The sequence below is a fragment of the Pseudomonas sp. NFX1 genome, from assembly GCF_051123555.1.
Classification (GTDB): domain Bacteria; phylum Pseudomonadota; class Gammaproteobacteria; order Pseudomonadales; family Pseudomonadaceae; genus Aquipseudomonas; species Aquipseudomonas capeferrum.
On record NZ_CP169366.1, the window covers coordinates 5005023 to 5062693 of the forward strand.

The 57671-nt window shown below is 62.5% G+C and carries 43 protein-coding genes (2 of these 43 cut by a window edge); 24 read left to right on the forward strand and 19 right to left on the reverse strand.

All coding sequences use genetic code 11. The features are described 5' to 3' along the window. From DJ563_RS22590 to DJ563_RS22610, 5 genes are all read left to right on the forward strand, one after another. Window positions 1–54, forward strand: the 3' end of a protein-coding gene (locus DJ563_RS22590) for an SPOR domain-containing protein (protein WP_274097725.1). 1572 nt of this gene lie to the left of the window's left edge; 54 of the gene's 1626 nt are visible here — the last part of the coding sequence; its start codon lies off the left edge, out of view; its stop codon occupies window positions 52–54. Between the two features lie 372 nt (window positions 55–426). Continuing rightward, window positions 427–4872: a glutamate synthase large subunit gene (gltB, locus tag DJ563_RS22595; protein ID WP_095063901.1), complete on the forward strand. Its 4446-nt coding sequence runs from the start codon at window positions 427–429 to the stop codon at window positions 4870–4872. Window positions 4873–4995: 123 nt separating this feature from the next. Next, on the forward strand, window positions 4996–6414 hold the full coding sequence (locus DJ563_RS22600) for an FAD-dependent oxidoreductase (protein ID WP_264311201.1): 1419 nt from the start codon (window positions 4996–4998) through the stop codon (window positions 6412–6414). Between the two features lie 151 nt (window positions 6415–6565). After that, complete coding sequence (hemE, locus tag DJ563_RS22605) at window positions 6566–7630, forward strand: uroporphyrinogen decarboxylase (protein ID WP_274097726.1); 1065 nt, start codon at window positions 6566–6568, stop codon at window positions 7628–7630. Window positions 7631–7749: 119 nt separating this feature from the next. Further along, entirely contained in the window at window positions 7750–8097 is a 348-nt protein-coding gene (locus DJ563_RS22610) for a YgiW/YdeI family stress tolerance OB fold protein (RefSeq protein WP_274097727.1), read from the forward strand. A 34-nt stretch (window positions 8098–8131) separates the two neighbouring features. On the opposite strand, the gene DJ563_RS22615 is transcribed toward DJ563_RS22610, so the two are convergent. Next, a complete protein-coding gene (locus DJ563_RS22615) occupies window positions 8132–9319 on the reverse strand; it encodes an MFS transporter (RefSeq protein ID WP_202883864.1) in 1188 nt (395 codons plus the stop codon). A 165-nt stretch (window positions 9320–9484) separates the two neighbouring features. On the opposite strand from DJ563_RS22615, the gene DJ563_RS22620 reads away from it, so the two are divergent. Further along, entirely contained in the window at window positions 9485–10375 is an 891-nt protein-coding gene (locus DJ563_RS22620; protein ID WP_274097728.1) for a LysR family transcriptional regulator, read from the forward strand. Between the two features lie 96 nt (window positions 10376–10471). Then, a complete protein-coding gene (locus tag DJ563_RS22625; RefSeq protein WP_274097729.1) occupies window positions 10472–11245 on the forward strand; it encodes a ParA family protein in 774 nt (257 codons plus the stop codon). 326 nt (window positions 11246–11571) lie between these two features. Here DJ563_RS22625 and trxC read toward each other — a convergent pair whose 3' ends face one another. The 7 genes from trxC to betI form a co-directional block, all read right to left on the reverse strand. Next, on the reverse strand, window positions 11572–12006 hold the full coding sequence (gene trxC / locus DJ563_RS22630) for a thioredoxin TrxC (RefSeq protein WP_434518367.1): 435 nt from the start codon (window positions 12004–12006) through the stop codon (window positions 11572–11574). 45 nt (window positions 12007–12051) lie between these two features. Beyond that, complete coding sequence (gene selO, locus DJ563_RS22635; RefSeq protein ID WP_434518368.1) at window positions 12052–13512, reverse strand: protein adenylyltransferase SelO; 1461 nt, start codon at window positions 13510–13512, stop codon at window positions 12052–12054. A 45-nt stretch (window positions 13513–13557) separates the two neighbouring features. Next, entirely contained in the window at window positions 13558–16875 is a 3318-nt protein-coding gene (mscK, locus tag DJ563_RS22640; RefSeq protein ID WP_274097732.1) for a mechanosensitive channel MscK, read from the reverse strand. Between the two features lie 37 nt (window positions 16876–16912). Next, on the reverse strand, window positions 16913–18655 hold the full coding sequence (locus tag DJ563_RS22645) for a potassium/proton antiporter (protein ID WP_434518369.1): 1743 nt from the start codon (window positions 18653–18655) through the stop codon (window positions 16913–16915). A 189-nt stretch (window positions 18656–18844) separates the two neighbouring features. Further along, window positions 18845–20536, reverse strand: coding sequence for a choline dehydrogenase (gene betA, locus DJ563_RS22650; protein WP_274097734.1), 1692 nt, complete (start codon window positions 20534–20536; stop codon window positions 18845–18847). A 157-nt stretch (window positions 20537–20693) separates the two neighbouring features. Continuing rightward, window positions 20694–22166, reverse strand: a complete 1473-nt coding sequence (betB, locus tag DJ563_RS22655) for a betaine-aldehyde dehydrogenase (protein WP_274097735.1) — start codon at window positions 22164–22166, stop codon at window positions 20694–20696. Window positions 22167–22204: 38 nt separating this feature from the next. Next, window positions 22205–22861: a transcriptional regulator BetI gene (gene betI / locus DJ563_RS22660; protein ID WP_033701981.1), complete on the reverse strand. Its 657-nt coding sequence runs from the start codon at window positions 22859–22861 to the stop codon at window positions 22205–22207. Window positions 22862–23281: 420 nt separating this feature from the next. Between betI and DJ563_RS22665 the strand changes: the two genes are divergently transcribed. Both DJ563_RS22665 and DJ563_RS22670 read left to right on the forward strand, forming a co-directional pair. Continuing rightward, window positions 23282–25285, forward strand: a complete 2004-nt coding sequence (locus DJ563_RS22665; protein ID WP_033701979.1) for a BCCT family transporter — start codon at window positions 23282–23284, stop codon at window positions 25283–25285. Between the two features lie 122 nt (window positions 25286–25407). Then, window positions 25408–30081 (forward strand): dermonecrotic toxin domain-containing protein, encoded by a 4674-nt coding sequence (locus DJ563_RS22670; protein WP_434518370.1) that lies wholly within the window; start codon window positions 25408–25410, stop codon window positions 30079–30081. Window positions 30082–30086: 5 nt separating this feature from the next. Here DJ563_RS22670 and DJ563_RS22675 read toward each other — a convergent pair whose 3' ends face one another. The 4 genes from DJ563_RS22675 to gpmI all read right to left on the reverse strand — a co-directional run bounded on the left by DJ563_RS22675 (window position 30087) and on the right by gpmI (window position 35252). After that, on the reverse strand, window positions 30087–30854 hold the full coding sequence (locus tag DJ563_RS22675; protein WP_434518371.1) for a divergent polysaccharide deacetylase family protein: 768 nt from the start codon (window positions 30852–30854) through the stop codon (window positions 30087–30089). Between the two features lie 8 nt (window positions 30855–30862). After that, window positions 30863–32179 (reverse strand): S41 family peptidase, encoded by a 1317-nt coding sequence (locus DJ563_RS22680; protein WP_033701976.1) that lies wholly within the window; start codon window positions 32177–32179, stop codon window positions 30863–30865. Window positions 32180–32271: 92 nt separating this feature from the next. Next, window positions 32272–33576, reverse strand: a complete 1305-nt coding sequence (locus tag DJ563_RS22685) for a murein hydrolase activator EnvC family protein (protein WP_434518372.1) — start codon at window positions 33574–33576, stop codon at window positions 32272–32274. A gap of 140 nt (window positions 33577–33716) precedes the next feature. Continuing rightward, window positions 33717–35252: a 2,3-bisphosphoglycerate-independent phosphoglycerate mutase gene (gpmI, locus tag DJ563_RS22690; protein ID WP_274097738.1), complete on the reverse strand. Its 1536-nt coding sequence runs from the start codon at window positions 35250–35252 to the stop codon at window positions 33717–33719. Between the two features lie 206 nt (window positions 35253–35458). Here gpmI and DJ563_RS22695 point away from each other — a divergent pair, with 206 nt between their 5' ends. The 3 genes from DJ563_RS22695 to secB are packed head-to-tail and all read left to right on the forward strand — an operon-like array spanning window position 35459 to window position 36653. Continuing rightward, entirely contained in the window at window positions 35459–35872 is a 414-nt protein-coding gene (locus tag DJ563_RS22695; protein WP_274097739.1) for a rhodanese-like domain-containing protein, read from the forward strand. Between the two features lies 1 nt (window position 35873). Continuing rightward, on the forward strand, window positions 35874–36128 hold the full coding sequence (gene grxC, locus DJ563_RS22700; RefSeq protein WP_434518373.1) for a glutaredoxin 3: 255 nt from the start codon (window positions 35874–35876) through the stop codon (window positions 36126–36128). A gap of 39 nt (window positions 36129–36167) precedes the next feature. Next, window positions 36168–36653 carry a protein-export chaperone SecB gene (secB, locus tag DJ563_RS22705; protein WP_167064543.1) on the forward strand — a complete coding sequence of 162 codons (486 nt, stop codon included), beginning with the start codon at window positions 36168–36170 and terminating at the stop codon, window positions 36651–36653. 156 nt (window positions 36654–36809) lie between these two features. On the opposite strand, the gene trmL is transcribed toward secB, so the two are convergent. Next, window positions 36810–37271 carry a tRNA (uridine(34)/cytosine(34)/5-carboxymethylaminomethyluridine(34)-2'-O)-methyltransferase TrmL gene (gene trmL / locus DJ563_RS22710; protein ID WP_274097740.1) on the reverse strand — a complete coding sequence of 154 codons (462 nt, stop codon included), beginning with the start codon at window positions 37269–37271 and terminating at the stop codon, window positions 36810–36812. Between trmL and DJ563_RS22715 the strand changes: the two genes are divergently transcribed. After that, window positions 37270–37707, forward strand: coding sequence for a hypothetical protein (locus tag DJ563_RS22715; protein WP_434518374.1), 438 nt, complete (start codon window positions 37270–37272; stop codon window positions 37705–37707). The two genes, trmL and DJ563_RS22715, sit on opposite strands and share 2 nt — an antisense overlap. A gap of 298 nt (window positions 37708–38005) precedes the next feature. Here DJ563_RS22715 and ntrC read toward each other — a convergent pair whose 3' ends face one another. The 4 genes from ntrC to glnA form a co-directional block, all read right to left on the reverse strand. Then, window positions 38006–39442, reverse strand: coding sequence for a nitrogen regulation protein NR(I) (gene ntrC / locus DJ563_RS22720; protein WP_033701965.1), 1437 nt, complete (start codon window positions 39440–39442; stop codon window positions 38006–38008). Further along, complete coding sequence (gene glnL, locus DJ563_RS22725; RefSeq protein WP_033701964.1) at window positions 39439–40524, reverse strand: nitrogen regulation protein NR(II); 1086 nt, start codon at window positions 40522–40524, stop codon at window positions 39439–39441. The genes ntrC and glnL overlap by 4 nt, the downstream gene beginning before the upstream one ends. 267 nt (window positions 40525–40791) lie before the next feature. Then, window positions 40792–41334: a chorismate mutase gene (locus tag DJ563_RS22730; RefSeq protein ID WP_434518375.1), complete on the reverse strand. Its 543-nt coding sequence runs from the start codon at window positions 41332–41334 to the stop codon at window positions 40792–40794. A 148-nt stretch (window positions 41335–41482) separates the two neighbouring features. Further along, window positions 41483–42889 (reverse strand): type I glutamate--ammonia ligase, encoded by a 1407-nt coding sequence (gene glnA / locus DJ563_RS22735; RefSeq protein WP_033701962.1) that lies wholly within the window; start codon window positions 42887–42889, stop codon window positions 41483–41485. 472 nt (window positions 42890–43361) lie between these two features. Between glnA and thiI the strand changes: the two genes are divergently transcribed. Together thiI and typA are read left to right on the forward strand one after the other, a co-directional pair. Further along, window positions 43362–44816, forward strand: a complete 1455-nt coding sequence (thiI, locus tag DJ563_RS22740; RefSeq protein WP_033701961.1) for a tRNA uracil 4-sulfurtransferase ThiI — start codon at window positions 43362–43364, stop codon at window positions 44814–44816. A 128-nt stretch (window positions 44817–44944) separates the two neighbouring features. Continuing rightward, window positions 44945–46768, forward strand: coding sequence for a translational GTPase TypA (typA, locus tag DJ563_RS22745; RefSeq protein WP_033701960.1), 1824 nt, complete (start codon window positions 44945–44947; stop codon window positions 46766–46768). A gap of 109 nt (window positions 46769–46877) precedes the next feature. On the opposite strand, the gene DJ563_RS22750 is transcribed toward typA, so the two are convergent. Then, window positions 46878–47282, reverse strand: coding sequence for a YkgJ family cysteine cluster protein (locus tag DJ563_RS22750; protein ID WP_016712459.1), 405 nt, complete (start codon window positions 47280–47282; stop codon window positions 46878–46880). 185 nt (window positions 47283–47467) lie between these two features. On the opposite strand from DJ563_RS22750, the gene DJ563_RS22755 reads away from it, so the two are divergent. The 5 genes from DJ563_RS22755 to DJ563_RS22775 all read left to right on the forward strand — a co-directional run bounded on the left by DJ563_RS22755 (window position 47468) and on the right by DJ563_RS22775 (window position 52721). Continuing rightward, on the forward strand, window positions 47468–49918 hold the full coding sequence (locus DJ563_RS22755; RefSeq protein WP_434518376.1) for a glycogen/starch/alpha-glucan phosphorylase: 2451 nt from the start codon (window positions 47468–47470) through the stop codon (window positions 49916–49918). Between the two features lie 168 nt (window positions 49919–50086). Further along, window positions 50087–51097 (forward strand): class 1 fructose-bisphosphatase, encoded by a 1011-nt coding sequence (locus DJ563_RS22760; RefSeq protein ID WP_033701958.1) that lies wholly within the window; start codon window positions 50087–50089, stop codon window positions 51095–51097. 3 nt (window positions 51098–51100) lie between these two features. Next, a complete protein-coding gene (locus tag DJ563_RS22765; protein WP_033701957.1) occupies window positions 51101–51697 on the forward strand; it encodes a DUF924 family protein in 597 nt (198 codons plus the stop codon). 200 nt (window positions 51698–51897) lie between these two features. Continuing rightward, a complete protein-coding gene (gene bamE / locus DJ563_RS22770) occupies window positions 51898–52152 on the forward strand; it encodes an outer membrane protein assembly factor BamE domain-containing protein (protein WP_008094623.1) in 255 nt (84 codons plus the stop codon). Beyond that, a complete protein-coding gene (locus tag DJ563_RS22775; RefSeq protein WP_033701956.1) occupies window positions 52149–52721 on the forward strand; it encodes a lipocalin family protein in 573 nt (190 codons plus the stop codon). The genes bamE and DJ563_RS22775 overlap by 4 nt, the downstream gene beginning before the upstream one ends. Before the next feature lie 160 nt (window positions 52722–52881). Here DJ563_RS22775 and DJ563_RS22780 read toward each other — a convergent pair whose 3' ends face one another. Continuing rightward, window positions 52882–54246, reverse strand: coding sequence for a formimidoylglutamate deiminase (locus tag DJ563_RS22780; protein ID WP_274097421.1), 1365 nt, complete (start codon window positions 54244–54246; stop codon window positions 52882–52884). A 143-nt stretch (window positions 54247–54389) separates the two neighbouring features. Here DJ563_RS22780 and hutC point away from each other — a divergent pair, with 143 nt between their 5' ends. The 4 genes from hutC to hutH all read left to right on the forward strand — a co-directional run. After that, entirely contained in the window at window positions 54390–55100 is a 711-nt protein-coding gene (gene hutC / locus DJ563_RS22785; RefSeq protein ID WP_177326481.1) for a histidine utilization repressor, read from the forward strand. Continuing rightward, window positions 55097–55669 (forward strand): HutD/Ves family protein, encoded by a 573-nt coding sequence (locus DJ563_RS22790; RefSeq protein ID WP_274097420.1) that lies wholly within the window; start codon window positions 55097–55099, stop codon window positions 55667–55669. The genes hutC and DJ563_RS22790 overlap by 4 nt, the downstream gene beginning before the upstream one ends. A gap of 155 nt (window positions 55670–55824) precedes the next feature. After that, a complete protein-coding gene (gene hutU, locus DJ563_RS22795) occupies window positions 55825–57498 on the forward strand; it encodes a urocanate hydratase (protein WP_434518377.1) in 1674 nt (557 codons plus the stop codon). Between the two features lie 69 nt (window positions 57499–57567). Then, window positions 57568–57671, forward strand: partial view of a histidine ammonia-lyase gene (gene hutH, locus DJ563_RS22800; RefSeq protein ID WP_033701951.1) — the beginning only. Its footprint extends 1429 nt past the window's final position; 104 of the gene's 1533 nt are visible here — the first part of the coding sequence; its start codon is at window positions 57568–57570; its stop codon lies beyond the right edge, outside the window.

A 57671-nucleotide genomic window follows, 5' to 3' on the forward strand; every position in this document is an offset into this window, starting at 1 on the left:
CCTTGGCCACGTACCGTCGCCAGCGTCCAACAAGAGCTGGCCTCGGCCCGCTGATACCTGCCGGGCGGCAACACCCCGCCGCCCAGTTGCTGAGCGAATCCTGACTTTTCGTCTAGCCTGCTGCGCCTGAGCGCGGCAGGCTTTTCTGTCCCAGACTGCCGGCCACAAGCCTCTCTTGCAGTCATGGCTGAAACGCTTCAGACTCCAGCCAAGCCGCTATCACGGCGCATGGCGCAAAAACATTCAAAATTGCGACATAAATTTTCAATGGTGAGACATGAAAATTTGTGGGCATCGCTGTCGCTGTGCAACAATGGTTTTCCATGGCCACCGCAAAAAGCTGGCATTTGATCGGCGTGGATGGTAAGTGGTTGTTAAAAAAGAGATTTACCTCCGTTGAGAGGTGAACCTGGTGAGAAAGTGTCTATGAAAACAGGTCTGTACCATCCCGAAGAATTCAAGGACAACTGTGGTTTTGGCCTGATCGCCCATATGACGGGCGAACCGAGCCACCACCTTCTGCAAACCGCCATGCAGGCGCTGACGTGCATGACCCACCGTGGCGGTATCAACGCCGACGGCAAGACCGGTGACGGTTGTGGTCTGCTCATGCAGAAGCCTGATCAGTTCCTGCGGGCCGTGGCCCAGGAGCATTTTGCCGTCGAACTGCCCAAGCAGTACGCCGTCGGCATGGTGTTCTTCAACCAGGACCCGGTCAAAGCAGAAGCTGCCCGCGCCAACATGGACCGCGAAATTCTCGCCGCCGGCCTCACGCTGGTTGGCTGGCGCAAGGTGCCGATCGACACCAGCGTGCTCGGTCGCCTGGCCCTGGAGCGCCTGCCGCAGATCGAGCAGGTGTTCATCGGCGGTGAAGGCCTGAGCGATCAGGCATTCGCCATCAAGCTGTTCAGTGCCCGTCGTCGCTCGTCCGTGGCCAACGCCCACGACACCGACCACTACATCTGCAGCTTCTCGCACAAGACCATCATCTACAAAGGCCTGATGATGCCGCGCGATCTCGCGGCGTTCTATCCAGACCTGGATGACCCGCGCCTGCAGACCGCGATCTGCGTGTTCCACCAGCGCTTCTCCACCAACACCCTGCCGAAATGGCCGCTGGCGCAGCCGTTCCGCTTCCTCGCCCACAACGGCGAGATCAACACCATCACCGGCAACCGCAACTGGGCCATGGCCCGTCGCACCAAGTTTGCCAATGACCAGATTCCGGACCTCGAAGAACTCGGCCCGCTGGTCAATCGCGTCGGTTCCGACTCGTCGAGCATGGACAACATGCTCGAACTGATGGTCACCGGTGGCATCGACCTGTTCCGCGGCGTGCGCATGCTGGTACCGCCGGCCTGGCAGAACGTCGAGACCATGGACGCCGACCTGCGCGCCTTCTACGAATACAACTCCATGCACATGGAACCGTGGGATGGCCCGGCCGGTATCGTCATGACCGAAGGCCGCCACGCGGTGTGCCTGCTCGACCGCAACGGCCTGCGCCCGGCGCGCTGGGTAACCACCACCAACGGCTATATCACCATCGCCTCGGAAATCGGCGTATGGGGCTACCAGCCTGAAGAGGTGATCGCCAAGGGCCGTGTCGGCCCGGGCCAGATCTTCGCGGTGGACACCGAAACCGGCCAGATCCTCGATACCGACGCCATCGACAACCGGCTGAAGTCGCGCCACCCGTACAAGCGCTGGTTGCGTCAGCATGCCACGCGCATCCAGGCGACCCTCACCGACGACCAGGGCGCGGCCAGCTATGACGCTGACCAGCTCAAGCAGTACATGAAGATGTTCCAGGTCACCTTCGAAGAGCGTGACCAGGTACTGCGCCCGCTGGGTGAACAGGGCCAGGAAGCGGTCGGCTCGATGGGTGACGACACGCCGATGGCCGTGCTGTCGCAGCGCGTGCGTTCGCCGTACGACTTCTTCCGCCAGCAGTTCGCCCAGGTGACCAACCCGCCGATCGACCCGCTGCGCGAAGCGATCGTCATGTCGCTGGAAATCTGCCTGGGCGCCGAGCGCAATATCTTCCAGGAGTCCCCGGAGCACGCTTCGCGGGTGATCCTCAGCTCGCCGGTCATCTCGCCTGCCAAATGGCGCTCGCTGATGAATCTGGAGCGCGAAGGCTTCGACCGCCAGCTGATCGACCTCAACTACGAGCAAGGTGTCGGCCTGGAAGCGGCTATCCGCAACATCGCCGACCAGGCTGAAGAAGCGGTGCGCGGCGGCAAGACCCAACTGGTACTGAGCGACCGCTACATCGCCCCGGGCAAATTGCCGGTGCACGCTTCGCTCGCCGTGGGTGCGGTGCACCACCGCCTGACCGAGCAAGGCCTGCGTTGCGACAGCAACATCCTGGTCGAAACCGCCACTGCCCGTGACCCGCACCACTTTGCCGTGCTGCTGGGCTTCGGTGCCTCGGCCGTTTACCCGTACCTGGCCTATGAAGTGCTGGCCGACCTGATTCGCACCGGCGAAGTGCTGGGCGACCTGGACGAGGTGTTCAAGTACTACCGCAAAGGCATCTCCAAGGGCCTGCTGAAGATCCTGTCGAAGATGGGCATCTCCACTATTGCTTCGTACCGCGGTGCTCAGCTGTTCGAAGCCATCGGCCTGGCCGAAGACGTGGTCGGCCTGAGCTTCAAGGGTGTGTCGAGCCGCATCAAGGGTGCGCGTTTCGAAGACTTGGAAAGCGACCAGAAGCTGCTTGCCGCCGAAGCCTGGAGCGCGCGCAAGCCGATCCAGCAAGGTGGCCTGCTCAAGTTCGTCCACGGTGGCGAGTACCACGCCTACAACCCGGACGTGGTCAACACCCTGCAGGCCGCTGTGCAGCAGGGCGACTACGCCAAGTTCAAGGAATACACCTCGCTGGTCGACCAGCGCCCGGTGTCGATGATCCGCGACCTGCTCAAGGTCAAAGTGGCTGACCAGCCGCTGGCGATCGAGCAGATCGAGCCGTTGGAGGCCATCCTCAAGCGCTTCGATTCCGCCGGTATCTCGTTGGGTGCATTGTCGCCAGAAGCCCACGAGGCGCTGGCCGAGGCCATGAACCGCCTGGGCGCGCGCTCGAACTCCGGCGAGGGCGGTGAAGACCCGTCGCGCTACGGCACGGTGCGCAGCTCCAAGATCAAGCAAGTGGCCACCGGCCGCTTCGGCGTCACCCCGGAATACCTGGTCAACGCCGAAGTGCTGCAGATCAAGGTGGCCCAGGGCGCCAAGCCGGGCGAAGGCGGCCAGCTGCCGGGCGGCAAGGTCAACGGCCTGATCGCCAAGCTGCGCTACGCGGTACCGGGTGTGACCCTGATTTCGCCACCGCCGCACCACGACATCTACTCGATCGAAGACTTGGCCCAGCTGATCTACGACCTCAAGCAGGTCAACCCGCAGGCGCTGGTTTCGGTCAAGCTGGTGGCCGAGGCAGGCGTTGGCACCATCGCTGCAGGCGTGGCCAAGGCCTATGCCGACCTGATCACCATCTCCGGCTACGACGGCGGTACCGGCGCTTCGCCGTTGACCTCCATCAAGTACGCCGGCGCGCCGTGGGAGCTGGGCCTTGCCGAAACCCACCAGACCCTGCGCGGCAACGACCTGCGCGGCAAGGTGCGGGTACAGACCGACGGTGGCCTGAAAACCGGCCTGGACGTGATCAAGGCCGCCATCCTCGGCGCCGAGAGCTTCGGCTTCGGCACCGCACCGATGATTGCCCTGGGCTGCAAGTACCTGCGTATCTGCCACCTGAACAACTGCGCCACCGGCGTAGCCACCCAGAACGACAAGCTGCGCAAGGACCACTACATCGGCACCGTCGACATGGTGATCAACTTCTTCACCTTCGTCGCCGAAGAAACCCGCGAGTGGCTGGCCAAGCTGGGCGTGCGCAGCCTGGGCGAGCTGATCGGCCGCACCGACCTGCTCGACATACTGCCAGGCGACACCGAGCGCCAGCAGTACCTGGACCTGTCGCCTCTGCTGGGCAGCTCGCACATTCCGGCGGACAAGCCGCAGTTCTGCGAAGTCGACAAGAACCCGCCGTTCGACAAGGGCGAGTTGGCCGAGAAGATGGTCGAAATGGCCATGTCGGCGATCCGCGACCAGTCCGGTGGCGAGTTCAGCCTCGACATCTGCAACTGCGACCGTTCCATCGGCGCGCGTATCTCTGGTGAGATCGCCCGCCTGCACGGCAACCAGGGCATGGCCGCTGCGCCGATCACCTTCCGCTTCAAGGGCACTGCGGGCCAGAGCTTCGGCGTGTGGAACGCCGGTGGCCTGAACCTGCACCTGGAAGGCGACGCCAACGACTACGTCGGCAAGGGCATGACCGGTGGCAAGGTCACCATCGTGCCACCTGCCGGCAGCCCGTTCGAAACCCAGCACAGCGCCATCGTCGGCAACACCTGCCTGTACGGTGCCACTGGCGGCAAGCTGTTTGCCGCCGGTACCGCGGGCGAGCGCTTCGCTGTGCGTAACTCTGGCGCCCACGCTGTTGTCGAGGGCACTGGCGATCACTGCTGTGAATACATGACCGGCGGCTTTGTCTGCGTCCTGGGCAAGACCGGTTACAACTTCGGTTCTGGCATGACGGGCGGCTTCGCCTACGTGCTCGACATGGACAACAGCTTCGTCGACAAGCTCAACCATGAACTGGTGGAAATCCAGCGCATCAGTGGTGAAGCGATGGAGGCCTACCGCAGCCACCTGGCGCGGGTCCTTGCCGAGTACGTGGACGAGACCGGCAGCGAGTGGGGGCGTGAGCTCTCGGAAAACCTGGACGACTACGTGCGTCGCTTCTGGTTGGTCAAGCCCAAGGCGGCCACCCTCAAGCAACTGCTGTCCAGCACCCGTGCCAACCCGCAGTAAAAACAGCTGCAAGTGGCAAGCTTCAAGCTGCAAGTAAACGCAGTGCGAGGCTTGCCGGACCCAAGTGATCGACTTGCAGCTTGCAGCTTCTAGCTTGCGACTGCGGTAAAGAGGTTTTGAAAAATGGCTGAACGTCTGAGTAACGACTTCCAGTTCATCGAAGTGGGCCGCAAGGACCCGAAGAAAAAGCTGCTGCGCCAGCGCAAGAAAGAGTTCGTCGAAATCTACGAGCCCTTCAAGCCGCAGCAGTCCGTGGAGCAGGCGCACCGCTGCCTGGGCTGCGGTAACCCGTATTGCGAGTGGAAGTGCCCGGTGCACAACTTCATCCCCAACTGGTTGAAGCTGGTCTCCGAAGGCAACATCCTGGCGGCGGCCGAGCTGTCGCACCAGACCAACACCCTGCCTGAGGTGTGTGGCCGGGTATGCCCGCAGGACCGTCTGTGCGAGGGTGCCTGCACCCTGAACGACGGTTTTGGCGCGGTGACCATCGGCTCGGTGGAGAAGTACATCACCGACACCGCCTTCGCCATGGGCTGGCGCCCGGACATGTCCAAGGTCAAGCCGACCGGCAAGCGTGTTGCCATTATCGGTGCGGGCCCGGCTGGTCTGGGCTGCGCTGACGTGCTGGTACGTGCCGGTGTGACCCCGGTGGTGTTCGATCGCAACCCGGAAATCGGCGGCTTGCTGACCTTCGGCATTCCCGAGTTCAAGCTGGAAAAGACCGTGCTGAGCAATCGCCGCGAAGTCTTCACCGGCATGGGCATCGAGTTTCGCCTGAACACCGAGGTGGGCAAGGACATCACCCTGGAGCAACTGCTCGCCGAGTACGATGCCGTGTTCATGGGCATGGGCACCTACACCTACATGAAGGGCGGCTTCCCGGGTGAGGACCTGCCGGGGGTGCATGACGCGCTGGATTTCTTGATCGCCAACGTCAACCGCAACTTGGGCTTCGAAAAGTCGCCTGAAGATTTCGTCGACATGCAGGGCAAGAAGGTCGTGGTACTGGGCGGTGGTGACACCGCGATGGACTGCAACCGCACTTCGATTCGCCAGGGCGCCAAGTCGGTGACCTGTGCCTACCGTCGTGACGAGGCCAACATGCCAGGCTCGCGCAAAGAGGTGAAGAACGCCAAGGAAGAAGGCGTGAAGTTCCTCTACAACCGTCAGCCGATCGCCATTGTCGGCGAGGACAAGGTCGAAGGCGTCAAAGTGGTCGAGACCCGTCTCGGCGAGCCGGATGCCCGTGGCCGTCGCAGCCCTGAGCCGATCCCGGGCTCCGAAGAGATCCTGCCGGCTGACGCCGTGGTGATCGCCTTCGGCTTCCGCCCGAGCCCGGCGCCGTGGTTCGAGCAGTTTGGCATCCAGATGGACAGCCAGGGCCGCGTGGTAGCACCGGAGAAAGGTAAGTTCAAGCACCAGACCAGCAACCCTAAAGTGTTTGCCGGTGGCGACATGGTGCGGGGTTCGGACTTGGTGGTAACGGCCATTTTCGAAGGCCGTACAGCGGCTGAAGGTATTCTGGACTACCTCGAAGTCTGACCGGTTGCGGGGGCTGCAAAGCAGCCCTTGGCATATTTTGTATACAAAATTGCTTGATCCACGGCACCCAATAGACAAAACGCATGGCCTTGGCCGTGCCTTTTGTGCTGGCGTCTGAGAAAATGCCCGCACTTTTTTGCCGGATGCCGACATGACTGCCCTGAAGAACGATCGTTTCCTGCGTGCACTGCTCAAGCAACCCGTGGACGTCACCCCAGTGTGGATGATGCGCCAGGCCGGCCGCTACCTGCCGGAATACCGCGCCAGCCGCGCCAAGGCCGGTGACTTCATGAGCCTGTGCATGAACCCGCAGTTCGCCTGCGAGGTTACCCTGCAGCCGCTGGACCGCTACCCGCTGGACGCGGCGATCCTCTTCTCGGACATCCTCACCATCCCCGACGCCATGGGCCTGGGCCTGTACTTCGAGACCGGCGAAGGCCCGCGTTTCAAGAAGGTGATCAGCACCCCGGCCGACATCGAAGCGTTGCCGATTCCCGACCCGCAAAAAGACCTGGGCTACGTGATGGACGCAGTCAGCACCATCCGCCGCGAGCTCAACGGCCGCGTGCCGCTGATCGGCTTCTCTGGCAGCCCCTGGACCTTGGCCACCTACATGGTCGAAGGCGGCTCGTCCAAGGACTTCCGCAAGACCAAGGCCATGGCCTACGACAACCCAGAGGCCCTGCACCTGCTGCTGGACAAGCTGGCCCAGTCGGTCACCAGCTACCTCAACGGCCAGATCCTGGCCGGCGCACAGGCGGTGCAGATTTTCGACACCTGGGGTGGCAACCTGTCGGCGGCGGCTTACCAGGAGTTCTCCCTGGCCTACATGCGCAAGATCGTCAGCGGCCTGATCCGTGAGCACGATGGCCGCAAGGTGCCGGTCATCATGTTCACCAAAAACGGTGGCATGTGGCTGGAAAGCATCGCCGAAGCCGGTGCCGATGCACTGGGCCTGGACTGGACCTGCGAGATCGGCGATGCCCGCCGCCGTGTCGGCGACAAGGTTGCGCTGCAAGGCAACATGGACCCGACCGTGCTGTACGCAAAGCCCGAGGCTATCCGCAAGGAAGTGGCGCGCATTCTGGCCAGCTATGGCAAGGGCACTGGCCACGTATTCAACCTCGGCCATGGCATTACGCCTGAGGTCGACCCGGAGCACGCCGGTGTGTTCATCAACGCCGTGCATGAGCTGTCGGCGCAGTACCACCAGTGATCTGATGCAGCTGCAACAAAGAACCCGGCCTTGATGCCGGGTTTTTTGTTGCATTAAGTTTGAGTTCAGCGATCGTCGTTAATCTGGTCCCATCGAAACCGAAACAGGACCTGATCCTCATGAAAATCCGTTACCTTGCTCTGATCCTCGCTCCCCTGTTCAGCACCGCTGCCCTGGCGGCCAGCTATACCGGCCCAGGTGCTCAGTCGGTGACCACCGTGGCGGCTGCAAACGATGCTGCAGATGACACACCGGTGGTGCTGCAGGGGTATGTGACCAAGAAGGTCAACAACGACGACAAGTACGAGTTCAAGGACAACACCGGCACCATCACCGTCGAAATCGACGATGAGGACCTTCCGCCGACCCCATTCAATGACAAGACCAAGGTCAAGCTGACCGGCGAGGTGGAGAAGCACTTGATGAGCCGCGAAGTGGATGTGGATATTGTCGAGATCATCAACTGATCCACGATTTCGGGGCCGCAAAGCGGCCCACTGTTCAAGGTGTCTTAGGCGCCAACTTGCTCAGGTGCCATGCCACCAGCAACGCTATGGTCAGCAAGCCACCGATGAACAACCCGATCCCGTTCCAGCCCCACTGGTGCCAGAACACCCCGCCCGCCGTCCCCGCCACACTCGACCCCGCGTAATAGCTGAACAGGTACAGCGACGATGCCTGCCCCTTGGCCTTCAATGCCCGTCGCCCGATCCAGCTGCTGGCCACCGAGTGCGCGCCGAAGAAGCCGAAGGTGAACACCAGCATGCCGAGGATCACCATCAGCAGCGGGCTGGCCAATGTCATCAACAAGCCGCTGGCCATCACCACGATACTGACCCAGAACACCTTCCGCCGCCCCAGCTTGTCGGCCAGCGCGCCCACCTGCGCAGAGCTGTAGATGCCCGACAAATACACCACCGACAGCAGGCCGACCAACGCCTGGTTCATGTGGTAAGGCCCTGCCAGCAAGCGGTAGCCGATGTAGTTGAACAGCGTGACGAAGGCCCCCATCAGCAGAAACGCCTCAAGGAACAGCCAAGGCAGCCCGGCGTCCTTGAAGTGCATGACGAAGCCATTCAGCAGGCTGCGCGGGTTCGCGGCCTGCGGGCGGAAGTTGCGCGATTCGGGCAATACCTTCCAGAACACCAGCGCCGCGACCAAGGCCAGGCCACCGATGGTCAGCATCGCCGTGTGCCAGCTGACGAAGTCGATCAGCACCCCGGTGATCAGCCGCCCGCTCATGCCGCCGATGGCGTTGCCACCAATGTACAAGCCCATGGCCAGGCCGATGTGCTGCGGGTGGATCTCTTCGCTCAGGTAAGTCATCGCCACCGCCGCCAGGCCGCTCAGCGACAGGCCGACCAGTGCTCGCGTCGCCAGTACGGCTTCCCAGGTCGGCATCACCGCACTGGCCAGGGTCGACAGGGCCGCACAGACCAGCGCAAAGACCATCACCGGCTTGCGGCCGATGCGGTCAGAGATCGGCCCGGTGATCAACAGTCCGAACGCCAGCATTGCGGTCGAAACCGACAGCACTAGGCTGCTCTGGGCCGCGTTGATGGAAAATTCCTGCGACAACAGCGGCATCATCGGTTGCACGCAGTAAAGCAGGGCGAAGGTGGCGAAGCCGCCGCTGAACAGGGCCAGCACGGTCTTCATGAAGGCGGGGGTGCCTTTTTCGATCCACATGTCGTTCAGGGGGGCAGGTTCTGGGTCGGCGGGTAGGGGGGCTACAGCAGTTTTCACGGGCGGGTACCTCTGGCGCAATGAAAAAAGCATATAGCTGGCTAATGATTACATCCAATATATTGTTCGACCTATTTAAGACGTTCTACGACCTGTTTGGAGCCAACCATGGAACTGCGCCATCTGCGTTACTTCATCGCCGTGGCCGAAGAGCTGCACTTTGGCCGTGCGGCCCAGCAGCTGGGCATTTCGCAGCCGCCCTTGAGCCAGCAGATCCAGGCGCTGGAGCACGAGCTGGGGGCGCGCCTGTTCGAGCGTACCAACCGTCGGGTCGAGCTGAGCGAGGCGGGGCGGTTGTTTCTGGAAGAGGCCCGCCAAGTGCTGGCGCAGGTCGAGAAGGCCGCCGACGTGGCCCGGCGTGCGCAATTGGGTGAGCTGGGCGAGATGAAGATCGGCTTTACCTCGTCGGCACCGTTCACGTCGAAGATCCCCAAGGCCATCCATGCTTTTCGCCAGCGTTTTCCGGCGGTACACCTGAACCTCAAGGAATTGAGCAGCCGCGATGTTGCCGAAGCGGTTTTCGACGAGTCCATCGAAGTGGGGCTGATGCGGCCCATGCCATTGCCGGAAGGGCTGGTGGCGACCGAGCTGTTTCGCGAACCGTTGGTGGCAGTGATCAATGCCTCGCATCCATTGGCTGTGGGTACCGAGCAGGGGGTGCACATGGCCTCCCTGGCACCGGAGCCGTTCGTGTTCTTCCCGCGCAGCTATGGCAGCGGGCTGCATGCGCAATTGCTCAGCCTGGCGCGCCACGCGGGGTTCAGCCCGCATTTTGCCCAGGAGGCGGGCGAGGCGATGACCATCATCGGGTTGGTGTCGGCGGGCTTGGGGGTGTCGGTGCTACCGGCGTCGTTCCAGCGCATGCGCATCGAGGGTGTGGTGTATCGCACGCTGCTGGACGAAGGCGCGACGACGGCGGTGTGGCTGGTGCAGCGTGAGCGTGGGGGCTCGGCGATGGCCAAGGCCTTCGCCGAGCTGTTGACCGGGCAAGTGTGGTGAGGTGAATGGCTGGCCATCTTCGCCCGACAATTGCCACTGGCCTTAGCTGCCGAGGCGCCACATACTCGGGCATTCGTCGATACACGGAGGTCTCTCATGCGTCGCGTGGTGTTCAATCAGAAAGGTGGCGTGGGCAAGTCGAGCATCGCTTGTAACCTGGCGGCGGTCAGCGCCAGCGAAGGTTACCGGACCTTGTTGATCGACCTGGATGCCCAGGCAAACTCGACTCAGTACCTCACCGGCCTGACGGGTGAAGATATCCCCATGGGGATCGCCGACTTCTTCAAGCAAAGCCTGTCCAGCGGGCCCTTCAGCAAGAAGAACAAGGTCGATATCTACGAAACGCCGTTCGACAACCTGCATGTGGTCACGGCGACTTCCGAGCTGGCCGACCTGCAACCCAAGCTCGAAGCCAAGCACAAGATCAACAAGCTGCGTAAGTTGCTCGACGAGCTGGATGAGGATTACGAACGGATCTACATCGATACGCCGCCTGCGCTCAATTTCTATGCGGTTTCTGCGTTGATCGCGGCGGATCGTGTGCTGATACCCTTCGACTGTGACAGCTTCTCGCGTCAGGCGCTCTACGGCCTGCTGGCCGAAATCGAAGAGCTCAAGGACGATCACAACGAAGACCTGATGGTCGAAGGCATCGTGGTCAACCAGTTCCAGTCCCGCGCCAGCCTGCCGCAGCAGATGCTCGACGAGCTGCTGGCCGAGGGCTTGCCGGTATTACCGGTGTATTTGGGCAGCTCGGTGAAGATGCGCGAGTCGCACCACGCCAGCTTGCCGTTGATTCACCTGGAGCCACGGCACAAGCTGACGCAGCAGTTTGTCGAGTTGCATTCGCTGCTTGAGGAGAATAGTTGAGATAGGTCTGGGGATCGTGTCAGGGCTGATAGGTGCATGTCTTGGGGGTTGCAGCGCCGATGAAATCGAGCGCCGCCCGCGCGGCGCATCGCGAGCGAAGCTCGCTCCTACATTTGTTTCGGGCCAGTTATTCCTGAGGTATTGGCGCGCGGCCCCTTGGTGCCCGCCTCAATATAGCGTCGTACAAACAAGGCGGTCGCGCGCGTTGGTAAAGGCGTAACTGGCCGAAACAAATGTAGGAGCGAGCTTCGCTCGCGATGCGCCGCGCGGGCGGCGCTCGATTTCATGGGCGCCAAAGATGCCATGGCATGCACCTGAAACCAGCGCTAAACCCCCTGGCCGCGTAGCCACTCCAGCAACGACTGCAGCGCAAACGCCCCAGCCTGGCGACTGACTTCTCGACCGTTCTTGAACAGGATCAGGCTAGGGATCGAGCGGATGCCCAATTGCCCTGCCAGGTTGCGGTTGGCTTCGCTGTCCAGCTTGGCCAAGCGGCAGCGCCCGCTCAACTGGCGGGCCGCCTGTTCGAAGGTGGGGGCGAACGATTTGCACGGGCCGCACCAGTCGGCCCAGACGTCCACCAGCAGCGGCAGGTCGCCTTTGACCTGGCTGGCGTAGCTGGCTTCGTTCAGTTCGAAGGGCTGGCTCAGCAGTACATCCTGTTTGCAGCGGCCGCATTTTGGGGCGTCGCTCAGGCGCGTGGCGGGCAGGCGATTGAGGCCGTTGCAGTGGGGGCAGGGGATCAGCAGTGGGTCGGTCATTTGGGTTTCCTTTGAAATTTTGGGGGCCGCGCGCCGGCCCCCGGATCACGAAGAACAGCTGATCTCCAGATGCTTGCCCCACTCAGGCGGCCGCTGGGCATAGGCCTGCATCCCGGCCTGCTCGTCGAACGGCCGGCTCAGTACCTGATGCAGCCGCCGCACCTCACTGTAGTCACCTGCTTCGGCTGCTTCGATGGCCTTCTGCGCCAGGTAGTTGCGCAGCACATACAGCGGGTTCACCGCATGCATGCGCTCACAGCGCCCTTGTTCATTGCCTGCCTCGCGCTGACAACGGGCCAGGTAATCCACGCCCCAGGCATCAAAACCCGCCAGGTCGATGAAATCGTCACGCACCACCTGCAGTGCCTCGGCCACTGGCTGATCGCCCAACTTGCGGAAGAACAGGGTGTAATCCACGCCCCCCTTTTGCATGCACTGCAGCAGGCGCTCGACCAACGCCAGGTCTTCGTCTTCGGCGCTGGTCAGCCCCAGGCGGCGGCGCATGAGGTCCAGGTAATGCGCCTGGTACAACGGCAGGAACAGCCCCAGCGCTTCCTTCAGCGGTTCCACCTCGATCACCGTGGTCAGGGCCTGGGCCAGCGCACTGAGGTTCCAGTGGGCAATCGGCACCTGGTTGCTGTAGCTGTAACGGCCGCGATCATCGGAATGGTTACAGATGAAGTTGGCGTCGAAGTCGTCGAGGAAGGCATAGGGGCCGAAATCGAAGGTGATGCCCAGGATCGACATGTTGTCAGTGTTCATCACCCCGTGGCAGAACCCATAGGCTTGCCAGCGGGCGATCAGCTCGGCGTTGCGCTCGACGATGGTGCGGAACATGGCCAGGTAGGGCTGTTCGGCCTCGCGGCATTCGGGGTAGTGCTGTTCCAGCACATGGTCGATCAGCACGCGCTGCTGTTCCGGCTGCTTGGTGTAGTAGAAGTATTCGAAATGGCCGAAGCGCACGTGGCTCTGCGCCAGGCGGGTGAGCATGGCGGCGCTCTCTTGGGTTTCGCGCCAGACCGGGGTGCTGGAGCCGATCACGCACAGCGCCCGGCTGGTCGGGATGCCCAAGGCATACAGGGCTTCGGAGGCAAGAAACTCGCGGATCGACGAGCGAAGCACGGCACGGCCGTCGCCCATCCGCGAATACGGCGTCTGGCCGGCGCCCTTGAGGTGCAGGTCCCAGTGCTCGCCCGCCTCGTTGAGCACCTCGGCCAGCAGCAGGCCGCGGCCATCGCCCAGGCGCGGGTTGTAGGAGCCGAACTGGTGGCCGGAGTAGACCATCGCGCGTGGGTCGGCCTCTTCCCAGAGTTTCTGGCCGCTGAACACCTCGGCGAACAAGGGCGAGTCGGCCTGGGCTGGGTCCAGGTCGAGCAGGGCCATGGCCGACGCGCTTGCCACCACCAGGCGTGGGTCTGCGATGGGCTCGGGCAGGACCTGGGTAGAGAACGCATCGCCCAGGGGGGCGAAGCGGTTGTCGAAGGTGAGTTGGTCGAGGGCTTTCACGGGCTGCTCCTGGGGTTCAGCACAGAATAAAGCATTCGAGCCCACTCAGGCCTGCGCAGTGCCATCCGATTTCGGCTGTTCCACGGGCACCAGCTGCTGCTTGCCGCCCTTCGTGTCCATCAGGAACACCTCGACCTGGCGCACCGAGATCTTGATGTTGTGCGCCTTGAACTCGCGGTTGATGTAGCGGTTGATCTCGTCCAGGGTCGGGTTGCGATCCCCCAGGTCACGCACGTGCATGCGCAACTCGTGGTCCAGCGAGCTTTCGCCGAAGTTCAGGAAGTACACGATCGGCTCCGGGTCCTTTAGCACCCTTGGGTTCTCGTGGGCGCCCTTGAGCAGCAGGTCGCGCACCAGGTCCAGGTCGGAGCCGTAGTCGATGCCCAGTTTCAGCGTCACCCGGGTAACCGTGTCGGTCAGCGACCAGTTGATCAACTGGCCGGTGATGAAGGTCTTGTTGGGGACGATGATGTCCTTGCGGTCGAAGTCGGTGATGGTGGTGGCGCGGATGCGGATCTTGCTCACCGTGCCGGACAGGTTGCCGATGGTGATGGTGTCGCCGATACGCACCGGGCGCTCGAACAGGATCATGATGCCGGAGATGAAGTTGGCGAAGATCTCCTGCATGCCGAAGCCCAGGCCGACCGACAGCGCCGCCACCAGCCATTGCAGCTTGTCCCAGCTGACCCCCAGGGTCGACAGGGTGCTGACGATGCCGATACCGACGATGGTGTACGACAGCAGCGTGGTGGTGGCGTAGGCACTGCCCTGGGCAAGGTTCAGGCGCGACAGCACCAGCACCTCCAGCAAGCCTGGCAAGTTGCCGGCCAGGGCGAAGGTGATGCCGACGATCACCAGCGCGCCAAGCAGGTCGCCGAGGCTGATCGGCACCATGCTGGCGGCCGCGCCGGTGCCGCTGGTGTATTCGTACAAGGTGAAGTTGTTGAGGTAGGCGAACACCGAGATCAGGTCCGACCATACCCAGTACAGGCCGGCGATGAAGCCGCCGAGCAAGGCCAGGCGGATAAGGCGCAGCGACTGCTGGTTGACCTGTTCGATGTCCAGCGTCGGCTCTTCGGTGATGACTTCGCCATCCAGCCCTTCCTTGGCCGCTGCACGTTTGCTCAGGGCGCGCTGGTAGGCCAGGCGCCGCGCGGCCACAGACAGGCCACGGACAAAGGCGGCCTCGATCACCAGCCAGAACATCAGCAGGTAGAGGGTGTAGATCAGTCGGTCGGTGAGCTTGAGGGCGGTGTAGTAGTAACCGAAGCACACCGCTACGAACAAGGCGATGGGCAGGGCCGTGAACGCCACCCCGACCGCCCGGCGGAACAGCGAGGTGTCGCGATGCGCCGGGCTGCTCAGCAGCAGGCGGCTGAGCAGCCAGGCCATCAGCGCGTAGCAGGTCAGCACTACGCCGATGCCGAGCACGTCATCAGCCAGCGCCGAAGGTTGATGCTCGGCCACCGCCACCACGCCTACCAGCGCCAGCACCACGGTACCCAGCCTGCGCACCCAGCCGCGCAGGAACTCGACCTGGGGCTTGTGCCAGCGGAAGTGAATTTCCGCCACGCCGCCAGGCGCCAGAATGCGGTAGGCGGTGTAGAACACCAGCCAGGCCTGGGCCAGTTGCCAGAGCGCGGCGCCCAGGTTGGCATTCTGCCCGCGGGCGTCGATCTGCAGGGCATAGCTGCACAGCGCCAGGCCCAGGCTCACCGGCATCGCCAGCAGAATATTGATCAGGATCGCCTGGGGCGTGTGCCACTGGCTATCCCGGCGGAAGTGGCCGATGTCCTGATGCACCTTGCCGAGCCGTTGATACAGGTACTTGCGCCGCCACAGCAAGCCGCCGATCACCAGCAGCAGCGGCAGGAACAGCAACGGCCGCTGGCTGAGGCCGTCGGCCAGTTCCTTGATGCCCGAGCCCCAGGGCAGGCTGGCGACCTGGTCGGCGAACCGCTCAGGGACGTAGCGCAGCCAGTCCCAGTCCAGCGGCTTGTTGCTGGGGATCCAGAACATCTGCTCGTCGAGGGTGGTGCGCAGGCCCTGGGCGGTGCCCAGCAGTTGCTTCTGGTTGAGCTGCAGGGTAATCGATTCGTTGAGCAGGGCCGAGAGTTCGCGGTTGAGGCGCTCCAGCAGGTCGCTGCGGGTGATCGCCACTTCCAACAGCGCTTTGCGCAGTGGCGGGGTGACGTCTTCCGGCGGTTGGTTGGCCAGCAGCTTGTCGACGTAGGTGACCGGGCTGCTCATCTGCTCGCGTTGCTGGTTGATCTCGAACTGGTACAGGCGGGTGTCGGCGATCTGATCGGCCAGGTCGCGGTCGACCTTCAGGTGCGGCAGGGTCTGCTTCTGCTTGTAGAGGATCTTGGACAGCAGCAGGCTGCCCTTGAGCACGTTGATCTGCTCATCCAGCGCCTGGTCGGCCTGGGTCAGGCTGTCGAGCTGCTGCTTGGTGCGCAGGTTCTGCTGGGTCAGTTCGTTGAGGCGATCGGTGCTTTTGAGCAGGTAGTCGGAAAGCTTGAGGTTGATCGTGCTTTCGCTGGCCAGCAGGCTGCTGCCGCCGGCCTTCTGGGCTTCGATCGACTGCTGGGTGACGGCCTCCTGGGACTGGGCCAGGCGCTTGTCGTTGATCAGCGTTTGCAGGTCCTGGATCTCCTGCTCCAGGCGCGCCGCGCGCTCGATCAGCAGGTCGTGACGGGCACTGCCAAGGTCTTGCAGCAGGCTGTTGCCGGCCAGCTCCTGACGGCGCAGCAGGGTCAACGCGTTGAGCGAGGCCAGCTCGGCGTTGAGCTGGTTGCGTTGGTCGGCGTTGAGCGCCTTGCCGTTGTCCTTGCCCGACTTGAGGTTGTTGTTGATCTGCTGGGTGCGGGCCTGGCCGTTGCTGATCTCGGCCTGCGCGCGCTCCGGGCGGGTCTGGGAATTGATGATCAGGCTGTTGGCTTCGGACAGCGCCTTTTGCAGCTCACCCTGCAGGGTGCTGCGCTCGCTGAGCAGTTGCTCCAGCTGCGGCACCGTCAGGGTAGCGTAGCGCTGGGCGACCGGTTGCGGCTTGCTGTCCTTGAGCCTGGCCAGTTCTTTCTGGCTGTCGCTGGTTTCTTTCGGCGCGCTGGCCAGCTGCTGCTTGAGCGCGGCCAGCTTCTTCTCGCTGTCTTCCTTGTTGGCAAGCAGGCTCAGGGTTTGCTCCAGCACCTGCTGCAGGGCCTTTTGATCGGCCTCGGGCAGCTTGCGCTCGGCAATCTTGTCGAGGCTGTGCTGGATGCTGGCAGTGGTCGGCGCTTCGGCCGCAGCGTTCGCGGTGGCCGCGAACGAGAAGGACAGGCACAACCCCAGCAGGGCTGTGCGAAGGTACACGCGCAGGGACATAGGCAGACTACATTGTGGATCAGGGCAGAATCGCAGTTTAGAGGAACAATCCTGGTCCGGGTCGCGTTCCTTCGGGGAATCTGACGCCCACTTTCTGCACATTGTTCCCGTCCATGGTCGCCACGGTCCAGATCGTGCCATGCCATTCGACCTGGTCGCCTACTACTGGAGCGCCTCCGACCTTCTGTCGGATGAACTGCGCCAGCGGCATTTTCGCGTCCAGGCCGTCGAGTTTCAGGCCGTAAAGCGCCGCCACGGCACCCAGTTCGGCATCGCCTTCAAGCACGAAGTCGCCGAAGAAGCGCAGGTCCAGGCCACGTTGCGGCGCCTGGCTGAACAGCTTGCCCAGCGCGGGCAGGTTATGTTCGTGGCCGATCACGCAAAGCATGTCGCCGACTTCCAGCACGGTACTGCCCGATGGGTGCAGCAGTTGCTCGCCACGGAACAGCGCGGCGATACGGGTGCCCTCAGGCATCTTCAGCTCGCGCAGGGCGGCGCCGATGCACCATTTTTCCGCCCCCAGGCGGTAGACGAACAGCTCCCACTCGCTGGTGATGTGCACTTCCAGCGCAGAGCGTGAGATGGGCGCCGGGTCTGGCGGTACAGTGACCTTCAGCAGCTTGGCCATCCACGGCAGGCTGGTGCCCTGCACCAGCAGTGACACCAGCACGATGAAGAACGCCAGGTTGAAGAACAACTGCGCATCCGGCAGCCCGGCCATCAGCGGGAACACCGCCAGAATGATCGGTACCGCACCGCGCAGGCCGACCCAGGAAATGAAGCCCTTTTCGCGACCGTGGAAGGCCTTGAACGGCAGCAGTGCGGCAACCACCGACAACGGCCGGGCGATCAGGATCATCCACAGGGCCAGGCCCAGGGCTGGCAAGGCAATGGGCAGCAGGTCGTGGGGCGTGACCAGCAGGCCCAGCACCAGGAACATGCCGATCTGCGCCAGCCACGCCATGCCGTCGAGCATGTGCAGGATGCCATGGCGGCTGCGGATCGGCTTGTTGCCCAGCACCAGGCCGCACAGGTACACGGCAAGGAAGCCGCTGCCATGCAGGGCGTTGGTCAGCGAGAACACCACCAGGCCGCCGGCCACGACCAGAATCGGGTACAAGCCGCCGGCCAGGTTGATGCGGTTGACCAACTGCAGCATCAGCCAGCCGCCGCCCAGGCCCAGCAGGCCGCCGATACCGAACTCGCGCAGCAGGTGGCCCAGCAGGCTCCAGTGCAGGCCGGTCTGGCCGCTGGCGATCATGTCGATCAGGGTGACGGTGAGGAACACCGCCATCGGGTCGTTGCTGCCCGACTCGATCTCCAGCGTGGCCGTGACCCGTTCGTTCAGCCCTTTGCCGCCCAGCAGCGAGAACACTGCTGCGGCGTCGGTGGAGCCGACGATGGCGCCGATCAACAGACCCTGGATCAGGCTCAGGTCGAACAGCCAGGCCGCGACCAGGCCGGTGAGGGCGGTGGTGATCATCACGCCGACGGTGGCCAGCGACAAGGCCGGCCACAATGCCACGCGGAAACTGGCCACACGCGTGCGCAAGCCGCCGTCGAGCAGGATCACCGCCAGGGCCAGGTTGCCCACCAGGTACGCGGTCGGGTAGTTGTTGAAGATGATGCCGCCACCGTCCACGCCTGCGACCATGCCGACGGCGAGGATGATGACCAGAATAGGGATACCCAGGCGTGACGACAGTGAACTGACCAGGATACTTGCACCCACCAGCAAAGCGCCGATCAGAAACAGGCTGTTGATGGTGCTGGCATCCAAAGGCAGTACTCCGGGAAACGCGGGGAAGAAGACTCGATAGCGTTGATCAACTAGCAGGTCGCGTGCCAATCGATTCTAACCTGATGAATTGGCAGCATGTAAAGCGTTTCTGCAGATGTAGAAAAGGCACCGCGGTGGGTGCCTTTTCTTGTACTGCCAGGGTGGGCCTCTTCGCGGGGCCAGTGCAGGTCAGCCCTGCTTCACTTCACGCATCGGCTTGCCTTTGACCGGCGCACCGTTAGCCACGTAGTACTTGGCAGTGCTGCGCGCCAATGGCTTGCGGTTGCGGATCTTGTCCGAGATTTTCTCGGCGATCATGATCGTGGTGGCGTTGAGGTTGCCGGTGATGATGATCGGCATGATCGACGCATCGACCACACGCAGGCCCTGCATGCCATGCACGCGGCCTTCGCCATCGACCACCGCCATGTCGTCGGTGCCCATCTTGCACGAGCAGGACGGGTGGAAGGCGGTTTCGGCGTGCTCGCGGATGAACGTGTCCAGCTCTTCGTCCGTCTGCACGTGCGCGCCCGGGCTGATCTCGCGACCACGGTATGGGTCCAGCGCCGGCTGGGCCATGATTTCGCGGGTCAGGCGGATGCCGTCACGGAACTCCTGCCAGTCCTGCTCGGTGGCCATGTAGTTGAACAGGATGCTCGGGTGCTGGCGTGGGTCTTTCGACTTGGCCTGAATGCGGCCACGGCTTGGCGAACGCATCGAACCCATGTGCGCCTGGAAGCCATGTTCCTTGACGCCGTTGGAGCCGTTGTAATTGATCGCTACCGGCAGGAAGTGGTACTGGATGTTCGGCCATTCGAACTCAGGACGGGTACGGATGAAACCGCCGGCCTCGAACTGGTTGCTGGCGCCGATGCCGGTGCCGTTGAACAGCCACTCGGCACCAATGGCCGGCTGGTTCCACCACAGCAGCGACGGGTACAGCGACACCGGTTGGGTGCAGGCGTACTGCAGGTACAGCTCAAGGTGGTCCTGCAGGTTTTCGCCGACGCCCGGCAGGTCGTGCACCACCGGGATGTCGAGGCTTTCCAGCAGGGCGCGCGGGCCGACGCCAGAGCGCTGCAGCAGTTGCGGCGAGGCGATGGCGCCGGAGCTGACGATGACTTCCTTGCGGGCGCGGGCTTCGACGCGCTCTTCGCTGTCGCCGACCAGGTAGGTCACGCCAACGGCGCGCTTGCCGTCGAACAGGATGCGGTCGCTCAGGGCGTGCGTGACGATGGTCAGGTTCGGGCGCTTCTTGGCCTGGTCCAGGTAGCCGCGGGCGGTGCTGGAACGGCGGCCGTTCTTGGTCACCGAACGGTCCATCGGGCCGAAGCCTTCCTGCTGGTAGCCGTTGAGGTCTTCGGTACGCGGGTAACCGGCCTGCACGCCGGCCTCGACCATGGCGTGGAACAGCGGGTTGTTGCCGGCCTTGGGCGTGGCGACGCTGACCGGGCCTTCGCCGCCGTGGTAGTCGTTAGGGCCGATATCGCGAGTTTCTGCCTTGCGGAAGTACGGCAGGCAATCCAGGTACGTCCAGTCCTCAAGGCCTGGCAGTTCAGCCCAGCCGTCGAAGTCCATGGCGTTGCCGCGGATGTAGCACATGCCGTTGATCAGCGAGGAGCCACCCAGGCCCTTGCCGCGGCCACATTCCATGCGGCGGCCGTCCATGTGCGGCTCCGGGTCGGTCTCGTAGGCCCAGTTGTAGCGACGGCCCTGCAGCGGGAACGCCAGGGCGGCTGGCATCTGGGTGCGGAAGTCGAAGCGGTAGTCGGGGCCACCGGCTTCGAGCAGCAGCACGGTGACGCTGGCGTCTTCGGTCAGGCGCGTGGCCAGGGTGTTACCGGCCGAACCTGCGCCGACGATGATGTAATCGAATTCCATAGCATTTCTCCGAAATGCAGCGGCAAGCTTTTAGCTACAAGCTGCAAGAAAAGGCAGTTGCGCGAAGCTTGCGAATGGATGGGATCTGCAAGGGCCGGTGGCGTGACGCCGACCGGCTCTTTCTTGCAGCTTGTAGCTAGCGACTTGCAGCTGTCGGTCAGAAGACCGACGAGTAGCCGCCCAGCTCGACCTGGACCGACTTGATGCGAGTGTATTGAGCCAGCGAGCTGACGCCGTTTTCACGGCCAACGCCCGACTGCTTGTAGCCACCGACCGGCATTTCGGCCGGCGATTCGCCCCAGGCGTTGATCCAGCAGATGCCGGCTTCGAGCTTGTGGATGATGCGGTGGGCACGGGTGATGTCGTTGGTGCACACGCCAGCGGCCAGGCCGTATTCGGTGTCGTTGGCGCGGCGGATGACTTCTTCTTCGGTCTCGTAGCTGAGGATGCTCATCACTGGGCCGAAGATTTCTTCCTTGACGATGGTCATGTCGTCGGTGCAGTCGGTGAACACGGTCGGGGCGACGAAGGCGCCCTTGGCGAAATCACCCTCGGTCAGACGCTCACCGCCACACAGCACGCGGGCACCTTGCTCTTTACCTTTGGCGATGTAGCCCAGCACGCTTTCCATGTGCTGGAAGCTGACCAGCGGGCCGAAGTTGGTGTTTTCGTCTTCCGGGTTACCCACACGGATGCGGGCAACGCGCTCGGCGATCTTGGCTTCGAAGGCGGCTTTCATCGGGGCAGGGATGAACACGCGGGTGCCGTTGGTGCACACCTGGCCGGAGCTGTAGAAGTTGGCCATCATGGCGATGTCGGCGGCCTTGTCCAGGTCGGCGTCGGCGCAGATGATCAGCGGCGACTTGCCGCCCAGTTCCATGGTGACTTCCTTGAGCGACGAGCTCGAGGCGCTGGCCATGACTTTCTTGCCGGTGGTGGTGCCGCCGGTGAAGGAAACTTTTTCGATGCGCGGGTGCTCGGTCAGCCAGGTGCCGACTTCACGGCCGCTGCCGGTCAGGACGTTGAACACGCCGTCAGGCAGGCCAGCTGCGGTATAGATCTCGGCCAGTTTCAGGGTGGTCAGCGAGGTGACTTCCGAAGGCTTGAAGATCATCGCGTTGCCGGCGGCCAGGGCTGGCGCGGACTTCCACAGGGCGATCTGGATCGGGTAGTTCCAGGCGCCGATACCCACGGTCACACCCAGCGGCTCGCGGCGGGTATAGACGAAGGAGCTTTCACGCAGCGGGATCTGCTCGCCTTCGATGGCTGGAACCAGGCCTGCGTAGTACTCCAGCACGTCGGCGCCGGTGACGATGTCGACGTAACGGGTTTCGGAGTACGACTTGCCGGTGTCCAGGGTTTCCAGCTGGGCCAGCTCATCGTTGCGCTCGCGCAGGATGTCGACGGCGCGGCGCAGGATGCGCGAGCGCTGCATGGCGGTCATCGCTGCCCAGACTTTCTGGCCGCGTTCGGCGCTTTCGACGGCTTTTTCGACGTCGGCCTGAGTGGCGCGCTGCACATGGGCGAGGACTTCGCCAGTAGCCGGGTTGATGGCTTCGAAGGTGGCATCGCTGCCAGCGTCGACATAACCGCCATCAATGTAGAGTTTTTGCGTTCCGAAACGGGCCATAGTGTCCTCGCAAGTGCAGTGTGTGGTTGGCTACTGCGTCACGCGCCTGCCTGTTTGGCAATCGCCGTGCGCGGTTGTTCAGAGGCCTGGTCAATTGTGCCCAGGGTCTGCTGTTTAGCCAGTTGTAGATCCATGTATTCGTAAGCGATTCGTATCGCCTGGTCGGTGTCGAAAGCATCTCCCGACAGCGCGCCCCGCAGCCACAGGCCGTCGATCAGGGCCGCCAGCCCGCGGGCTGCCTTGCGCGCATGGTAAAGCGGCAGGACGCGGCGGAACTGACAGCAGAGGTTGGAATACAAGCGGTGATCGTTGATCCGCTGCAACCTGTGCAAGTCGGGCTGGTGCATGCTGGAAGCCCAGAAGGCCAACCAGGTTTTCATTGCCGGGCCGTTCACCTGGCTGGCATCGAAGTTACCTTCGATGATCACTTTCAGGTGGGCACGCGGGCTGTCGTCCGTCAGTGCCTGGCGCCGTGCTGCAACGCCTTCGTTGAGCATGCTCATGATGTAACCCATCGTCGCTGCGATCAGGCCGTTCTTGTCCCGAAAGTAGTGACTGATGATGCCGTTCGACACCCCGGCCAACCGGGCAATCAGCGCAATGCTGGCGTCACCCAGTCCGACCTGATCGACCGCCAACAAGGTGGCTTCGATCAACTGCTGGCGGCGGATGGGTTGCATACCGACCTTGGGCATCTTGCTATCTCCTCAGGCCTGCGAGCAGACGACGGGCGGCTGACTCGGCGAAGGCCAGTCTATTTTGTTTTGATTGAACGTTCAATCAATAAAGAATAAGCTCTGCGACAATTTGTGCCATTGACACCCTTCAAGGGCAGCAAGACAGCACGAATCGACACCCCAGGAAATCGTGTAACCCCCGGAATACAAGGCGTTGACGGGCATGAGCGATGCGAAATGCAGATTCTGCCGAGCGGTCAAAGGCTGGGCGCAGGGCCCTTGGAGCGGGCCTGAGTCTGTTTTTTTTGCAACGATTCGATTCGGGATCACGGTTTCCAGGGTGCTTTTATAACACCTGACGCAGTGGGGGTATTCCACCAATTGCTCGGGAAAACACTGATTAGCCTCCATAGCCGTACTGCCCGGAGCATTCGTGCAATGAGTTCTGCCTCCCTTACCAAACCCCCCGCCGAGAGGGTCCGGGTCAACAGCGTGGTGTTCTACACCTCGGCGCTGCTGATCCTTGCGTTGACTGCCTTGCTTATCGCTGTACCCGAAACCGCAGGCCAAGTGTTGGGCGTGGCCCAGAAGTGGCTGACGCGCACGTTCGGCTGGTACTACATGCTGGTGATCTGCGGTTACCTGCTGTTCGTCGTCTACCTGGCGTTCTCCGACTACGGCAAGCTCAAGCTTGGCGGCAAGGATGACCAGCCCGACTTCAGCTACGGCGCCTGGGCCGGCATGCTGTTTTCGTCCGGTATCGGTATTTCGCTGCTGTACTTCGGCGCCTCCGAGCCCCTGGACCACTACTTCAACCCGCCAGAAGGCACCCCTGCCAGCCTCGAGGCCGCGCGCCAGGGCCTGCAGCTGACCTTCCTGCATTGGGGCCTGCACGGCTGGGCGATCTACGCCCTGGTCGGCCTGGCCGTGGGCTACTTCGCCTACCGCCACAACCAGCCACTGGCACTGCGCTCGGCGCTGTACCCGCTGGTCGGCGAGCGTTGGGTAAAGGGCGCTGCCGGCAATGCCGTAGACATCTTCGGCATGTTCGTCACCTTGCTGGGCCTGGTGACCAACCTGGGTATCGGTTCGATGCAGGTCTCTTCGGGCCTGGAGTACCTGTTCGGCATGGAGCACAGCCAGACCAACCTGCTGATGGTGATCCTGGTGATGGCCGGCGTTGCCACCGTGGCGGCAGTGTCGGGCGTGGAGAACGGCATCCGTCGGCTGTCCAACCTGAACATCATGCTGTTCAGCGGCTTGCTGATCTTCGTGCTGCTGGGTGGCGAGACCCTGCACCTGCTCAACGGCTTCGTGCAGAACGTCGGCGACTACCTCAACGGCATCGTGCTGAAGACCTTCGACCTGTACGTCTACGAAGGCGAGGCAGGCAAGTCCGAGCGCTGGCTGGGTCTGTGGACCGTGTTCTACTGGGCCTGGTGGATTTCCTGGGGCCCGTTCGTCGGTATGTTCATTGCCCGTATCTCCAAGGGCCGCACCGTGCGCCAGCTGGTCAGCGGCGTGCTGCTGATCCCGTTGGGCTTCACCTTGGCCTGGCTGTCGATCTTCGGCAACACCGCGCTGGACCTGGTGATCAACCAGGGCGCCGTGGAACTGGGCAAGACGGCCCTTGAACAGCCGTCGATGTCGATCTACCAGCTGCTGGAATACTTCCCGGCGGCCAAGATCGTCATCGGCGTTGCGGTATTCGTCGGCTTCGTACTGTTCCTCACCCCGGCCGACTCCGGCGCGGTGATGATGGCCAACCTTTCATGCAAAGGCGGCAAGGTCGATGAAGACGCCCCGCACTGGATGGTGGTGTTCTGGTCGGTGATCATCACCCTGGTCACCATCGGCCTGCTGTTCGCCGGCAACTTCGAAGCCATGCAGACCATGGTGGTGCTGGCCGGCCTGCCGTTCTCGGTGGTGCTGGTGCTGTTCATGTTCGGCTTGTACAAGGCCATGAAGCAGGACGTCGCCGTCGAGCAGGAGCGCGCCCAACTGGCCGCCCGTGGCCGCCGCGGCTTCAGCGAGCGGCTGACCCAGCTGGACCTGCAGCCAACCCAGGCGGTGGTGCAACGCTTCATGGACAAGCAGGTCAGCCCGGCCTTGAAAGAAGCGGCCGAACAGCTGCGTACCCTGGGCTTCGAAGTGGAGTCCCGGGTTGGCCAGTCGCGCAACACCATGGGCCTGCGGGTGATGATGGAAGAGGGCAACCCCTTCGTCTACGAAGTAAGCCTGGACGGCTACATGGCCGCGCCGAGCGAGGCCCCGGTCGAGGGTGAGCCGGAAGTACGCCAGCGCTTCTACCGCGCCGAGGTCTACCTGCATGATGGCAGCCAGGAGTACGACCTGATGGGCTTTGTCCCGGAACAGATCGTGCGTGATGTGCTGGACCAGTTCGAAAGCCACCGCCAGTTGTTGGGGCGTGTGTACAGCTGATGCGGTTGCAACAGGCCCTGCCCGATAAGCAGGGCCTGTTGCCTTTGTGCATGCAATAAGTAGCACCGCCACCGCAGGCGTTCGCGCAAGGCTTCTGGTCCATCCACCAGGAGGCCCTGGGCATGTCCAGTTCCGACACTTCGACATTCGATTTCAAACGCGCCGCTGCCCTGCAGTTCGGCGACCGTCCAACCCTGCGTCAGGTCGTCAGCGAGCAACTGCTCGCGCTGTTGCTGAGTGAGCTGCCATGGCTGGCACTCGTCGAGCCTACCTTGCCGTCTGCCGACGCGCTGATGTTGGACAGCCCTGACCCTTCCACACCTTACTGGTCCACTGAGCCGCTGGTCGACAGGGTGCTGCAGGCCATGCTCCAGACCAACTCGGTCGACCTGGAGCCTGTCGATGGGCGCCACCATAACCTCGGTTTGGTCGATCCGTACCGGTTCGCCGGTTCCGACAGCGCGTTCGACACCCGGCAGCTCAGTGGCTTGACGGGCCCGATCAATGACCTGATCGAACAACTGCCGCAGCACTTTTGCCAGGCGCAGCTCGACTATTGGCGCAGCCAGGGCAGCAGCGGTGCAAGCCGTGATCAGTGGCTGCAGTTGCTGTTGAAAACAGCTGTGCTGCGCGGCCTGCCGTTGCAAGGCCTGGATGCGCAAGAGCAAGCCTGCATCCGTGGCCTGATACGGGGCGGTCGTGACCAACCGGCGGTGAGCTTCGTGCAAACCCGGCTGACGACGGGCTCCGGGCATTGGGATGAGACGCTGTGCCATCTGCTGATCACCGGCGAATGGGACGAACGGCAGGTCGTGTTGTGGTGCGCCCCTTCTGGCAATGTGCGAGGTTTTCCATCCTTGGCCGCGTTCGCCCTGGTCCTGCGTGACGAGCTTGCACAGCGCTACAGCTTCGATGGCCTGTCATGGCAACGCTACCCGGTCGAGGGCAATGTATTCGCTCAGCAAGTCGGGCTGCTGCTCGAGACGCTGTTCACTCAGGTCGACAGGGTGCGCTATGGGCAGTTGGCCGATGTCGCGGCACTTGAGCGGCTGTTTGCTCAGATGAGCGACCCCGCACAGTGGTTCGACCGTTACCCCAACGATACCCCGGCGGTCGAGCTTCCGCCTGGCCTGTCGCTGAGCGACGGTGATGACAGCATGGCTTATCACGCAGGCTTGCTGCAGCTCGCGCTCGACCAGCTCGACGCTGAGAGTATCCCAGCCTTGGATGGCATCCAGGGCCTGGCCGACTACACCCGTCAGCGGCTGAGCGAGCAGATGCGCCTGGCCTACGCCGATGACACATCCCCGGACGATCTGATGTTGCAGTTCTTCGTGGCCCGTGGGGTACCGGGTGGCGCCGGAACGGGCACAGGGGGCGGCGAGCCGTTGGTACGCGAAGGCGAGAAGACCCTAACCGAATTCGCCATGGGCAACCTCGGTGCACTCAGGGGTGCCTCGGTGCTGCGTATCCGGTGCGCCAACGGTGCAGACGTCCCTGCCTGGCTGGATGCCGACGCAGTCAATCAGTTGGTGAGGCAGATCGATATCGGTGGCAATTACCCGGCGTACGTTGCCCGCCAACTGGACGACCCGCTGCAGCGGGCACAGCGCGTCAGGCGATTTGGCCGGGAATGGCGCAGCGCCCTGCGGTTCAGCGCGCTGACCAGCAAGCTTGAAGGCAAGCTCACGGATGCCGGCTTGCAGTGTGTGGTTGATTTCTGCGCCGGCCATGTCGACCCGCAAACTCCTCGCATGGCGCTGATGCCGCTGGCATTCAGGCGCCAGCCTCACTCCGGGCAACATGACAACGTGCGTGGCATGTATGTGCTGTTCTGCGTCGAGCCGTCGCGGGTGCTGTTCTATCGCCCTTTGTACAGGCAGGACACGCTGCGGGAATACGCAAGCCTGGCGGCGTTGCTGGAGCACATCCAACAGTCCCCCTTGTTGCAAGTGAGCATTCTGGATTGGCTGGACCCCCAGGTTCGCTCTATCTATGACCATGGTGGGTTCCGCGAACCGCATGTCACGAGTCTGGGGCCGGACCCTTTCAGCCTGCCTGAGAAGCCTGAGCCACCCGTCATCGATCCGCAGCTGTGGGTCAGCGATATCGACGACAAACTCTACAACGCCAACCGCGACCTGCTCGTCGAGCTGGCGGACATGCAATCCACCTCCAATGCAGAGCGCCGTTGGCAAACCCTGTGCCAGGGCGCTTGGCTGCTGTTTGACCTGGCCACCCTGGCGCTGCGCGGCCCGGTGGCCAGCGTGGCGTGGCTGGTACAACTGCTGACGTCGCTGGAAAACGACCTGCTGGCCCTCGAGCAGGGTGGGGAATTCGACCGCTCCGCCGCCATCGCTGACTTGCTGCTGAACCTGGGGATGGTGTTGCTGCATGCGCGGCAACCCAGCCTGCAGCTTGGTGTGGCCGGGCAGCCCCCCGGCGCAGACCAGTTCGAAGGCCCTGCCGCGCAACGCGGGGCATTTGCCGAAGTGTCGGTGGCGCCTGCCACTGAAGTAGAAGCGGCGATTGGCGCGCTGGCAGCGCTGCCTAAGCGTCAGCTTGACTTGAGCTGGCGCGGCAACCACGGGTTCAACTGGCTACCGCCTGCGCAGCGGCAGGCGCTGCGGGCCATGCGGGTGGACACTGCACTGGATGAGTCGAACTTGCAGGCAAGTGGCGATACTGAAGGTTTGTATCGAGTCCAAGGGAGACTCTACGCGGCCATGGGGGGCGATGCTTACCCCGTTGAAGTGGGCCCGGACGGTGTGCGAGTGATCGACTCTAAAGGCGGGTATGGGCCATGGCTGGCCTGCACGCTGGGTGTTTGGCGAGTGGATACTGCGTTACGCCTGGTTGGCGGAATGAGGCGGGGCGGCACGCGGGCGCAACTGGCCCAGCGCTTTGATAAACTGAGGGAGTCTGCCGACAGCCTCAATGGCAAGGTGAACAGTGCGACGGCGCAGTTTGGAACGGTTGGAACTGAAATCACGGAGCTGCAACACAAAGTCACCCAGCTCAAGACCTTGCGCGCAAGGGCACAGGCCAGGGTGGACGCCGCTGTCAGTGACGGTGAGCGGGAAGCTTCCCATGCTCTCATCGGGCAGTACGCTGTGCGTATCGCTGAGTGGGAGGCGCAAATCGTCACTAAGCGCCAAGAGGCGGTCGGGTACCTCGAAGAGGCTGTTCAAAGTGACAAAGCTATACAAAGTATTCTTGAAACCCTGTTCGAGCCCAAGTTCGCCAGCGCTCGGAGCGGTTGGGAAGAGGTCATTTCAGAGCAGCGGCGCACTGTTCTGATCAATCAGATCCGTAACAGCGATTTCATCCTCAATGAGTTGTGGAACCTGGCGGATTACCCTGGGCTGGATCGCATGCAAGCCAGGCTCGATGGGCAGCCGCTGGTGCAGGTGCTCGAGCCCTATCGAGCATTGCGTCGTAAACTCGAATATGTAGTGGGTCTTCAAGACCGCATACTCGCCGCCTACGAGCGCCTGGACGAGCTGTTGCCGGGTGCGCCTGGCGATCTGGTAATCAGCAGTCCCATTGAAATGCACAGTCGCACCGTTGACTCACTCATTGCCCTGCGCAAATTCAGCACAGTGCAGTTCCGTTTCCATCACGCGATGAACCTGGCGGACCTGGCGCTGCACCTGGACGTCACCACCAGCCAGCGCAAAGTCGCCCGGTTCAGGGAGGAGTTTGCGGGGGCCGCCTTGCGCAATGCGGCCGGCGCTCATGGCGAGCTCGATTTCGCCAACCTGCCGGTGGAAGACCGCGTTGTCATCCTTCAGGAAGCGTGGGACGAGTACGCCGAGGCGCTGGTCAACAGCGCACGCATCCGCAGTGATGGCGGGGCGCTGGTCGAAGTCTCGATGGTCGACCGTTATCGTACCCAGCTGGAAAAACTGAAGCTGGATGCCGGTCGTCGCCTGGTCGAGGCCATCAAAGAACAGGAAGGCGCAAACGTGCCGCCGAAGCGGGCGGCCTACTTTGTTTCGAGCGAGCCGCAACGGGCGGTACGAAACGCCGAGGGGCAGACACTCATCGGTACCGAGCGCGATGACGACGGGCAAAAAGTGCTTGAGGTGCGTGAACCTTTCAGCGGCGTCGTACTGGCCGTTTTCGACTGGGAGCATGGCCAGTGGCGCGAGCGTGTGACTGAGGAGGTTCTGCTCGAACCGCAGGCAGAGCCCGCTGATACGGCCATGCGCGTGCAGACCTTGCTCGATGAAAACGACGAGCTGAGCCTCAAGGCGCAAGCGTATATCGACAACGACCTGAAGGGCCTTCGGCTGGCACGGCTGTTTGAGCACCAGATTGACAAGCTTGGCCGCGAGGCGACATCGCTGGGTGAGGAGGGCGCAAACCCCGCCTTGATAAAAAGCCTGGAAGCGGCCTCGGACCGGCTTCGAGCGGAGAAGAACCTCAAGCTGACCACGCTTTACACCAATACACACTACCCCAGCGCTGAAGCATTGCAGTTCTTGCATGAGCAACGCTTGCTCAAGGTGGAGTATGTCAGCCCCAGGCAGGTCATGAGCAATGGCAGTACCTTCGACGAGTACAAGATCATGCGTCTGGCGCAACCTGGAGCAAACTCGGGGCGGCCATTGTGGGTGGCGCATTTCCATATGCGCTCGGCTGATGCGCTTGCCCGGGAGTTCACCCAGGGCCACCTGAAAACGTGGAGCCAGCGCCGCTTGAGTGGCCGTGAAGAAGCTGCCGCGAGCATTCGTGTACACCGCGGCAAGCTGACCTTGGAGCAGGCGAGCGGCATCATCCCGTTCGACTGAGGGGCTCAGCGGTTGCTGTAACGGCCATGCTTGCCGTGGGCAGGCATGGCCTGGTTGCCACGCTCGGCGATCATCTGCGCAAGGCCGATCAGCACGATGCCTTCTGCCTTCAGCCGGGGCAGTTCGCGTTCCAGCACCTGCAGTGTCTGCGGGTAGGGGTGGCCGATCAACACGGCGGAGCCTTGCCGCCGGGCAAGCTCAACCCCCTGGCGCAACTGGCGGTCGATTGCCTCGACGGTGCGCTCGTCATCGAGGAATACATCACGCGAAACGTGCGCCAGGCCAACGGCCTGCGCCTGGGCCGCTGCCACCGTGGCTGCACTGGTACGGCTATCGACGAAGAACAGATGCCGCCGTTGCAGTTCACCCATCAGCCAGGTCATCGGGTCCCGCTGGGCCGTCATTCGGCTGCCCATGTGGTTGTTGATGCCAGCGGCGTAGGGCACCTTGGCCAGGGCCGCATCCAGGCGGCTGGCCAGTTCGGGCAGCGGCAGGCCGGGGTGCCAGGCGTAAGGGCCGGTGGCAGGGTCCATGGGCATGTGCAGGATCACCGTCTTGCCGGCCTTGTGCGCCTGGCGGGCGAAGTCAGTAGCGTGCGGGGTGTCGGGCATGATCGCCATCGTGACCGGGCCGGGCAGGGCAAGCGTGCGGTTGTCGCGTTCGCTGCTTTGGCCCAGGTCGTCGATGATGATGCTCATGTAGGCTTTGTTGGTCGGCGCCGCTTGGGCGACGCCAGCCAACACACAGAACAGCAGACACAGCAGATAGCGCATCGGCTGGATCATTTGCCCGAGGTGATGTTCAGGCCCTTGAGCAGGCTCAGCGCCTGGCTCAGCTGGAAGTCATCATCTTGCGGGCGTTCCTTGCGCTTGCTGCTGCCGGTTGGGCGGTCGGCGCCGCCGTTGCCGTTGCCCAGGTGACCTTGCAGGTCGGCTTCCTTGAAGTTGTCGGTGTCGACCTCGGCGGTGAGCTTGGCCGGGCGCACCTCGATGTCGGGCACGATGCCCTGGGCCTGGATCGAACGGCCGTTAGGGGTGTAATACAGTGCGGTGGTGAGCTTCAGGGCGCGGTCGTTGGCCAGCGGCAGCACGGTTTGCACCGAGCCTTTGCCGAAGCTGTCGGTACCCATGAGCACCGCCCGTTTCTGGTCTTGCAGGGCGCCGGCGACGATTTCCGAAGCCGAAGCACTGCCGCCGTTGATCAGCACCACCAGCGGTACACCTTCACTGGCATCGGCCGGGTCGGCGGAGAAGCGCAGTTCGGAGTTGGCGATACGGCCCTTGGTGTAGACGATCAGGCCCTTGGTCAGGAAGTGGTCGGCCACTTCTACCGCCGACTGCAGCACGCCGCCGGGGTTGTTGCGCAGGTCGAGCACCACGCCGCGCAGTTTCTTGCCGTTGTCCTTGCGCAGCTTGGCCAGGGCCTTGCCCACTTCGTCACCGGTCTTGACCTGGAACTGGGTGATACGGATGTAGCCGTAGTCGTTTTCCAGCAGTTGGCTCTTGACGCTCTTGACCTGGATCACTGCGCGGGCGAGGGTCACGTCGAACGGGTTGCCGCCGTCACGTACCAGAGTCAGGGTGATCTTCTCGCCGATCTTGCCGCGCATCTTGTCGACCGCTTCGGTCATGGTCTGGCCCCGGGTCGGTGCGCCGTTGATCTTGACGATCAGGTCACCGGCCTGCACACCGGCCCGCGAAGCTGGGGTGTCATCGATGGGCGAGACCACCTTGATGAAGCCGTCTTCCTGGCCAACTTCTATGCCCAGGCCACCGAATTCGCCGCTGGTGCTCTCTTGCAGCTCCTGGAAGTCTTCGGGGCCAAGGTAGGCCGAGTGCGGGTCCAGGTTACTGAGCATGCCCTTGATGGCGTTTTCCAGCAGGGTCTTGTCGTCCACAGGCTCCACATAGGCAGCCTTGATGCGGTCCATGACCTCGGCGAAGGTGCGCAGCTCCTCCAGTGGCAGCGGCGCCTTGGCCGTCACCTCGGTGGCCGGCACCGCGGCTGGCTTGGCCGGCTCTGCGGCAGTGGCCAGGGGCGCACCGACCGCCAGGGCGATGGACAGGGCCAGCTGGGTGAGACGAGGCGAGTGCAGCATGTCGAACGAACTCCTGATCCTGTTGGCGCTCCTTGAGGAGCATCGGCGCAGCATTCAGGCTACGCCGTAAAAAGGTGAACTGGGTTGCAACCCTAACCTCTGCACCACTGCGAAGGGTCGGTAGGCCGGCCCTGCTGGCGGATGGCGAAGTACAAGCCTGCGCTGTCCTGGCCACCGCTGTCACCCACGGTGGAAATGGCGTCGCCGGCCTTGACGATGTCGCCGGCGCTCTTGAGCAGGCTCTGGTTGTGACCGTACAGGCTCAGGTAACCATTACCATGGTCGAGAATGACCAGAAGTCCAGCACCGCGCAACCAGTCGGCAAACACCACGCGGCCGCCGTGTACGGCGCGTACTTGAGTGCCTGGGTTGGCGCTGATCATCACCCCGTCCCATTTGGCGCGGGCGTCACTGCCGCGTGCATCGCCGAAGCGTGCCAGCAATCGACCATTGACGGGCCACGGAAGTTTTCCCCGCGCAGCAGAAAATGCGCCGCCGTAGTTTGCGCCATCGCTGGACACTATCGGGCCAAGGGTGGTGCGGGCTTTTTTCGGCGGCTCTGCGGCCTCGCGGGCGTCATTGCGTGCAGCGGCGGCGGCCAGGGCTTCCTGCTGGCGGCGTTTTTCCGCCTCCTGCTGGGCCAGCAGGGCTTTCTTGCGCGCTTCCTCGGCTTCACGGGCTTGGCGCGCCAGGGTTTCCTCGATGGTCTTGAGGACTTTGCCAAGGTCGGCCTGGTCCTGCTCGCGGGCCTGCAGCTTCTGGTCGCGGTCTTTCATGTCGCTGTTGAGCTTGGCCAGTACTTGCTGGCGCTTGCTGCGTTCGGTTTCGAGCGCCTGGCGGCGGCTGTCGAGGTCGCCGCGCTGGGCCAGCAGCTGCGCTTGCTGGCGGCCGATGTCCTGTTCGACATTGGCCAGTTGGCGCAGGGTCTCGTTGAAGGTGCGCAGTTGTTCCAGGCGCGCCTTGCTCAAGTAATCGTAATAGGTAAGGGTGCGGGCGAATTTCTCGGGGTTCTGCTGGTTGAGCAGCAGCTTGAGGTATTCCTCGCGGCCGTTCTGGTAGGCGGAACGGGCCTGGATGGCGATCAGTCGCTGTTGTTCAACGCGGGCGCTCTGGAGTTTTTTTTTCTCGGTTTCAAGGCGCTCCAGCTCGCCCTCGGTCTTTTTTAGTTCTTGTTGCAGTGCCTCCACCTGCTTTTCGAGATCGCCGATGTCGGTCTCGGTGGACTTGAGGTCTTTCTGCACGCCCGACTTCTCTTCCTGGAGCTTGCCCAGCATCTTTTTGAGCTCGGCGATGTCCTGGCGGGTGGCGTCCAGTTGTTGCTGGGTCTGCGCACGCTCATCGGCGAACGCCGGGCTGAGCAGGCAAGACAGGGCGAGTAGGATCAGGGCGCGAAGCATGGGGTTGGGCGTACCAGGGATGGAGACTGGCCTAGTATGCCCGCGCGGGCCTGCAAAAAAAACGCCTCGCGGCAGATGCGGCGAGGCGTTTGTCTGGAATTCATCGGTAAAGGGGCTGCAAAGCGGCCCCGATACACCGATCAGGCATCGACCAGAATCGACGTCCCGGTCATTTCCACAGGCTTTTCCAGCCCCAGCAATTGCAGCATGGTCGGCGCCACGTCGGCCAGCACGCCGCCTTCGCGAACCTTGAGCTTGCGCTTGCCGACATAGATGAACGGTACCGGCTCGGTGGTGTGGGCGGTGTGCGCCTGGCCGGTGCATTCGTCTTCCATCTGTTCGACGTTGCCGTGGTCGGCGGTGATCAGTGCCTCACCGTCGACCTTTTCCAGCGCCTCGACGATACGCCCGACACAGGTATCCAGCGCTTCGACCGCCTTGACCGCAGCCTCGAATACGCCGGTGTGGCCGACCATGTCGCCGTTGGCGTAGTTGACCACGATCACGTCGTAACGCTGCTGCTCGATGGCTTCGACGATACGGTCGGTGACTTCAGGCGCGTTCATCTCCGGCTGCAGGTCATAGGTGGCGACCTTCGGCGACGGGATGAGGATGCGCTCTTCGCCTTCGAACGGCTCTTCGCGGCCACCGGAGAAGAAGAACGTGACGTGCGCGTACTTCTCGGTCTCGGCGATGCGCAGCTGGGTCTTGCCGTTCTTGGCCAGGTACTCGCCCAGTACGTTGTTCAGGCTGGAGGGGGCGAAGGCGGCCGGGGCCGGGATTTTCGCCGAGTACTGGGTCAGGCCGATGTAGGCCGCCATCTTCGGCAGGCGCGCACGGGGGAACTCGTTGAAGTCCGGCTCGACGAAGGCACGCGACAGTTCGCGGGCGCGGTCAGCGCGGAAGTTCATGAAGATCACCGCGTCGCCGTCTTCGACCTTGACGGCCTCGCCAATGCGCGTGGCTTTGACGAATTCGTCGTTCTCTTCACGGGCATAGGCGGCTTCCAGGCCGGCGAGGGCGGTCTCTGCGGTGTAGTCGGCAACGCTGTCGACGATCAGGTTGTAGGCAGCGGCGACGCGGTCCCAGCGGTTGTCGCGGTCCATGGCGAAGTAGCGGCCGATGAGGCTGGCGATGCGGCCCTTGCCGAGCTTGGCGAAGGTCGCGTCGAGCAGTTCGATGGACGACTGCGCGCTGCGTGGCGGCGTGTCGCGGCCGTCGAGGAAGGCGTGCAGGTAGATTTTTTCGGCGCCACGCTGTGCGGCCAGTTCGGCCATGGCGATCAGGTGGTCCTGGTGGCTGTGCACGCCACCGTCGGACAGGAGGCCGAGGATGTGCACGGCCTTGCCGGCACCGGCCGCCTTGTCCACCGCGCCGGTGAGCACCGGGTTGCGGAAGAACTCGCCATCACGAATGGCCTTGGTGACGCGTGTGAAGTCCTGGTAGACGACACGGCCGGCACCGAGGTTCATGTGGCCGACTTCGGAGTTGCCCATCTGCCCGTCCGGCAGGCCCACATCCATGCCTGAACCGGAAATCAGGCCATGCGGCCGTGTGGCGCGCAGGCGGTCATAGACCGGTGTGTTGGCGGCAAAGATGGCGTTGTATTCGGGGCTTTCGCTGTGGCCGAATCCATCCAGGATAATCAGGACCAGGGGTTTGGGCGTACTCGTCATCAATCAAACTCACGGTTGTTCAAAGATGATAAAGACACGCATTTTAGGGCAAATGCGCCATCAGCGGCGAATATTCGTCCTATCCCTCGACCGGCGCGGCCACGCTGACAGGGCCAAGGTGCTTTTCCGGCCGGCCGGTCGGGCTTTGGTGGCACTGGGGTGCTGTGTATACTGGCCGGCATTTTCAATCGCCTGGAACACCGCTGATGGTTGCTCACCTGATTCAATTCGCGACAGATCACTACATCCTGGTTGCGATCTTCGTTGTTCTGCTGGTCCTGTTGCTCATCAATGAAGTCCGCCGTGGCGGCCAGAGCCTGAGCAATGGCCAGCTGACCGCTCTGGTCAACGCCGACAAGGCCTTGGTCATCGACATCCGTACCGCCAAGGAATATGCCGCGGGCCACATCGTCGGCGCGGTGAACATCCCGCAAGACAAACTGGTCAGCCGCATGGCCGAGCTGGAAAAACACAAAGAGAAGACCCTGATCATCGTCGATGCGATGGGCCAGCAGTCCGGCACGCTCTGCCGCGAACTGCTCAAGGCTGGTTTCACCGCTGCCAAGCTGAGCGGTGGCGTTTCCAGCTGGAAAGCCGATAACCTGCCCCTGGTGAAGTGATATGAAGCCTGTCATCGTTTATTCCAGCGACTATTGCCCCTACTGCATGCGCGCCAAGTACCTGCTCGAGAGCAAGGGCATTGCGTTCGAGGAAATCAAGGTCGATGGCAAGCCGCAGGTTCGTGCCGAAATGAGTCAGAAGGCCGGCCGTACTTCGGTGCCGCAGATCTGGATCGGCAGTATCCATGTCGGTGGATGCGATGACCTCTATGCCCTGGAGCGCGCGGGCAAACTCGACGCGCTGCTGGCGGCCTGATTTGCACTGCATTCAAAAACATTAGGATAAGGATCTGCCATGACTGACCAACAGACCAACGGCGCAGCTGCCGAAGACAACAGCCCTCAGTTCTCGCTGCAGCGCATCTACGTGCGTGACCTGTCGTTCGAGGCCCCGAAAAGCCCGCAGATCTTCCGCCAGCAGTGGGAGCCGAGCGTTGCGCTGGACCTGAACACCAAGCAGAAAGCCCTGGAAGGCGACTTCCACGAGGTGGTGCTGACCCTGTCGGTAACCGTCAAGAACGGTGACGAAGTGGCCTTCATCGCCGAAGTACAGCAGGCTGGCATCTTCCTGATCGCCAACCTCGACGCGGCTTCGATGAGCCACACCCTCGGCGCGTTCTGCCCGAACATCCTGTTCCCTTACGCCCGTGAGACCCTGGACAGCCTGGTGACCCGTGGTTCGTTCCCGGCACTGATGCTGTCCCCGGTCAACTTCGACGCCCTGTACGCGCAAGAGCTCCAGCGTATGCAGGAAGCGGGCGAGACGCCCACCGTTCAGTGATGACGGGCGGTTAGTAAAAAGGCGACCTTCGGGGTCGCCTTTTTATTGCTCTGTTGCCTGGTCCGGCCTCTTCGCGGGCAAGCCCGCTCCTACAGGGGTACTACTAAAACCTGTGGGAGCGGGCTTGCCCGCGAAGAGGCCAGAGCAGGCAATGGGTCAGCTTCCGGCAAACCCGTTCTGCCGCCAGGCCTCATACACCGTCACCGCCACGGTATTGGACAGGTTTAGACTGCGGCACCCCGGCCGCATCGGCAGGCGCAAGCGCTGCTCGGGCGGCAGGCTGTCCAGCACGTCGACTGGCAAACCGCGGCTTTCGGGGCCAAACAAGAAGGCATCGCCCGGCTGGTAGGCGACTTCATGGAAGGGGTGCGAGCCCTTGGTGGTGAAGGCGAACAGCCGAGGGTTGCCCAGACTTTCCAGGCATCCGGCCAGGCTCTCGTGGCGCTTGAGCGTGGCATACTCGTGGTAGTCCAGCCCCGCCCTGCGCAGGCGCTTGTCATCCAGCTCGAAGCTGATGGGCTCGATCAGGTGCAGGTCGCAACCGCTGTTGGCGCACAGGCGAATGATGTTGCCGGTATTCGGCGGAATTTCTGGTTGAAAAAGGATGACGTGAAACATGCACGGCTCCAGGCGTGAAGATGACGAGCATTCTACCCCTGAACCGGACCTGCGTTCGAAGGCCTTCCCGCGGGTAATGCTTTCGCTGGCCATTGTCGGCCTGATGGTGGGCCTGATGATCGGCCGCCTGACCACCCCTGATGAGCGGGTGCTGGAACAGGTCGTGGTGGTGGAGGACGGGCTCGACCTGTGGTTCAACGAAGAACCCAAGCTGCACGGCGAAAACGTTGAAGGGACGGTTGCGGTGCTGTTCGAGGCCCAGGGCAAGGCCCAGCGAGGGCAATTGTACCTGCAGGGCAAGCCGGTCGGCTGGCGCGTGCAGAAAGGCGAGGAAGGGTTGTTGCTGACGGTGGTTGCCGCGCGTCCCCTGCACGGTGATTGGGCTGGTGCAGAGGACGCTGGGCGTTGGCGTGTGCAGGTGAGGCTGCACGAATAAAAGAGGGGATGTCCCGGCCTGCCTGTACCAGGGTCCCCAAAACTTGCGCTGCTGCAAATAAAAGTGGGGTTTTCCCGGCCTGCCTGTACCGAGGACCCCGAAACTGGGAGATACAGTACTTATTGCAGGGGGCGTGCCAGTTTTGCAAAACCCGGAAACATTGGCTTTCAGGGCTTTTTTGCCAGGATTTGAGGGTTTTTGTGCCTTCAGGCGGTGCAGGGGGCACAGGATCGGTGCATGGGGCTTGAAATGTTGAGGGCTGCAAAGCAGCCCCCGGATGTCATGGCCTACCTATGACTCAATGCTCTTCGCTGTCGTCATCATCCCCGCCGGCGACATTCATCCCCAGCTCCTTGATCTTGCGCGTCAAGGTATTGCGCCCCCAGCCCAGCAGAAGCGCCGCATCCCTGCGCCGCCCGGCGGTATGCTTGAGCGCGGTCTCGATCATGATCCGTTCAAAGCTGGGCACCGCACTGTCGAGCAGATTGGTCTGGCCCCGGGCCAGTGCCTGGTCGGCCCACTGGCGCAGCGCCTGCTCCCAATTGGTTACGGGGGCCGCGTCCTGCGGCAGGTTCAGCAGCTCTGGCGGCAGGTCACCAATCAGCACTTCACGGCTGGAGGCCATTACGGTGATCCAGCGGCAGGTGTTTTCCATCTGCCGCACGTTGCCCGGCCACGGCAGGTTGCGGATGAACTCTTCGGTCTCCGGCTTTAGCAGCTTCGGCTCCACGGCCAACTCCTGGGCCGCGCGGGCGAGGAAGTGGCGGGCGAGGGCGGGGATGTCTTCGCGGCGGTCGGCCAGGCGCGGTATATGAATGCGGATCACGTTGAGGCGGTGGAACAAGTCCTCGCGGAACTTGCCCGCCTGCACCAGCGATTCCAGGTTCTGGTGGGTGGCGGCAATGATGCGCACATCGACCTTGACCGGCACGTGGCCGCCAACCCGGTAGAACTCGCCATCGGCCAGTACGCGCAGCAGGCGGGTCTGGGTATCGGCGGGCATGTCGCCGATCTCGTCAAGAAACAGCGTGCCGCCATCGGCCTGCTCGAAGCGGCCACGGCGCAAGTTGGCGGCACCGGTGAAGGCACCTTTCTCGTGACCGAACAGCTCGGACTCCATCAGGTCCTTGGGGATGGCTGCCATGTTCAGGGCAATGAACGGTGACGCCGCACGCGGGCTGTGCCGGTGCAGCGCATGGGCCACCAGCTCCTTGCCGGTGCCGGACTCGCCGTTGATCAGTACCGTGATGTTGGAGTGGCTCAGGCGCCCGATCGCGCGGAACACCTCCTGCATCGCCGGCGCTTCGCCGATGATCTCCGGCGTGCGGGCCAGGGCCTGTGGCACATCCAGGCCTTGCTGCTCCTGGGCATGCTGATTGGCGCGCTTGACCAGCGACACCGCCTCGTCGACGTCGAATGGCTTGGGCAGGTATTCGAAGGCACCGCCCTGGTAGGACGCCACGGCACTGTCGAGGTCGGAATGGGCGGTCATGATGATGACCGGCAGGCGCGGGTGCTGCTCGCGAATCTGGGCCAGCAAGTCGAGGCCACTGGTACCGGGCATGCGGATATCGGAAATGATCACATCCGGCTGCTGGCGTGCCAGGCGGCCCATGACGCCATCGGCGCTGTCGAAGCTCTGGGTGGTCATGCCTTCTTGTTGCAGGGCTTTTTCCAGGACCCAGCGGATGGAGCGATCATCGTCGACGATCCATACGGTTTCACTTCGGCTCATGAGGCGGTGGCTCCTTGTTCCAGAGGCAGGTAGATCGAAAAGGCGGTATGGCCTGCATGGCTTTCACATTCGATCAAGCCTTGGTGCTGGCTGATGATGTTCTGGGTGATGGCCAGGCCCAGCCCGGTACCGTCCGGGCGGCCACTGACCATGGGATAGAAGAGGGTGTCTTGCAGTTCCGACGGGATGCCCGGGCCGTTGTCGATGATCTCGACCCGTGCCACCAAGCGATGCCGCACGTGGCCGATGGTGAACTGGCGCAGGGCACGGCTGCGCAAGGTGATGCGGCCCAAGCGCAGCTCGTTCTGCGAGCTGATCGCCTGCATGGCGTTGCGCACGATGTTGAGCACCGCCTGGATCATCTGCTCGCGGTCGATCAGCACATCTGGCAGGCTCGGGTCGTAGTCGCGCACCAATGTGATGCACCCCTGGCTTTCGGCCTCCACCAGGCTGCAGACCCGCTCCAGCACTTCGTGGATGTTGGTCATGGCCAGCGAGGGCAGCTTGTTCGAGCCGAGCATGCGGTCGACCAGGTTACGCAGGCGGTCGGCCTCTTCGATGATCACGTTGGTGTAGTCGCGCAGGCCGTCTTCGGGCAGCTCGCGGGCCAACAGTTGCGCCGCGCCACGGATGCCGCCGAGCGGGTTCTTGATTTCGTGTGCCAGGCCACGCACCAGCATTTTGGTGGTTTCCTGCTTGCTCAGCTGGGCCTCTTCCTTGGTGATGCGCAGCAGCCGGTCGCGCGGGTGCACCTCCAGCAGCAGCAGGGTCTGGCCCTGGTGCAGAATGGGGGTGACGGCGTAATCGACGGTGATGGTCTGCCCGGTCAGCGAGGTCAGTTGCGCTTCGCGCTTGGTGAACGGGTGCGCCTGCTCGACCGCTTGGCGCAACGAGCTGAGCGCTTCGGTCGATTCGGTGAACAACTCGCTGATGAACTGCCCGTGGCTGCGCTGGCCGCTGACGGCCAACAGCATTTCCGCGGCCGGGTTCATGTATTCCAGGCGCAGCTCGGCATTGAGCAGGAGCGTGGCAGTGGTCAGGTTGTCCAGAAGCAGACGGTGCTGTGCATCGCTGATGGTCATAAGGCGTCGTTGACCTCTTTTTGCGCTTGCCTGGCAGAAGTGGCCAGAGCTGGGCGCGCTGTGGATCCGCTGATGCGAGACTCTGTGCTTTCAAGAAATGCAAGAAACAAACCAAGGCTCCGAAAAGAAGCGGATTTGCCTGAGAAAGCCCTGGATTTGCGCTTATTCGGACCAGAAAGCGCTGTTCGAGCGCTCATCACGACCCGTTTTGGGCCGCAGGACAGAGCACTCGTAGCTGTTATGCACCAATATAGAGCATTGCTGTGTTCAACGTTTAGGGCACAGCTGCCCGGTAGCGCGAACCATGGCGAGGTGGTGTAACGGGTCGTTGGTATGGCTGATCAAGGCATCAGCAAGTTTGCGCGCGCAATCGGCCGGGGGGTGTTGGTCAAATCGACCCAATTCGAACAGCAGGGTGGCCTGCAGTTTGTCCAGGCGTGGGCGCAGTTGATCAATCAGGTCCAGGGGCTCAGTTGGCGGCCTTTGTCCCCGTAGGGTCCAGCGGTCGAGCAAGGCGTATTGAATGAGTTTGTTGGCCTCTATCTGGTCGCTGAAGAAGGCGGCGGCACGATCAGCATTGATGTCATAGCTTTCAGCGTGTTGACGAACACGGGTGATGACCTGTCTTTCGCGTTCAGGCGCCTCCACCGGCAATTGGTGATCCCACTTGTGCCGCGCAACCGAGCTTGCCAGGTCCAGGCGGTGCTCGATATGGGCAAGCAGTGGGTTGAACTCAGGTTGGGAGGGGGTCGCAGCGCTGCAACCGAGGAGTGCGAGCGAACAGCAGAGCGAGGGGAAGGCAAGGCGCATGGTGTTCTCCTTATTGATGGAGACTTGATTGTGCGCAGTCGGTCAGGTTCTGCTTGTAGGAGGTGTCTGATTTGGCCAGCGATAAACAAAAACGGCCTCCCGAAGGAGGCCGTCTTGGTGATGTCATCGGCGCCAGGCGCCAATCAGATCAGCAGCTGTAGTACAGCTCATATTCCAGCGGGTGTACGAAGGTACGGACCTTGATCTCTTCTTCGCTCTTCAGCTCGATGAAGGCATCGATGAAGTCGTCGGAGAACACGCCGCCCTTGGTCAGGAACGCACGGCCTTTGTCCAGCTCTTCCAGGGCTTCTTTCAGGCTGCCACAAACCTGCGGGATGTCCTTGGCCTCTTCAGGCGGCAGGTCGTACAGGTTCTTGTCGGCAGCATCGCCTGGGTGGATCTTGTTCTGGATGCCGTCCAGGCCAGCCATCAGCAGGGCTGCGAAGGCCAGGTACGGGTTGGCCGATGGGTCCGGGAAGCGCGCTTCGATACGACGGGCCTTCGGGCTGCCGACGTAAGGAATGCGGATCGAGGCGGAACGGTTGCGCGCCGAGTAGGCCAGCATGACCGGGGCTTCGAAGCCTGGGACCAGACGCTTGTAGGAGTTGGTCGACGGGTTGGTGAAGCCGTTCAGGGCCTTACCGTGTTTGATGATGCCGCCGATGAAGTACAGGGCGGTGTCGGACAGGCCGGCATAGCCTTCACCCGAGAAGGTGTTCTTGCCGTCTTTCCAGATCGACATGTGCACGTGCATGCCCGAGCCGTTGTCGCCGTACAGCGGCTTAGGCATGAAGGTGGCGGTACGGCCGTAAGCGTCGGCAACGTTGTGCACGACGTATTTCAGGGCCTGTACTTCGTCAGCTTTCTTCACCAGGGTGTTGAACTTGACGCCGATTTCGTTCTGGCCGGCAGTCGCCACTTCGTGGTGGTGAACTTCAACGGTCTGGCCCATTTCTTCCAGTGCGTTGCACATGGCAGTACGGATTTCGTGGTCGTGGTCGAACGGCGGAACTGGGAAGTAGCCGCCTTTCACGCCTGGACGGTGGCCTTTGTTGCCGCCTTCCACGTCAGCGCCGGTCATCCACGAGCCTTGCTCGGAGAAGATCTTGAACATCGAGCCGGAGATGTCCGAGTGGAACTTCACTTCGTCGAAGATGAAGAACTCAGGCTCCGGGCCTGCGAATACGGTGTCACCGATACCGGTGCTCTTGAGGTACTCTTCGGCGCGCTTGGCGATGCCGCGCGGGTCGCGATCGTAGCCCTGCATGCTCGACGGGTCGACGATGTCGCAGGTGATGATCAGGGTCGGCTCTTCGGTGAACGGGTCCAGCACGGCGGTGTCGTCGACCGGCATCAGGATCATGTCGGAAGCTTCGATGCCTTTCCAGCCAGCGATGGAGGAACCGTCGAACATCTTGCCGACTTCGAAGAAGTCTTCGTCCAGAGCGTCACGCGCTGGCATGGTCACGTGGTGCTGAATGCCTTTGGTGTCCGTGAAACGCAGATCAATCCACTTGACGTCATGATCTTTGATGAGTTGAACCGACTTCGACATGTTGTCCTCCGGATGGTCTAGAGCGCGGTGGGCCGCTGCCCTGGAAAAAGGGGTGTTGCCGGGCGCGGATAGTCGGCCAAGCTTACCTGCCTCACAAGGGAGCAAATTGCATGCCAGTGCCCGAAAATGGCGAGGGCGAGATAAAAGGGGGCGTTTACGGGCATTAACTGAGGGTGGATGACCGAAAAACGCACCCATTAGAGGCAAGAAAACAACTTGTCGCACCATGTTGGTGCACTGCTGGAGGGTGGTGCTTTGTTTGAGGGCCTGTTGACGGGTAAAGCCGCTGCCACAAGCCAAATCGACCCCTGCGGGGGTAGGTGTACCCGCGAAAGGCCCGGGGCAGGCGGCGCAAATACTGACTCTGGCCACATCGGCAAACCTTCTGTACAAAAGTTGGTCAAATCCTGAGCAATTTCCGCTATAATTCGCGCCCCTCATTTTCGGCAGGCCCTGCGCGCGCTGTTAACCAATGAAACTTATCGTCAAAGTCTTCCCAGAAATCACCATCAAGAGCCGGCCGGTGCGCAAGCGCTTCATCCGTCAGCTCGGCAAGAACATCCGCAACGTGCTCAAGGATCTCGATCCTGAGCTCGCGGTCGATGGTGTCTGGGATAATCTCGAAGTGGTCACCCGCGTCGAGGACGAAAAGGTCCAGCGCGAAATGATCGAGCGCCTCACCTGCACCCCGGGTATCACCCACTTCCTGCAGGTAGAGGAATACCCGCTCGGCGACTTCGACGACATCGTCGAGAAGTGCAAGCAGCACTTCGGTCATCTGCTGGCGGGCAAGCACTTTGCCGTGCGCTGCAAGCGCGGCGGCCACCATGACTTCACTTCGATGGACGTCGACCGCTACGTCGGCAGCCAGCTGCGCCAGCAGTGTGGCGCCGCTGGCATCGAGCTGAAGAACCCGGAAGTCCTGGTGCGCATCGAAATCCGCAACCAGCGCCTGTACGTGATCCACAATCAGCACCAGGGCATCGGCGGTTACCCGCTGGGCGCCCTGGAGCAAACCCTGGTACTGATGTCGGGTGGCTTCGATTCCACCGTGGCGGCCTACCAGATGATGCGCCGTGGCCTGATGACCCACTTCTGCTTCTTCAACCTCGGCGGCCGTGCCCACGAGCTGGGCGTGATGGAAGTGGCCCACTACCTGTGGAAGAAGTACGGCAGCAGCCAGCGCGTGCTGTTCATCAGCGTGCCGTTCGAAGAAGTGGTCGGCGAGATTCTCAACAAGGTCGACAACAGCTACATGGGCGTGACCCTCAAGCGCATGATGTTGCGCGGCGCTGCCCATATGGCCGACCGCCTGCAGATCGAAGCGCTGGTCACCGGCGAGGCGATTTCCCAGGTCTCCAGCCAGACCTTGCCGAACCTGTCGATCATCGACTCGGCGACCGACAAGCTGGTACTGCGCCCGCTGCTGGCCAGCCACAAGCAGGACATCATCGACCAGGCCACCGAAATCGGCACCGCCGATTTTGCCAAGCACATGCCTGAATACTGCGGCGTGATCTCGGTAAACCCGACCACCCACGCCAAGCGCCACCGCATGGAGCATGAAGAAAAGCAATTCGACATGGCCGTGCTGGAGCGCGCCCTCGAACGCGCCAAGTTCATCTCGATCGACCACGTGATCGACGAGCTGGGCAAAGACATCGAGGTAGAAGAAGTTCGCGAAGCGCTGCCTGGCCAGATCGTCATCGACATCCGTCACCCCGATGCTCAGGAAGACGAACCCTTGGTGATCGAGGGCGTCGAAGTCCAGGTGATGCCGTTTTATGCAATCAATAGTCGCTTCAAGCAGCTGGATGAAACTCGCCAGTACCTGCTGTATTGCGACAAGGGTGTGATGAGCCGTCTGCACGCACACCACCTGCTCAGTGAGGGACATGCCAATGTGCGTGTTTATCGTCCGGCATAAGACGCCAGGGCTGTATGGCGGCAGCATCCGCCATCGCCCTCCCGACCGCCGGCCCTGCTGAGCCTTATACCTTACATATTGGTCGCCTAGACTAGGCGGCAACCGAATCCTCTGATCGAGATACACTTGTGATCGAAAATCTGCGTAACATCGCCATCATCGCCCACGTTGACCATGGTAAAACCACGTTGGTCGACAAACTCCTGCGTCAGTCCGGCACTCTGGAGCGTAACGAGCTCAACGACGAGCGCGTCATGGACTCCAACGACCAGGAAAAAGAGCGCGGTATTACCATTCTGGCGAAAAACACCGCCATCAACTGGAACGGCTACCACATCAACATCGTCGACACCCCCGGCCACGCCGACTTCGGTGGCGAGGTTGAGCGTGTAATGTCGATGGTCGACTCCGTGCTGCTGCTGGTCGACGCCCAGGACGGCCCTATGCCGCAAACCCGCTTCGTGACCAAGAAGGCCTTCGAAGCCGGCCTGAAGCCGATCGTCGTGATCAACAAGGTCGACCGTCCGGGCGCGCGTCCTGACTGGGTTCTGGACCAGATCTTCGACCTGTTCGACAACCTCGGCGCTACCGACGAGCAGCTGGACTTCAAAGTGGTCTACGCCTCGGCCCTGAACGGCATTGCCGGTCTGGACCACGCCGAAATGGGCGAAGACATGACTGCCCTGTACCAGGCTGTCGTCGACCACGTTCCAGCCCCAGCTGTTGACCGTGACGGCCCGTTCCAGATGCAGATCTCCGCACTGGACTACAACAGCTTCCTGGGTGTGATCGGTGTTGGCCGTATCGCCCGTGGTCGCGTCAAGCCTAACACCCCGGTTGTCGCCATCGACGCCGACGGCAAGAAGCGTAACGGCCGTATCCTCAAGCTGATGGGTCACCACGGTCTGCACCGCGTCGACGTCGAAGAAGCCCAAGCTGGCGACATCGTCTGCATCAGCGGTTTCGACGAGCTGTTCATCTCCGACACCCTGTGCGACCCGACTGCCGTTGAGGCGATGAAGCCGCTGACCGTTGACGAGCCTACCGTTTCGATGACCTTCCAGGTCAACGACTCGCCGTTCTGCGGCAAGGAAGGCAAGTTCGTCACCAGCCGTAACATCAAGGACCGTCTGGATAAAGAGCTGCTGTACAACGTTGCCCTGCGCGTTGAAGAAACCGACTCCCCAGACAAGTTCAAGGTCTCGGGCCGTGGCGAGCTGCACCTCTCGGTACTGATCGAAACCATGCGTCGCGAAGGCTTCGAACTGGCCCTGGGCCGTCCGGAAGTCATCATTCGCGAAGTAGACGGCGTCAAGCAAGAGCCGTTCGAGAACGTCACCATCGACATCCCTGAAGAATCGCAGGGCAAGGTCATGGAAGAAATGGGTCTGCGTAAAGGCGACCTGACCAACATGGTCCCGGATGGCAAAGGCCGTGTACGCCTTGAATACAACATCCCGGCGCGTGGTCTGATCGGTTTCCGTAACCAGTTCCTGACCCTGACCAACGGTGCAGGCATCCTGACTTCGATCTTTGATCGCTACGACACCGTGAAGTCCGGCCACATGTCCGGCCGTCAGAACGGCGTACTGGTTTCGGTCGAAACCGGCAAGGCGCTGACCTACTCGCTGGAAACCCTGCAGGCGCGTGGCAAGCTGTTCGTCGAGCACGGTCAAGAGATCTACAACGGTCAGATCGTCGGCCAGAACAGCCGCGACAACGACCTGGGCGTCAACCCTACCAAGGGCAAGAAGCTCGACAACATGCGTGCTTCGGGTAAAGACGAAGTCATCGCTCTGGTTCCACCTGTTCGCTTCACCCTGGAACAGGCTCTGGAATACATCCAGGAAGACGAGCTGTGCGAAGTAACGCCGAAGTCCATCCGTCTTCGCAAGAAGATCCTGGATGAAAGCGAGCGTACCCGCGCTGCCAAGAAAGCCAAGAACAGCTGAGTTAGCTCTGGCTGAATGAAAACGCCCCCGGTCGAAAGGCCGGGGGCGTTTTTTTTGCCTTGAGATTTGGGGCTGCAAAGCAGCCCCAAATCTCAAATGCAAAGCAGGATCAGCGCCCAACCACCTTGGGCTTATAGGCGCAATACCCAGGTCGTGGCCCGACCTTGGGGTGGTTGCGGCAGGTATCTGGCCGCTTGTCATAAATGGTGCACAGCCGGCTCTTGCGGTCCAGATACATGCAGTCATCGTTGCTCATCCGGGTCAGGGTGAAGATGCCCGACTTCTGGTTGAAGCGCTCGATGATGCCTTCCTTCTGCAGGCGTTTGGCCACGTTTTTCGGTGGTTCGTCTTTTTCGAACTCGTCGACCACGCCGATGCGGATCAGATCCTTGATCTTCACTTCCACGGGCAGCGTGCAGCAGGTCGAGTGACAGCCACCGCACATGTGGCTGGCATAGCGTTGCCAGGTTTCCAGGCGGTCGACTTCGGCCGCGGCAATCAGGGTCGTTTTCATCGTTATGGGGGTGAATCACGGTCTTGGGGCGCGCGATCATACCGGAGTTGTTCAATTTGTGAACAACCTTTTGCCTGATTCCTTCATCAGGCATGAAAACTGCGAACAGGTACTGTCAGTCCCTGTCGAAGGGTCTAGTCTCATCAATCTCCCTCCGTATTCGTCTACTTGCCCGAGGATGCCGCATGTCCCAGGAACCCAAAGCACGTGACGCCGAGGTGGCCGATTTTCGCGCCGCTGTGCTGGATAAGCTGACCTACGCGGTCGGCAAGGACCCCGAGCATGCCTTCGACCATGACTGGTTCGAAGCCATTGCCCTGGCGGCGCGTGATCACATGGTCGATCACTGGATGGACCATACCCGTCAGGCCTACAGGCGCAGTCAGAAACGGGTCTATTACCTTTCCCTGGAATTTCTCATCGGGCGGCTGCTGTATGACAGCCTGAGCAACCTGGGCTTGCTCGACATCGCCCGCGAAGCCCTCGATGGCCTGGACGTCGACCTGGAGCGCATCCGCCTGCTGGAGCCGGATGCCGCACTGGGCAATGGTGGCCTGGGGCGCCTGGCGGCTTGCTTCATGGAGAGCATGTCGACCCTGGGCATTGCCGCCCATGGCTACGGTATCCGTTACGAGCACGGCCTGTTTCGCCAGGCGGTGGTCGATGGTTGGCAGCAGGAGCAGACCGAGAACTGGCTGGACTTCGGCAACCCCTGGGAGTTCGAGCGCGCCGAGGTGATCTACCCGATCAGTTTCGGCGGCAGCGTCGAGACCGTGCAGGACCCACACGGCCAGCAACGGCAGGTGTGGTCGCCCGGCGAGACGGTGCGGGCGGTGGCCTATGACACGCCGGTGGTCGGCTGGCGTGGCGCCAGCGTCAATACCTTGCGCCTGTGGCGGGCGCGGGCGCTCGAGGAGCTGCACCTGGAGCGCTTCAACGCCGGCGACCACCTGGGTGCGGTCGCCGAAGTGGCGCGCGCCGAGAGCATTTCGCGCGTGCTGTACCCGGCCGACAGTACCGAAGCCGGGCAGGAGCTGCGCCTGCGCCAGGAGTACTTCTTCGTCTCGGCTTCGCTGCAGGACTTGCTGCGCCGCCACCTGAACATGCATGACAGCCTGCTCAACCTGCCCGATGCCGCCGCCATTCAGCTCAACGACACCCACCCCTCGATCGCCGTGGCCGAGTTGATGCGGCTGCTGGTCGACCAGCACGAAGTGCCTTGGGATACCGCCTGGGAGCTGACCGTCGGCACGCTGGCCTACACCAACCACACCTTGCTGCCGGAGGCACTGGAAACCTGGCCGGTGGCGCTGATGGAGCGCATGCTGCCGCGGCACATGCAGATCATCTACCTGATCAACGCCTACCATATCGACGCCCTGCGCGCGAAAGGGCTGCACGACTTCGACGTGTTGCGGGCCGTGTCGCTGATCGAAGAAGACAACGGCCGCCGGGTGCGCATGGGCAACCTTGCGTTTCTCGGCTCGCATAGTGTGAACGGCGTGTCGGCACTGCACAGCCAGCTGATGAAGAGCACGGTGTTCGCCGAGCTGCACAAGCTGTACCCGCTGCGGATCAACAACAAGACCAACGGCATCACCTTCAGGCGCTGGTTGTTCCAGTCCAACCCGCCACTGACCGAGATGCTGGTCGAGGCGCTTGGGCCTGAGCTCAAGGATGACCCTGAAGGGCTGCTGGCCAACCTCGTGCCCTTTGCTGACAAAAGCAGCTTCCGCAAGCAGTTCGCCGCCCAGCGCCTGCACAGCAAGCGCGCCCTGGCCAGCATCATCCAGGACCGTATTGGCGTTACGGTGAACCCCGAGGCGATGTTCGATGTGCAGGTCAAGCGCATCCACGAGTACAAGCGCCAGTTGCTCAACCTGCTGCACACCGTGGCGCTGTATCAGGCCATTCGCAACGACCCCGGTACCAATTGGGTACCACGGGTGAAGATCTTCGCCGGCAAGGCTGCGGCCAGCTACCACCAGGCCAAGCTGATCATCAAACTGGCCAACGACATCGCCCGTGTGGTCAACAACGACCCCACCGTACGCGGCCTGCTGAAAGTGGTATTCCTGCCCAACTACAACGTCAGCCTGGCCGAAAGCATCATCCCGGCGGCAGACTTGTCCGAGCAGATCTCCACGGCAGGTTACGAGGCATCAGGCACCAGCAACATGAAGTTCGGCCTCAATGGCGCGCTGACCATCGGCACCCTGGACGGCGCCAACGTCGAGATGTGCGAGCAGGTAGGGGCCGACAACATGTTTATCTTCGGCCTCACGGCGCAGCAGGTCGAGGCGCGCCGGCGCGCCGGAGACTTTGGCGCCAGTGCGGCGATTGCGGCGTCCAATCGCTTGAACGATGTGCTCCAGGCCATTCGCAGCGGGGTGTTCTCGCCCGATGACCCTTCGCGTTATACCGGGCTGATCGACGGGTTGGTGGCCTATGACCGTTTCCTGGTGTGCGCCGATTTCGACGCCTACTGGGATGCCCAGCGGCGGGTCGATGAGCTGTGGCACACACCGCAGGAATGGTGGCGCATGGCGGTGCTGAACACGGCGCGGATGGGGTGGTTCTCGTCGGACCGGACCATTCGCGAGTATGCCACCGACATCTGGAAAGCACTGGACTGACTTACCAGGGCCGCATAGCGGCCCCACTCGACAGCCGGCCTGGCCAAGGCTGAACTACCGACCTATTGTGCCGTCAGACAGCCCAGGCGAGTCTCATTGCTCGCTAGCATCGCACTCTCCCTGTAAACTGCGGGGGTTTTTCTCCCCCTTTCCATTTCGGAGCCATACATGTCCCGCGTTACCCTGAGTCGCTATCTGATTGAGCAGACCCGCAGCAACAATACCCCTGCCGATCTGCGCTTCCTGATCGAAGTGGTGGCGCGCGCGTGCAAAGAGATCAGCCACCACGTGTCCAAAGGCGCCCTGGGCGGCGTACTGGGCAGCATGGGCACCGAGAACGTTCAAGGTGAAGTGCAGAAGAAGCTCGACGTGATCTCCAACGATATCCTGCTGGAGGCCAACGAGTGGGGCGGCCACCTGGCCGGCATGGCTTCCGAAGAAATGGACAACGCCTACCAGATCCCGGGCAAGTACCCTAAAGGCGCCTACCTGCTGGTCTTCGACCCACTGGACGGTTCGTCGAACATCGACGTCAACGTCTCGGTCGGCACCATCTTCTCGGTACTGCGTTGCCCCAACGAATACCTGAGCCAGAACGAAACCCTCAACGAAAACGCCTTCCTGCAGCCAGGCACCGAGCAGGTCGCCGCCGGTTATGCCATCTACGGCCCGCAGACCATGCTGATCCTGACCCTGGGCAATGGCGTCAAGGGCTTCACCCTGGACCGTGAGCTGGGCAGCTTCGTGCTGACTCACGAGAACATCCAGGTACCGGCAACCACCGCCGAGTTCGCCATCAACATGTCCAACCAGCGTCACTGGGAAGCCCCGGTGCAGCGCTACGTCGATGAGCTGCTGGCCGGTGAGACTGGCCCGCTGAAAAAGAACTACAACATGCGCTGGATCGCCTCGATGGTAGCCGACGTGCACCGCATCCTGACCCGTGGCGGTCTGTTCATGTACCCGCGCGACGCTCGCGACCCGAGCAAGCCGGGCAAGCTGCGCCTGATGTACGAGGCCAACCCGATGTCGTTCATCATCGAACAGGCTGGCGGCGCATCCACCAATGGTTACGATCGTATCCTCGACATTCAGCCACAAAGCCTGCACGAGCGTGTGTCGGTCATTCTGGGCTCGAAGGAAGAGGTCGAGCGCGTCACCGCGTATCACAAGGAGTAAGTCATGCTCGCACCTTGGCAGCCGTTGTTGGAGTGGTGGTTCGGTTGGGGCACCAGCCCCCAGGCCGTGGCTGACGAGAAGAGCACGCTGTGGTTCGGCAAGCATCACGATGCCGAAGCTCAGGCGCTGTTTGGCGAGCTTGTCGAGCATGCCCTGGCGGGTGGGCTCGACGAGTGGCAGCAGAGCCCGCAAGGCTGGCTCGGCCTGCTGATCCTGCTGGACCAGCTGCCGCGCATGATCCACCGCGACACGTCGCGCGCCTTCGAGGGCGACCGGCGTGCCCAGGTGGTGGCCATGCAGGGCCTGCAGAAAGGCTGGGATTACCAGCTGCTGCCGATCCAGCGAGTGTTTGTGCTGCTGGTGCTGGAGCATGCCGAGGTGCTGGACTGGCAGAACCTGTGCGTCGAGCGTTACCAAGTACTGCTGGACGAGCAGCCCGAGGCCCATCGGCGCTTGTTCGAGGGGTTCCTCGACTATGCCGAGCAGCACCAGCGGGTGATTGCCCGGTTCGGGCGCTTCCCGCACCGCAACCTGATGCTGGAACGGCCGAGTACCAGTGAAGAGATGGACTTTTTGCTGGAGCCTGGCTCCAGGTTCTGAGATTCACCGGCCTGCCACGCAGCCCTGACGTAGCAAAAAACCGCCCCTGCACCCGCAGCGGCGGTTTTTTTTGCGCCGCCATTGGCTACCCGACCAATGGTGTAGGTGGAAAGGGGGGAGGGCAGGGAACCAGGGAGGGATTTTCTCGTCGAAGGTCACTGCAGGCCACTCGCCTGTATCCCCTGTCCAGGAGTGTCCTCATGTCGTTGCGTTCCCTCGCCCTGTTGTCCTTGTGCGTCGTTCTGACCGCGTGCAGCAAGATCAACCAGGAAAACTATTCCAAGCTCAAGGCCGGCATGAACAAGGCCGAGGTCGAGCAACTGCTCGGCACGCCTGCCGAGTGCTCTGGCGCGCTGGGCATGAGCAGCTGTACCTGGGGGGACGAGAAGAGCTTCATCAGCGTGCAGTACGCGGCTGACAAGGTGCTGATGTATTCAGGGCAGGGCCTTAAATGAGGCGTCTGCACCTGCTGCTGGGGTTATGCCTGGTGATGCTGCTGGGCGGCTGCGCCAGCTCTGCGCATGACCCGCTGGCACCGAAAACCGCCGGCAACGTCGACCTCAAGCGCTACCAGGGCAAATGGTATGAGCTGGCGCGCTTGCCGATGCGCTATCAGCAAGGCTGCGAGCAGTCCGAGGCCCACTACAACCTCAAATCTGACGGCTCCTACGGCGTGCTCAACCGCTGCCGTACCCTGGGGGATGAATGGTTGCGCGCAGAAGGGCATGCCAACATCCAGGAGCCTGGGCATACCGACAAGCTGTGGGTCGAGTTCGACAACTGGTTCACCCGCCTGGTGCCAGGCGTGGCGAGGGGTGAGTACTGGATTCTCTACGTGGACGAGCGTTACCACACGGCGATCGTCGGCAGCCCGGACCGCAAGTACCTGTGGATCTTGTCACGCACGCCAAGCCTGCCGGCCTGGCAGCGCGAGAGTTTGCTGTCCAAGGCACGGCAGCAAGGTTATGACACCAGCCGGCTGATCTGGCGCACGGCTGACCAGCAGATCGTCAAAAGCCATTGACCCCGCACGCGCTTGCATGTGGTGGTGTGTGTAGGAGCGGCCTTGCGTCGCGAAAAGGGGCGCGCAGCGGCCCCAGGCTTTAGCGTCGCCGCTGGTATCGATGGGGCCGCTTTGCGGCCCTTTTCGCGACGCAAGGCCGCTCCTAAACACACACACACGGTCAACCCAGCAGTTGGCGCAAGACCTCGACAAACGCCTGCGCGCTTTCCCCTTCCTGGGCATGCCGCCCCTGGCGCACGACCCACTGGCCGTTGACCATCACATCGCGCACCTGGCGGTCGCCGCCTGCGAACAACCAGCGGTTGAGAATGGCATCGCCATCTGCCGTGGCGATGTACGGGTCTTGCCCATCCAGCACCAGCCAGTCGGCCCGCTTGCCCACCGCCAGTTCACCGACCGCCTGGCCAAGCGCCTGGGCACCGCCGCTCAAGGCTGCGTCATACAGCGTGCGCCCGACCATCGGCTGGTCACCGCGGTACAGCCGGTTGCGTCGCTGATCGCGCAAGCGCTGGCCGTACTCCAGCCAGCGCAGTTCTTCCACCACGCTGAGCGACACATGGCTGTCCGAGCCAATGCCCATGCGCCCACCTTGCGCCAGGTAATCCACGGCCGGGAAGATACCGTCGCCCAGGTTGGCCTCGGTGGTCAGGCACAGCCCTGCCACCGCGCCGCTGCGGGCCATGGCGGCGACTTCATCGGCTTCGGCGTGGGTGGCGTGAACCAGGCACCAGCGCGCGTCCACCTCGACATGCTCGTACAGCCACTGCAACGGGCGCAGGCCACTCCAGGCCAGGCAATCGTCGACTTCCTTCTGTTGTTCGGCAATGTGGATATGCACCGGGCTATTTGGGTTGCCGGCTTCCAGCACACTGGCGATCTGCCCTGGGGTGACTGCGCGCAGCGAGTGGAAGCACAGGCCCAGTTGCTGTGCCGGCTGCGCGGCCAGCAGTGGCGCTAGTTGTTCCTGCAGGCGCAGGTACTGATCGGTGGAGTTGATGAAACGCCGTTGCCCTTCGGTGGGCGCCTGGCCGCCGAAGCCTGCGTGGCTGTACAGCACGGGCAGCAAGGTCAGGCCGATGCCGCTGCTGGCTGCCGCGGCGCTGATGCGCCGGGACAGCTCGGCGGGGTCGGTGTAGGCCTTGCCTGCCGAGTCGTGGTGCACATAGTGGAATTCGGCCACCGAGGTGTAGCCGGCCTTGAGCATCTCGATGTACAGCTGGCGGGCGATGACCTGCAACTGCTCTGGGGTGATCTGGCCAACCAGGCGATACATCAGGTCGCGCCAGGTCCAGAAGCTGTCGTTGGGGTTGCCCGCCACTTCCGCCAACCCTGCCATCGCCCGCTGGAAGGCATGCGAGTGCAGGTTGGGCATGCCGGGCAGCAACGGCCCGCCCAGCCGTTCGGCACCGTCGGCCGAAGCACCGGGCTCGATGCGGGTCATGTTGCCATCGCTGGCGACCTCGATTCGGACATTGCTGGCCCAACCATTGGGCAGCAGGGCGCGTTCGGCGAAGTAGGCGGACATCGGTGAAATCCTGTTATTGTTAACTTGTATATACATATACAGGCGTTTGCCTGCCGGGTAAACTGCGGCAAGCTACCGCTCATTCAATCGCACAAGGATCCAACGCCGTGCCGACACCTCCTGTCTCCGCGCTGGTTGCCCAGATGGGCGAGGGCCCGGCGCCGCTGTACGCGCGGGTCAAACAGATGATCATCCAGCAGATCGACAACGGCAGCTGGCCGCCCCATCACCGGGTCCCTTCAGAGAGCGAGCTGGTCAGCCAACTGGGCTTCAGCCGCATGACCATCAACCGCGCCCTGCGTGAGCTCACGGCCGAAGGGCTGCTGGTGCGCATGCAAGGGGTCGGTACCTTCGTCGCCGAACCCAAGAGCCGTTCGGCGCTGTTCGAAGTCAACAACATCGCCGACGAGATTGCCGGGCGTGGCCACCAGCATAGCTGCCAGGTGGTCATCCTCGCCGAGGAGGCCGCCGGCTCCGAGCGTGCCCTGGCGCTGGACATGCGCGAAGGCCAGCGGGTGTTCCATTCGCTGATCGTGCATTACGAAAATGGCATACCGGTGCAAATCGAGGACCGCTACGTCAATGCGGCGATCGCGCCCGATTACCTCAAGCAGGACTTCACCCGGCAAACGCCATACGCCTACCTGTCCCAGGTCGCACCGCTGACCGAGGGTGAGCACGTGGTCGAGGCGATTCTGGCCGAGCCGCACGAGTGCCAGCTGTTGCAGATCGAGCGGGGCGAGCCTTGCCTGCTGATTCGCCGCCGCACCTGGTCCGGCCGCCAGCCGGTCACTGCCGCACGGTTGATCCACCCCGGTTCGCGTCATCGCCTGGAAGGACGATTCAGCAAATGAGCCAATTGCAGGTGTTGCGTGCGCAGGGCTACCCGCGCATGCCATGGAAGAACGGTGGCGGCTTCACCGAAGAAATCACCCGCGACAGTGGCGAGGGCCTCGAAGGGTTCGGCTGGCGCCTGTCGATTGCCGATATCGAAGAGTCTGGCGGTTTCTCTTCGTTCGCCGGTTACCAGCGGATCATCACGGTGCTGCAGGGCGATGGCATGCGCCTGCTGGTCGACGGGCAGGCCAGCCGGCCGCTGTTGCCATACGACGCGTTCGCCTTCGCAGGCGAGAGCCAGGTCAGTTGCAAGCTGCTGGGTGGGGCGATTCGTGATTTCAACCTGATCTACGCGCCGCAGCGCTATCGCGCGCGCTTGCAGTGGTTCGATGGCACCACCCGGCTGTTCAGTTCGGCGTCGACGGTGTTGTTGTTCGCCGCCAGCAATCAGGTCGAGGTGCAGTTGGCAGGGGGTGAGGTGCAGCGGCTGGGGTTGCATGACTGCTTGCGGCTTGAGGGTAACGACGCGCTGGTGGGGTTGGAGGTTCAGGGGCGGTTTTGCCTGATCGAACTGATTTCACGTTGAGATAGCCGGGGCCGCACAGCGGCCCCAGCTTTTCCTGGGTTCCAGCGCATAGGTCCAATTATTTTGGTTGTCCATGCTTGTACATACAAGTAAAGGTGTGTTTGTATATTGACCACGACACATCTGCCCGCGGACGACCGCAGAGGACCCTTCCCGTGACCGACAACAACAAATACCGTGACGTTGAAATCCGTGCCCCACGTGGCAACAAGCTGACCGCCAAAAGCTGGCTGACCGAAGCGCCGCTGCGCATGCTGATGAACAACCTCGATCCGCAGGTCGCGGAAAACCCGAAAGAGCTGGTGGTCTACGGCGGTATCGGCCGCGCCGCCCGCAACTGGGCCTGCTACGACAAGATCGTCGAGACCCTGACCCGCCTGGAAGACGACGAAACCCTGCTGGTGCAGTCGGGCAAGCCGGTCGGCGTATTCAAGACCCACAGCAACGCCCCACGCGTGCTGATCGCCAACTCCAACCTGGTGCCGCACTGGGCCAACTGGGAACACTTCAACGAACTGGATGCCAAGGGCCTGGCCATGTACGGCCAGATGACCGCCGGCAGCTGGATCTACATCGGTAGCCAGGGCATCGTCCAGGGCACCTATGAAACCTTCGTCGAGGCCGGCCGCCAGCACTACGGTGGCAGCCTCAAAGGCAAGTGGGTACTGACCGCAGGCCTGGGCGGCATGGGCGGTGCCCAGCCACTGGCCGCGACCCTGGCCGGTGCCTGTTCGCTGAACATCGAATGCCAGCAGAGCCGCATCGATTTCCGCCTCGAAACCCGCTATGTCGACGAGCAGGCCACCGACCTTGACGACGCCCTGGCGCGCATCGCCAAGTACACCGCCGAAGGCAAGGCCATCTCCATCGCCCTGCACGGCAACGCCGCTGAAGTGCTGCCGGAGCTGGTCAAACGTGGCGTGCGCCCGGACATGGTCACCGACCAGACCAGCGCCCACGACCCGCTCAACGGCTACCTGCCGGCCGGCTGGACCTGGGAGCAGTACCGCGACCGCGCGCAGACCGAACCGGCTGCCGTGGTCAAAGCCGCCAAGCAGTCCATGGCTGTGCACGTGCAAGCCATGCTCGACTTCCAGAAGCAAGGCATCCCGACCTTCGACTACGGCAACAACATTCGCCAGATGGCCAAGGAAGAGGGCGTGGCCAACGCCTTCGACTTCCCTGGCTTCGTGCCGGCCTATATCCGCCCGCTGTTCTGCCGCGGCGTGGGTCCGTTCCGCTGGGCCGCGCTGTCTGGTGAAGCCGACGACATCTACAAGACCGATGCCAAGGTCAAGGAACTGATCCCCGACGACGCCCACCTGCACCGCTGGCTGGACATGGCCCGTGAGCGCATCAACTTCCAGGGCCTGCCAGCGCGTATTTGCTGGGTCGGCCTGGGCCTTCGCGCCAAACTGGGCCTGGCGTTCAACGAAATGGTACGCAGTGGCGAGCTGTCGGCGCCGATCGTCATCGGCCGTGACCACCTGGACTCCGGTTCGGTATCGAGCCCCAACCGTGAAACCGAAGCCATGCGCGACGGCTCCGACGCCGTCTCCGACTGGCCGCTGCTCAACGCCCTGCTCAACACCGCCAGCGGCGCCACCTGGGTTTCGCTGCACCACGGCGGCGGCGTAGGCATGGGCTTCTCGCAGCACTCGGGCATGGTCATCGTCTGCGACGGTACCGATGAAGCCGCCGAGCGCATCGCCCGCGTGCTGACCAACGACCCGGCCACCGGTGTCATGCGCCACGCCGACGCCGGCTACGACATCGCCGTCGACTGCGCCAAAGAGCAAGGCCTCGACCTGCCAATGATCACGGGCTGATCGCTGCACTTTGAGTGATACTGAACAACAAGAAGGGGCCTGCGGGCCCCGACAGAATGGAGTAGCGAAGTGACCGAACTGACCCTCAAGCCTGGCACCCTGACCCTGGCCCAGCTGCGCGCGATCCACGCCGCACCCGTGCGCCTGCGCCTGGATGCCAGCGCCGACCAGCC

Bases quoted from the DNA above. Each gene is read 5' to 3' on its own strand.
- DJ563_RS22675 (WP_434518371.1), bottom strand. From the start codon at position 30,854: ATGCGCTATCTGCTGTGTCTGCTGTTCTGTGTGTTGGCTGGCGTCGCC.
- DJ563_RS22620 (WP_274097728.1), top strand. From the start codon at position 9,485: ATGGAACTGCGCCATCTGCGTTACTTCATCGCCGTGGCCGAAGAGCTG.
- DJ563_RS22775 (WP_033701956.1), top strand. From the start codon at position 52,149: ATGAGGCGTCTGCACCTGCTGCTGGGGTTATGCCTGGTGATGCTGCTG.
- DJ563_RS22610 (WP_274097727.1), top strand. From the start codon at position 7,750: ATGAAAATCCGTTACCTTGCTCTGATCCTCGCTCCCCTGTTCAGCACC.
- DJ563_RS22790 (WP_274097420.1), top strand. From the start codon at position 55,097: ATGAGCCAATTGCAGGTGTTGCGTGCGCAGGGCTACCCGCGCATGCCA.
- DJ563_RS22670 (WP_434518370.1), top strand. From the start codon at position 25,408: ATGTCCAGTTCCGACACTTCGACATTCGATTTCAAACGCGCCGCTGCC.
- betB (WP_274097735.1), bottom strand. From the start codon at position 22,166: ATGGCCCGTTTCGGAACGCAAAAACTCTACATTGATGGCGGTTATGTC.
- betI (WP_033701981.1), bottom strand. From the start codon at position 22,861: ATGCCCAAGGTCGGTATGCAACCCATCCGCCGCCAGCAGTTGATCGAA.
- DJ563_RS22680 (WP_033701976.1), bottom strand. From the start codon at position 32,179: ATGCTGCACTCGCCTCGTCTCACCCAGCTGGCCCTGTCCATCGCCCTG.
- bamE (WP_008094623.1), top strand. From the start codon at position 51,898: ATGTCGTTGCGTTCCCTCGCCCTGTTGTCCTTGTGCGTCGTTCTGACC.
- betA (WP_274097734.1), bottom strand. From the start codon at position 20,536: ATGGAATTCGATTACATCATCGTCGGCGCAGGTTCGGCCGGTAACACC.
- trmL (WP_274097740.1), bottom strand. From the start codon at position 37,271: ATGTTTCACGTCATCCTTTTTCAACCAGAAATTCCGCCGAATACCGGC.
- DJ563_RS22765 (WP_033701957.1), top strand. From the start codon at position 51,101: ATGCTCGCACCTTGGCAGCCGTTGTTGGAGTGGTGGTTCGGTTGGGGC.
- trxC (WP_434518367.1), bottom strand. From the start codon at position 12,006: ATGACCGACCCACTGCTGATCCCCTGCCCCCACTGCAACGGCCTCAAT.
- gpmI (WP_274097738.1), bottom strand. From the start codon at position 35,252: ATGACGAGTACGCCCAAACCCCTGGTCCTGATTATCCTGGATGGATTC.
- DJ563_RS22615 (WP_202883864.1), bottom strand. From the start codon at position 9,319: ATGTGGATCGAAAAAGGCACCCCCGCCTTCATGAAGACCGTGCTGGCC.
- DJ563_RS22755 (WP_434518376.1), top strand. From the start codon at position 47,468: ATGTCCCAGGAACCCAAAGCACGTGACGCCGAGGTGGCCGATTTTCGC.
- DJ563_RS22780 (WP_274097421.1), bottom strand. From the start codon at position 54,246: ATGTCCGCCTACTTCGCCGAACGCGCCCTGCTGCCCAATGGTTGGGCC.
- hutC (WP_177326481.1), top strand. From the start codon at position 54,390: ATGGGCGAGGGCCCGGCGCCGCTGTACGCGCGGGTCAAACAGATGATC.
- DJ563_RS22665 (WP_033701979.1), top strand. From the start codon at position 23,282: ATGAGTTCTGCCTCCCTTACCAAACCCCCCGCCGAGAGGGTCCGGGTC.
- DJ563_RS22685 (WP_434518372.1), bottom strand. From the start codon at position 33,576: ATGCTTCGCGCCCTGATCCTACTCGCCCTGTCTTGCCTGCTCAGCCCG.
- glnA (WP_033701962.1), bottom strand. From the start codon at position 42,889: ATGTCGAAGTCGGTTCAACTCATCAAAGATCATGACGTCAAGTGGATT.
- gltB (WP_095063901.1), top strand. From the start codon at position 427: ATGAAAACAGGTCTGTACCATCCCGAAGAATTCAAGGACAACTGTGGT.
- DJ563_RS22715 (WP_434518374.1), top strand. From the start codon at position 37,270: ATGCACGGCTCCAGGCGTGAAGATGACGAGCATTCTACCCCTGAACCG.
- DJ563_RS22730 (WP_434518375.1), bottom strand. From the start codon at position 41,334: ATGCGCCTTGCCTTCCCCTCGCTCTGCTGTTCGCTCGCACTCCTCGGT.
- DJ563_RS22625 (WP_274097729.1), top strand. From the start codon at position 10,472: ATGCGTCGCGTGGTGTTCAATCAGAAAGGTGGCGTGGGCAAGTCGAGC.
- DJ563_RS22760 (WP_033701958.1), top strand. From the start codon at position 50,087: ATGTCCCGCGTTACCCTGAGTCGCTATCTGATTGAGCAGACCCGCAGC.
- glnL (WP_033701964.1), bottom strand. From the start codon at position 40,524: ATGACCATCAGCGATGCACAGCACCGTCTGCTTCTGGACAACCTGACC.
- thiI (WP_033701961.1), top strand. From the start codon at position 43,362: ATGAAACTTATCGTCAAAGTCTTCCCAGAAATCACCATCAAGAGCCGG.
- hemE (WP_274097726.1), top strand. From the start codon at position 6,566: ATGACTGCCCTGAAGAACGATCGTTTCCTGCGTGCACTGCTCAAGCAA.
- ntrC (WP_033701965.1), bottom strand. From the start codon at position 39,442: ATGAGCCGAAGTGAAACCGTATGGATCGTCGACGATGATCGCTCCATC.
- secB (WP_167064543.1), top strand. From the start codon at position 36,168: ATGACTGACCAACAGACCAACGGCGCAGCTGCCGAAGACAACAGCCCT.
- DJ563_RS22750 (WP_016712459.1), bottom strand. From the start codon at position 47,282: ATGAAAACGACCCTGATTGCCGCGGCCGAAGTCGACCGCCTGGAAACC.
- DJ563_RS22695 (WP_274097739.1), top strand. From the start codon at position 35,459: ATGGTTGCTCACCTGATTCAATTCGCGACAGATCACTACATCCTGGTT.
- grxC (WP_434518373.1), top strand. From the start codon at position 35,874: ATGAAGCCTGTCATCGTTTATTCCAGCGACTATTGCCCCTACTGCATG.
- DJ563_RS22600 (WP_264311201.1), top strand. From the start codon at position 4,996: ATGGCTGAACGTCTGAGTAACGACTTCCAGTTCATCGAAGTGGGCCGC.
- mscK (WP_274097732.1), bottom strand. From the start codon at position 16,875: ATGTCCCTGCGCGTGTACCTTCGCACAGCCCTGCTGGGGTTGTGCCTG.